Here is a 49,303-nt window from a genome sequence, read left to right on the forward strand (position 1 = left end):
GAACGGGTTACCCGTTCCCAGGAACACGTTGTGGTCGACGTTTTCGCAGGTCAAGAGCGTGCAGGGGCTGCGCGTTCTTTGTACATGGAAAGGTCGTGCCCACCCACTGGCTTCCGGGGGCTGATGTCTGCCGGGTCCCGGCCCGGCAGCCGGCCGGGGCTGAGCGAATCCGTGAGCGTCGGTAATCGCGGTGACGGGCTTCGTCTGGGCACACCTTCTGTGGCCGGGGTCGTTTCCGGTTTGCCTTGGCACGGAATCGAGGTTCTCTGCGCGTACCGTCGGCCCGGCTCCAAGGACCCTGGACAACCAAGGCGCCGCACACAAGCTCTCGGGCTCGGCCGTTAAGGCGAACCTGACCGCCTCCGGACAGGCGCCCAGACCCGTCGAACCGACGTACCCGCACCTCGCTGAGACCTCTGGCCGCATTCGTCAGTGTGACGTGAAACCCGGAACCTGGCGGCTGTTCTACCGCCCCGTCGTGATCTCGATCTCGTCGGGGTCCACCCGCCCCGGGACGTCAGAAGGTGAGTGAACGTCGAACCCTGCTGATCGCGTGCTGGGCACCGGCCCCGAAGACGGCAGACTCTCGCAGCGTCCTCCACACCCGCAGGTGGGTGGCGATGCTGTCAGCGTCGTCCAGCCACATTTCGGTATGACTGCCCCCGCCTCTCAGGCCGAGCCGGCTCACGTCCCCGAACCCGTACCGGGCTGTAAGACCTGCGCCCATGAAGCGACCTTCCGGCGGGCTGCGATCAAGGCCGGTGACGAAGCCATCGTGGCCGACTGCGACACCCGGATCGGGGAGCACGGTACCGGGCACCGCCGGTGACCGCCGGGGAGCTGCGAACGAACGCGGCAGGAAGGCCCCATGACGATTCAGAGCTCCCGGCCGTAACCCCGCGGGCTTCGTGGCGCCGGGGTCAGCCGAGGTCGATCATCAGGTGCAGGTACGTGCGGATCTCGTCGCGTTCCTTGTCGCTGACCTGACCGAGAGGGCGGCCGCCGAGCCGCCTCTCGGAGATGCACCGGATGTCGTCCGTACGGGCCCAGCTCGGGCGGTTCAGTCCCGAGCCGGGCGAGTTCACGGCGACGTGATGGGGGAGCCCCCGGTCCGCTGTCGTGAGGGGCACGACGATGGCCATCTCGGTCGGGAAGGCCGTGAAGAACGGCGAGGAGACGACCACCACGGGCCTGCGGCCGGACTGCTCGGAGCCGATCACCGGGGCGAGGTCGGCCATCCAGACCTGCCAGGGAGAAGCCTTCCGGCTCACTGGCGGCCCCCGAGACCGTCTCCGGCGACACCGTCCCACTCGTCCGCTTCGGCGGTGTAGTCCTTCCAGGCCGCCGGGTCGGCTTCGAGGCGGGCGTACGCGGCGAGGACGGCGCGCTTGCGGTGCTCGGTGAGGAGCTGGGCGAGGGCCGCGTTCAGGGTGACGCCGCCGAAATCGGTCGAGGCCACGTGGGCGAGGTCGTCACGGACCTTCGCATCCACCTTTATCGTCGTCACTGCCTTCATACCTGCGAATATACCCACAGGCATACCACCCCGGCTACCGGGCAGGGCCGCCCCGTCAGCCCGCCCCTACGGTCTCGCGGGCTTGCCCCGGCTCCGCCGGCTCCGCCGGTTCCCGTGACGGGGGCTCGCTGCGGGGCTTGGTGCCGCGGAACGTCGCCGTCGCCACCGACATGCACGCCGCCACCAGGACCAGGTTCTTGAGGATGTACTGCCCCTCCATGGACGGGACGAAGGGGTACTTCCACACCTCTCCCGGCAGGATCACCAGCGTCGCGAAGACGCCCGCCATGTGAACGAAGAAGACCCCGAGCGTCAGCGGCAGCAGCCGGCCCGCGACCAGCCCCAGGCCGATCATGACCTCCATGACCGCCAGAAGTGGCTGGGAGACGGCCGCCGGGACGGAGTCGAAGGTCATGACGCCCATCGCGCGGGTGGCGATGTCCTGCGCCGGGCTCATCCCGGGCAGGAACTTCAGCACGCCGAACCACAGGTACAGCAGGCCCACGCTCACCCGGAGCGCGGCCGTCTCGCGGCGCCGGTAGCGGGAGGCGAGGACCGGGAGCCAGCACCAAGGGCGACGAAGGGTCCCGGCCCGGCACCGCACGGCGCTGTTCACCGCGCTGTTCACCGCGTTGGTCACCGCGTTGGTCACGGTGGTTCTCGGGGATGCTCTCACGGGGTTCCTCGGTTCTGTGATCGGTGGACCCCGTGCGGCTGCCTATCGGTCCGGCCCCGGGGGGAAGTGCGGCAGCAGCCACTCAGCGATCTCCGCCATCACCTCGGCCGCCGGCCGCGTGTTGTGACGGAGGTTCATCATCAGCTGGTTGACTCCGGCCGCTTCGTACGTCTTGAACAGTTCGAGCAGGGGCTCGCGCCCCATGGACCAGCCCTGGACCAGCGGGCGCGGCGCGGACCGCGGGTTCTCGTGCAGGACCACGTAGCCCGCCTGGGCGTACGGCTTGAAGCGGCCGCTGCCGGTCTCGCCGGTCAGCCGCCGCCAGCGGGCGGTGTTGGCCCTTTGGCGCTCGGGGTCGAGCGCCGTGTACAGCCAGCCGTCGGCGTGCTCGGCGGTCCACTCCGGCGTCTGCCGGCCCCGCCCCGTCATCAGCATGGGCAGCCGTCCGTACGGCGGCTTCGGCAAGAGGTCGATTCCGGGGGCCACTTCGCCGAGCGGCGACACGAAGCCCGCCGAGGACGGGCCGGTGACGTGGCGTACGTAGTCCCAGCCGTCCCGCAGCCGGGCCCCCAGGTCCGCGCCGCCCGCGCCGAAGGCCGGAACCTCGCCCGGACGGTCACCGCAGGCCAGGCCCAGCAGCATCCGGCCCGCCGACAGCCGGTCCACCGACGCCGCGGCCTTGGCGACGTGGGCGGGGTGGCGCAGCGGCAGCACCGTACTGGCGGTGCCGAGGGTGATCCGGCGGGTGACGGCCGCGAGCGTGCCCAGGTACACCCACGGGTCGAACAGCTGGCCGCCGTCACCCTCGCCGGGGACGAGGAAGGGGACGTCCCGTACCCACAGCGAGGCGAATCCGGCGTCCTCCGCACGGCGGGCCAGCTCCAAGTGGCCCGCCATGACGGGGACGTCACCGGTGAAGGACTCCAGGGGCGCGATCAGGCCGAGGGACATCCGGCCTTCCGGGAAGGCCCGCGCCATCCCCGGATGCGGGGGACGGCCCGGGGCGGGGACCGACGCGTCGGCCGGGTGCGTGTGCGTGCTCATGAGCGCATCAGCCCGCCGCCCGCTCGGGCGCGGCTTCCCCTCTGAGCAGCGCGTTCTCCCGTTCCAGCTCGGCCATGCGCACGCGGATCGGGGCGAGTTGCTCCTCCAGCTCCGCCACGGTGTACCGGGGTTCGATGTGCTGGGGACAGTTCCAGTCGTACGCCTCGACCTCGATGAGGACGACGCGCTCGACGACGGCCCGGTGTTCCTCGGGGGCCGGCCACTGGTCCGCCCCCACCGTGCGGGCCCTGCCCAGGATCTTCAGGCGCGCCCTGGCCGGGTAGTCCATGAGGATCAGGGACACCCGGTCGTCGGTGTCCAGGTTTCCGGTGGTGATGTACTGCTTGTTGCCGCGGTAGTCCGCGAAGGCGAGCGTGCGGTCGTCGAAGGCCCGCAGGAAGCCCGGCGGCCCGCCCCGGTGCTGGACGTACGGCCAGCCCGTGGAGCCCGTACTGGCCAGGTAGAAACTGGTCCTGGTGGCGGCGAACGCCACCTCGTGCTCGCTGAGCCGGTCGGCTTCCCGGGGTCCGCGGGCCATGTTCGCGTACGAGGCGCGGCTGCCGTGCTCCGCCTGGTGCCGTTGCACGGGCGGGGTGAAGAGGAGTTGCGCGTATCGGCTGGTCATCGAGGATCGCCTACCACCAGTAGGTGGGGTAGCGGGGGGTCTTGCCGCTGCGGCCCGCCAGGATCCCGACGCCGACCAGGACCAGCGTCGCGAGCAGCAGCAGGAGCAGGAAGGTCGCGGTCGCCGGCTGCGTGAGGACGACGATGACCGAGGTCGCGGCGGCGGGTGAGTGCGGGGTCCGGGCCAGGGCCATCGCGCCGATGGCGAGGCCGCCGGCGACGGCGGCGCTCCACAGGGAGCTTCCGGCGACGGCGAGGACGACGAAGCCGACGACGGCGGAGATCAGCTGGCCGCCGATGACGCTGCGGGGCTGGGCCAGCGGGAGTGCGGGGGCGGCGAAGACGAGTGCGGCGCTCGCGGCGAGCGGCGGGACGAGCACGGCCTGGTCGAGCGCGTAGCCGATGGCGACCAGCAGGAGCAGGGCGGCCACGCCGGCCAGGGTCGCGACGGAGATCGCGGCGCCCGCGGCGCGTGCAGGGGCCTTGCCCGCCAGCGCGGTGGCCAGGCTCCGCGGAGCCGGAGCCTCGGTTACGGGGGTGTCGGACATGGCGTCCCTTCCGCGAAAGGTTAACTAATGGATTAAGAGGGAATCCATACATTAGCTCGCCGGCGGGCGGCGGCGAGGCGGCAGGATGGATTCATGGGCGACAGGACGAAGCAGGAACAAGAGCAGGGCCGGCCGACGGCGGCCCGCCCCCCGCTGACGGGCGAGCCGTTGCCCCTCGATCTGGTGAACACGACGTTCATCAAGGGCGGCGTACGGGGCTTCCTGGTGGATGCGCTCACCAGGCCCGAGGAGCTGGACCTGTGGCTCGACGAGCACCGGCCCCGGTTCAGCCCCGCGCTGGCGCGGGCGCTCACGGCGGCCTCGCCGGACGGGCGGGTCCGGCAGGGCCACCTCGACCGCTTCCTGGAGCTGCGGCGCGCCCTGCGCGAGCTGGCCGCCGCCCGGGTCGCGGGCCGGGCGCCCGGCGCCGCCGACTGCGAGGTGGTGAACGCGGCGGTCCGCTCGGCCGCCCCGCGGCGGGAACTCGCGCCCGGCCCCTCCTTCGCGGTCGCGACCCGGTGGCCGGAGGCGGATCCGCTGCTGGTGGCGCTGGGCGAGGTCGCGGCGGGCGCCGTCGACCTCCTGACCGGCGAGCGGGCCGGTCTGCTGCGGGCCTGCCCCGCGCCCGGCTGCATCCTGTACTTCGTCAAGGGCCACGCCCGCCGCGAGTGGTGCACGGTGGGCTGCGGCAACCGGGTGCGGGTGGCCCGGCACAGCCGCCGCGGGGGCGGCGCCGACAACGCGGCGGGCACCGGCGCCGCGGCGGTGTCGAGCGGAGGCGACTAGTTGATGATGTTGGCGTACACCTGGTCGGAGACCTTGTAGCCCAGGTCCAGCGCGGCGGCGTTGTCCCACTCGAAGTGGACGCCGATGAACTTGCGGCTGTCGGCCTTCTCCTTCACCGCGGCGCTCAGGCTCGGGAAGGAACGGGTGACGCCCACCGCGTACGGGTCGTCGGTGCCGGCGGTGAAGGACAGGTCGTCACGGCCGAAGTAGTTGCGGAGGATGCCTCCCCACGCGGCGCCCACACCGGAGTGCCCGGAGACGTAGGTCGGGAAGTTGGGGGTGAAGCTGTTGCCCGCCAGGTCCTTCTCCTCCGGCTTCCAGTTCGGGTCGGCGACGATGTCCGCGTTCGGGACCAGGTCGGCGCGGGTGATGGCGTCGCCCGGGCGCCACACGTCCCAGTCGGTGCCGTACTTCGAGTCCCAGATGGAGATCGCCGCGTCGGCCAGGGCCACCGAGGTCAGGGCGAACAGCTTGGCGCTCTCGAAGGAGGTGCCGAGCGGCCGGTACTTGCGGAAGATCACCGCGGTGTGGTCGTACTGCTGGCCGACCGGCTTGTAGGTGCCGTCCACGTCGTTCGCCCAGTAGTGCGCGAGCTGCGTCTGGTCGGCGGTCCGCTCGGTCGAGTCCCGGCCGCCGATCCGCTTGATCTCGTTGACCTGCGCCGCGTACTCGGGGCTCTGCAGGAGCTCGGTCGGGTTGGCGAACCCGCCTATGTTGCCCGGGCGGAACTGGGAGCCGGAGGCCAGAGCGAAGGGCTTGACCTTGCCCCAGTTGGGAGCGCCTGCGGGCCTGCCGGGGGCCGGACGCCAGTGGCCGGGGGCGTCGATCGTGACGTACGGGGTGGTGTCGGCGGAGCCGTCGCCCGCGCGCTTGGCGATGATCGCCTCGGCGGTCTTGACGCCGAGCTCGCGCCCCCGCTCCTTCGCGGCGGCGGAGGCGTACTCCGGCAGCGCCCGAGCCTGCTGGAGCTTGGCGTCGAGGCTGGCCACGGGGTAGCCGGGGAAGGCGTCCCGCAGGGCGGTGTACGCGGCGTAGTCGATCGCCGCGTTGACCGAGCTGTACGCGCCGGCCGCCGTGGCGTCCTTGACCGCGTACGGCTTGCCGATGGTGTGGATGGAGTTGACCGCGTCGTAGACGGCCAGGTCCATCATCGCCCCGCCGCGGGTCAGCGGTCCGGGCGTGCCGCCGACCTGGCGGAAGATGTCCAGGATCGCGTTGTTCCAGTACAGGACGTGGTCGTTCGAGCCCTGCCAGGTGGCGGTGACCGCCGCGGAGGGAGCGGACAACTCCTCGGCGTCGGTGGCGGCGTTGGCGGGGACCATGGGCACGATGCCCGCGAGTGCCACGGCGGCCACGGCGGCCTTCAGAACGGTCTTCTTGCCCGGACGTACGGAGCGGAGCATCAGCTGTTCCCTGTCTGTGGAGGCCCTGGTGACACTTTCGACTCGATGTCGCCACGGCGGTGCGTTCTCGCCATGAACGTATGGCGGCACGCCACCCTCACAACGGGGCGTTCGCAGATGCCAGGAATCGAAAAACCCGATGGGCTCACGGATTGCCGCGCCCGAATTCATCTCCTTGCCATCAGCTCCTAACGGGCTTGACGGCAACGAGGCGTTACACATGGACGGGGCCCCAGAAGGGGCCCGGACCAGTCAGCAGTCCCGGTGGGGGTGGCGCCGCGCGTAGTGCCGGGCGGCCCGCGCCCGGTTCCCGCACCCCGTCGAGCACCACTCACGACGAGAGCGGGCCTGGTCGAAGTAGAAGACGCAACCGGGCGCCACACAGGCCTTGGGCTCCACGCCCGCGGCGCCGGTCAGGAGGCGCACCACGGAATGGGCGATCTCGCTCTGTACGGCGATCGTGGGCACGGCGGTGGACACGTGCACGGCGACGGGGCGTTCCCCCGCGTTCCAGCACAGCAGGGGCCAGGCGCGGTCCATGGTGGACGCGCGGTTGAGGTGTGCGACGTCCCAGGGGTCGGCTTCGCGGTGGTTGACGAAGGCGTCGACCAGCCGGCGGCTGGCGTCGCGGAGCATGACGAAACACTGCACGTCGGCGGCGCCCAGAGCCTCCACGGCACTCTCCGGGAGGTGGGTGGCCAGACTGCCGCGACAGGAGCGCAGCCACCAGGCGAGGTGCTCCGGCGTCCGGAAACCGTCCACAAGGGTGCCCTTGACGGGGAAAACCGTGTTGACGAACTCCAGTGGGAGGGGCTCCCCGTTCAGGGGTGGAACGCCAACAGGGGGCGGGGTCTGGGCGCTTGGGGGCATGTCGGTCCTCACCGGGTGGGCGCAGTAGGGCTTGCCGTGGGCACTTGCCTCGTGGCAGGATCTTGACCTAACGGCTACATGCGCATGGAGACGTTAGGTTATCGGTAAGGCGACCCCCCGGGGGGCGGGGCCGCCTCTGCCACAGGGAGGCCAGTCCCAAGGTACCGATCGCACAGGAAGGCGCGATCGAACGATATTCATCTGGCACTGACTGAAAGTGAAGTGGGTCTTGTTCTCACGGGGGGAAGCAAGTGACCTTTGACCTTGCATTTTATCAACTCAGAACCTTCCGGGAGGTGGCCCGGCTGAGCAGTTTCACCAAAGCCGCCAAAAGTCTCGGCTACGCCCAGTCCAGCGTCACCTCGCACATCCGCTCCCTTGAATCACGCGTCGGAATTCAGTTAGTCCAGCGCCTTCCGCACGGGGTCCGACTCACCTCGGCCGGAGAAATCTTCCACGACTATACAGGGAGAATATTCCATGTCGTGGACGAAATGGCCAGCGCCCTGAATCCTTCCGGCGAAATGACGGGCCGCGTATCGGTGGGGGCGTCTGCGCTCCTGCTGGAATCACGGGTCGGCTCCCTCATCCGCGACTGCCGCTACCGCTACCCCAAGGTGCAGGTCTCGCCCCGCCAGCTCGTCATCAGCCAGGCCAGGGAGTCCGTGCGCGACAGGGAGGCCGATCTCGCCCTGGTGCACGGCGACTTCTCGGCGACGCCCGAGTCCCTGTCCAACGGCATCGTCGTGGAGGAGCTGCCGCCCCTTGAGGTGGTGCCCGTCTCCTCCATCTCCCTCGCCAACGCCACTGACCAGGCCAAGGCACTGTCTTCCATCCGGGTCCTGGCGGTCGACCCCGACTGCGCCTCGCACCAGGTGCTGGTGACCGCACTGCGCGAGCTCCACGGCATCGACCCGCCGGTCATCGAAGCGGGCTCGGTCGGCGGGGCCAGGGAACTCGCCCGCAGCGGCTACGGCATCGCGATGCTGCCCGCGGAGTCGGTACGGCCGGCCGAGCAGGGCAGCGGCCTCGCCGTGATACCCGGCCTGCCGCGGGTGCGCCTGAGCGTGCGCGCCCTGTGGACCGGACGCGACACGGCGATGTCCGCGGTCGCCGCCGTCTGCGACGTGGCGGCGCGCATCGGCCGGGAACAGGCGAGCCAAATGGCCTGACCCGGCGCACAGAAAAACAGCAGGGGCGAAACGGATTTCCGTTTCGCCCCTGCTGTTTTTCGTTTCGGGAACACACCGGAAACCCATCGGAAACATCGATACCGGCGATCGGCTGATTCGCTCAGCCGGACGCGGAGGCGCACATAGCCTTGAAAACGTATCCGAAGAGAGGCGAAACAATGCCGGATGTTTCCTATATCGCAAACGCGTTCCGCAGCGGCTTCGAGCTGAACGACCTCGAATGGGTGGCGTGGAGCGAGCCGGGCCGGATCGGTGTCGAGCACCACGTCCTGTGGGCCCCGGACGAGTCCGAGGGTGAGGACTCCGTCGGCCTGCTGCTCCGCTTCCCGCCGGGCGCGCACGGCGACTTCCACGAACACCTCGGCCACGAACTCATGCTGGTCCTGGACGGCGTCCTGGACCACAGCGACGGGATCTCCTACGTCAAGGGCGACCTGGTCGTGGAAGGCCCCGGGACCGAGCACCAGATGTCCAGCCGTACGGGCTGCACCGTGCTCGCCATCCGCACCCGGCCCGCCGCCGCCCGCGAACCGAAGAAGCCGCTTCGCACGGTCGGCATCACCGCGGCCCCCTGACCGGACGGGGCGGGGCGGCTGTCAACGCCCTGACTCGGCCGCCCCGCCCCGCACCGCCGTTCTCGCGGCCCGCCCGCTCCGTGCGGGCCCGCCTGCGCTCCCTCGCACCCGCCCACTCCCGCTGACCGAAAGAACACTGCCTTGTCTGCGCACCCTCTCCAGACCCGGACCACCACCCCTGCCGTCCAGCCTCCGCACGCAATGCAGCACTCCGGCCGCCGCGTGCTCGTGTCCAGCGTCTCCTCCGACTCCCACACCTGGAACCTCGTCTTCCTCCAGCTGCTGCTGGAGGAGATGGGCCACGAGGTGGTCAACGTCGGCTCGTGCGTACCCGACGAACTGCTCATCGAGGAGTGCCGCCGCGTCCGGCCCGACCTGGTCGTCGTCAGCAGCGTCAACGGTCACGGGGCACTCGACGGAGCCCGGGCGATCCGGCGCCTGCGCGCCGAGCCGGACCTTGAAGACCTGCGCGTCGTCATCGGCGGCAAGCTCGGGGTGCGCGGCGCCGAGGCGGGCACCTACGGACCGGAGCTGATGGAGGCCGGTTTCAACGCCGTCTTCGAAGACGCCGCCGGCGTCGCGGAGTTCCGCCGCTACCTCGCCCAGTCCGCCGTACCGGCCCTAGAGCCGAGCGCGGCGTGAGCGCGCTCACCGTGGCGTCCACCGGATCCACCGAGCCCCTCGGCTCGTTCGCGGCGGCCGTCGCGGCGGCCGGCCGGGCCGGAGAGCTGGTCGTCCAGCCCCGGATGGGCTTTGCCGACGTACCGCGCATGCGGCAGGGCCTGCACGCGGTCAAAGCGGCCCGGGCCCGCACCGTCGGCACCCTCACCATCGACAGCTACACGCGCGTCGGCGACAACGAGTCCGCCCGGCGGGCCCTGATCGAGGGAACCGACCTCAACGGCTACCCCATCGTCGCGCACGGCCCCGACACCACCCGTGACCTCACTTCGGGACTCATCGGCGACGGTTTCGCCGTCCAGGTACGCCACGGATCCGCCAACCCGATCGGCATCATCCGCGCCCTGCTGGACGCGGGGCTCGACGCCACCGAGGGCGGCCCGATCTCCTACTGCCTGCCGTACAGCCGCACACCCATCCGCGACTCCGTCGAGGCCTGGGCACGCACCTGCGAACTGCTGGCGTCCCGCCCCGGCACGCACCTGGAGAGCTTCGGCGGCTGCATGCTCGGCCAGCTGTGCCCGCCCAGCCTGCTGGTCGCCCTGTCCGTGCTGGAAGGCATCTTCTTCAAGCAGTACGGGCTCCGCAGCATCTCCCTCAGCTACGCCCAGCAGACCCACCACGGCCAAGACGTCGAGGCGCTGCTGGCGCTGCGCACCCTCGCCGCGGAACACCTGTCGGGCCTCGACTGGCACGTCGTGCTCTACACGTACATGGGTGTCTTCCCCCGGACGACCGGCGGGGCGCTGGGACTGCTGCGCGACAGCGCGCGACTGGCCGCGCTCACCGGCACCGAACGCATGATCGTCAAGACCCCGGCCGAGGCGCACCGCATCCCCACCATCGAGGACAACATCCACGCGCTGGAGGAAGCGGCCACGGCCGCGGCCGCGCACCGGGGCCAGTCCCCCGTGGTCAGCGACGAGTTCGGGGTACTGGCCGAGGCCAGGGCGCTGGTCGAGGCGGTACTGGAGATCCACCCGGACACCGGGCGCGCCCTGACCGAGGCCTTCCGGCGGGGCGTCCTGGACGTCCCGTACTGCCTGCACGCCGACAACGCCCAGCGCTCACGCAGCTACATCGACGGACGCGGCAGCCTCCAGTGGCACACCGCCGGCTCGATGCCCATCGCGGCCCTGCCCGCGCCCGGCCGCGCGAAGCTGCGCGCCGACGACCTGCTCGGGATGCTCTCGTACACGCAGGAGTCCTTCGACCGGGCCGCCCTGGCCGGCAGTGGCGAGCGCGACGGTACCGCCGCCCTTCCGGTCTGACCTGCCACCCCGCACCGCCCTCCCGCCGTTCGGCGCCCGGCTGCCTGCCGCCGCGATGCCCGCGCCGCCCCGCGCCCGGCTCCGCGCGCCCCTGTACCGCGCGTCCTCCTCACCACTTAGGAAGCTCCTGTGCCCGGATACTCGTCCGATACGCGCCCGCTCGTCCTCGCCGTCATCGGCAGTGGCCCGCGCGGCATCTCCGTCCTCGAACGCCTCGCCGTACGCACGGCCGCCGAGGCGCGCCAAGACGGCGGCGTACCGCCCCGGCCCGTACGGATCCACCTGATCGACGCGACGGAGGTCGGCGCCGGCCGGGTGTGGCGCACCGACCAGGACGACTGGTTCACCATGAACACCGTCATCAGCCAGGTGACGATGTACTCCGGCGACCCGGACGACGGCCCCGCCCGTCCCGGCGCGGGCCCCTCCCTGGGGCAGTGGATCGAGGCACGCGCGCTGCTCGGCGAGGAGCCGCTGGGCCCCGACGATTACGCGCCCCGCGTCCGGTACGGCCAGTACCTCACCGACGTGTACCGGACCATCGCCCGCAGCCTGCCCGACCACGTCGAGCTGGTGCCCGTCACCGGCCGGGTCACCGCCCTGCGCACCGGCCCGGACGGCGGCCATCTGCTGAGCCTGGACACGGCGCCGCACTTGCTGGAGGCCGACCGCGTCGTGCTGGCCACGGGGCACCCGTTCAACGCCCCGGACCCCTTCGAGCGCGAGATGCTCGACTTCGCCGGCCGTACGCCCGGCACCCACTACCTGTGCGGTGACTCGGCGGCCGACATGGCCCTCGACGAGGAGACGATCCCGGCCGGCAGCACCGTCGGCATCCGTGGTCTGGGCCTGTCCTTCTACGACGTCATGCTCTCGCTGACCGTTGGCCGGGGCGGCGAGTTCGCCGGCGCCGAGGACGGCACGCTCGTCTACCGGCCCAGCGGCCGCGAGCCCCGGATCACCGCCGGATCCCGCAGCGGGCTGCCGATCCCGGCGCGCGGCCGGAACCAGAAGGCGCCCTCGTTCAGCCACCGCGCCCTGTTCCTCACGCGCTCCGCCCTCACCGCCGCCCGGGCCCGCCGCGGCGTGACCGGCAGCGGCCAGCTGGACTTCGCCGAGGACGTACTGCCCCTGCTGCTCCAGGAGATCGAGCACGTCTACTACGTCACCCACGTCCGGACCTCCCGGGGCGCCGAAGCGGCCGACGCGTTCGCCGAGGAGCACGCCGCCGCGCTGCACGCCGGCGCGGACCGGGCCGCGCTGCTGGAGCGGGCCGGGCTGTCCGACGTAGCGCCCATCGACCTGGACGCGCTGGCCCGGCCCTTCGGCGAGACGCGGTTCGCCTCTCCCGAGGAGTTCCGCGGGCAGCTGCTGGACGTCATGGACCGGGACCTCCAAGCGGCCGCGCTCGGCACCTCGGACGGTCCGCTGAAGGCCGCCCTCGACGTCCTGCGCGACATCCGCAACGTGGTCCGCGAAGCCGTCGACTACGGCGGCCTGCTGCCCGAGTCGCACACCGGGTTCTTCCACCGCCGCTTCCTGCCCGTCAACGCCCTCCTGTCGGCGGGCCCCCCGATGTCCCGGGTCGAGCAGCTGCGGGCACTGATCCGGCAGGGCGTCGTGGAGGTCGCCGGTCCCGCCACCCGGTTCGAGACCGACGAGGCGGGTGGCGGCTTCCGCATCGGGTCTGCGCAGGTGGCCGGCTCCGAGCGGATCGTGCGGACCCTCGTCGACGCCCGCATCCCCACCCCGGAACTGCTGCGCGACACCTCCCCCCTGACGCAGCAGCTGCTCGGCGAGGGCGCGGTCCGCCCGTACGTGATCGGCGGGCCCGAGGGCACCGCGTACGTCACCGGCGGCCTGGACGTGACCGAAGCCCCCTTCCACGTCGTGGACGCACACGGACACGCGCAGAGCGACCTGTACGCCATCGGGATACCCACCGAACACACGCGCTGGTTCACCCAGGTCGGCTCCAGCCGCCCGGGCGTCAACACGCTCTTCTACCGGGACGCCGACGCCATCGCGGCGGAGGTGCTGCGTCCGGCGGCCCTCGCGGAGCGCGGCGTGCCCGGGACCGAGGCCGTCCTCGTCCCCGAGGACGCGGCGTGAGCGGGGGGCCGGGGGCCGCCCTCTCTCCCACCGAGCGGTTCCGGGCGGCCCGGGACGTGCTGCTCCTGCACCGCACCGACCTGGACAAGGCGGTACGGGAGTTCCGCTGGCCCGAGCTGACCGAGTTCAACTGGGCCCTCGACTGGTTCGACACTCTGGGCGCCGGGCCCGACCGGCCCGCGCTGCGGATCGTCGGCGACGGCGGGCCCGCCACCGACCGGGTGCTCACCTTCGGCGAGCTGGCCCGGCGCTCGGACCAGGTCGCCACCTGGCTGCGCTCCCTCGGGGTGCGCCGCGGCGAGCCGCTGCTGCTGATGCTCGGCAACCGGGCGGAGGTGTGGGAGACGATGCTCGCCGCCATGAAGCTCGGCGCGATCGTCATCCCCACCTACGTCACGGCGACCCCGGCGGAGATCGCCGACCGGCTGGAGCGCGGCGACGTGCGGTACGTCGTCGCCGAGTCGGGGCTGACGGACCGCTTCGCCGGCGCCCCCGGGGACTGGTCGGGCATCAGCGTCGGGGACCCGGTCCGGGACTGGATCCCGTACGGGCGCGCGGACTCGGCCGACCCGGGGTTCATCCCCGACGGCCCGACCCGGGCGGACGAACCGCTCTTCCGGTACTTCACCTCGGGCACCACCTCGAAGCCGAAGATGGTCGAGCACACCCACGTCAGCTATCCCGTGGGCCACCTGTCCGGCATGTACTGGAACGGCGTGCAGCCCGGCGACGTGCACCTGAACATCTCGGCGCCCGGCTGGGCCAAGCACTCGTGGAGCTCGCTGTTCGTCCCGTGGAACGCGGAGGCCACCGTCATCGCGCTCGACGCGGCCCGCAGCAGCCCGGCCGACGTGCTGGAGATCCTGCGCACCCGCGAGGTCTCCACCTTCTGCGCACCCCCCACCGTCTGGCGGGGCATGGCCGCCCAGGGCCTCGGTGCCCGGCCGCCCGCGCTGCGCGAGGCGGTCGCCGCGGGTGAGCCCCTGGAGCCGTCGCTGATCGAACTGGTCAGGGACCAGTGGGGGGTCGACCTGCGCGACGGGTACGGGCAGACGGAGACCACCGGCCAGGTCGGCAACCCGCCGGGCCGCACCCCCGCCCCGGGCAGCATGGGCTTCCCGCTGCCCGGCTACGCGGTGGTCCTGCTCGACCCGGAGACCGGACTGGAGGTTCCGGCGGGGGAGCCGGGTGAGATCTGCCTGGAGCTCTCGACGCGTCCGCTCGGGCTGATGCGCGGCTACGTCGGTGACGCGGCCCGTACGGCGAAGGCGCTGGCCGGCGGCCACTACCACACGGGTGATCTCGCGGTCCGCGCCCCGGACGGCAGCCTCACCCACCTGGCCCGCTCCGACGACATGTTCAAGGCGTTCGACCACCGGATCTCCCCGCGCGAGCTGGAGACGGTGCTGCTGCGCCACCCGGCGGTGGCCGATGCCGCGGTGGTCCCGGTTCCCGATCCGGTGGGCCTGTGGGCGCCCAAGGCGTACGTGGTCATCGCGCCGGAGTTCCCGGCCGGGGACCGCAGCGCGCAGTGGATCCTCGACCTGGTGCGGGGGGAACTGCCGCCCGAGAAGTGGGTGCGCGCCCTGGAGTTCGTCGCGGCCCTGCCGCGGACGACCTCGGGCAAGGTCCGCCGCGCCGAGCTGCGGGACCGGGCGCCCGGGAGCGGCGGTACGGAGTACCGGATCGACGCGTAGCATCCCTCGGCACACAGGTCCGGGGCCCGGGCTCTCGCCCGGGCCCCGGCCCCTTGGTCGGTTGTGGTCCTCGGCGTCAGCCGTGGTGGTGGCGCGCGTAGTGCCGGTTCGCCTTGGCACGGTTGCCGCAGCCCGACATGGAGCACCAGCGGCGGGTGCCGTTCTTGGAGATGTCGTAGAAGCGCAGGACGCACTCCGGATTCGCACAGGACCGGATCCGTTCGGGACGGTCGCCGAGCAGCCGCAGGAAGTTGTCGGCCACCGTCCAGGCCGCCATCCAGGACGGTGCGTCCACCTCGACGGTGGTGCCGGGGCCGTCGGGCAGCAGCAGACGGCGGACTTGACCGTGTGCCAGGACGGCGTTGAGCGGGCCGACCGTGCCCTCGTCCCAGGGGACGGGGGCGTCGATGACGGCCTTGAGCGCACCCCGGACCTGGAGGAGTGCCTCCAGCGTCTCGCGGTCGGCCACGGCCGGCCGGTCGCCGAGCTCTTGGCGGACGAGCGGGCCGGCAAGCCAGATGCCCAGTCCTTCGACGGAATCCAGCAGGTCGTGCCAGCCGGCGCTGTCGATCCAGCGGGTGTTGAGGAGGTCGATGGAGGGCGGTTCGCCGGTCAGTGGCCGGGGGTCCGGCTCCGGGGATGGAGGCACGGGGCGGCTCCTTCCTTCTCTGTGGGGGGCCCAACAGTAACCGGTCATCTCAAGATTAAGGGTTGACGATCCATAAAACTAACCATTAAAGTCTAGTTCAGCGGTTAAGAGAACGTCTCGAAGCCCTGGCTGAAAGCAGTGATCGACCATGAGCAAGGCAAAGACCCTGAAGACCGGGCACGTCGGCCTGAACGTCACCGACCTGGACCGCTCCCTGCCCTTCTACCGCGAGATCTTCGACTTCGAGGTGATGGCGGAGGGCAAGGAGGAGGACCGCCGCTGGGCGTTCCTCGGCCGCGACGGCGCCATGCAGGTCGCCCTCTGGCAGCAGAGCGCGGGCGCGTTCGGCAAGGACCTGCCGGGCCTGCACCACCTCTCCTTCCAGGTGGAGACCATCGAAGAGGTCCGTGCCACCGAAGAGGTCCTGCGCGGCCTGGGCGCCGAGTTCAACTACGACGGTGTCGTCCCGCACGGTGAGAACGGCGCCTCCGGCGGCATCTTCTTCACCGACCCCGACGGCATCCGCCTGGAGATCTACGCGCCCACCGGCGCCGACCCGGCCGCCGCCCCCACCCCGGGCGCGCCCACCTGCGGCTTCTTCTAAACAAGAGCCGCCCGCAGCACCTCACGGTGCGACCGGGGACGAGGGGCACCCCACGGGCCCACGGGCCCACGTCCCCGGTCGCGGCGGAACGAAAGGAACTGCCGTGGCAACCGGCTACCACCCCGGCGAAATGAACGTGCAGAGCCGCGCGGACCTCACCGGCCCGGCGGCCTTCTCCCTCGGCGCCATCGGCGACACCGTCCCCGCCGTCGCGGCGGATTTCCTCGCCGAGCAGCCGATGATCGTCATCGGCGGTACGGACCGCGCGGGCCGCGTCTGGGCCACCCAGCTGACCGGCGCCCCCGGGTTCCTGGCAGCGCCCGACCCCGGCACCCTGACCATCAACGCGCTCCCCCTGCCCGAGGATCCCCTCGCGGACCTCCTGGGCCCGCCCGGCGCACCCTCCGGGGACGCGTCCGCGCCGCGGCCCGCCCGTCTGGGCATGATCGCCATCGAGCCGGCCACCCGGCGCCGCATGCGTCTCAACGGCAGAGCGCTCCCCGCTGCCGGCGGACTGCGCGTCGCGCTCGACCAGGTCATCGCCAACTGCCCGAAGTACCTGCAGAAACGGGACTTCCGCATCCTGTCGGCAGCCGAGGCCCAGGCCCAGGCGGCGGCCCGCACGGTCACCTCCGCCGCCGCGCTCAGCGCGGCCCAGCAGCAGACGGTGCGCGAGGCCGACACCTTCTTCGTCGCCACCGCCTCCGACACCGGCGACGCCGACGCGTCCCACCGCGGTGGGAACCCCGGCTTCGTCCAGGTCCTGTCCCCGACGCTGCTGCGCTGGCCCGACTACATCGGGAACGCGATGTTCCTGACGCTCGGCAACCTGGTCCTCAATCCGGCCGCCGGCCTCATCTTCCCGAACTGGAGCACGGGCTCCGCCCTCTACCTCTCCGGCACCGCGCACACCGTATGGGATGCCGAGGAACGCTCCCGCGTCCCCGGAGCGCAGCGCCTCGTGGAGTTCTCGGTGACCGACGTACGGGAGATCTCCGCCGCCTCGACCCTGCGCTGGAGCGACCCCGGATACTCCCGCTTCAACCCCCCGGTCAGCTGAAACCACCTTCCCCACCCGGTCCCGGTCCCCGGACCGTCCTCGCCCCCAACGGAGCCAGCCATGCAGATCACCGTGGACATGAACCTCTGCGAGAGCCACGGGCAATGCGTCTTCGCGGCGCCCGAGGTCTTTTCCTTCGACGACGAGGACTACCTCGTCTACGACGCCGCCCCGAGCGACGCCCTGCTGGACAAAGCCGAGAAGGCCGCGGTGGTCTGCCCCGCCCGCGCCATCACCATCACGGCAGCTCCCGCGGCGACCGACGACGCTCTGGCGGCACAGTGAGCACAAGCCTCACGAGCCCCCGCAGCATCGTGATCGTGGGAGCGTCCCTCGCCGGTCTGCGGGCGGCCGAAGCCCTGCGCTCCCAAGGCTTCACCGGCCTCCTGACCATCGTCGGCGACGAACCGTACCTGCCGTACGACCGGCCCCCGCTGTCCAAGGACGTCTTGACGGCGCGGGACCCGGCGCCGCTCACCGCGCTGCCGTTGCCCGACGGACTCGACGCCCGCTGGCAGCTCGGCCGGCCCGCCGTCCAGCTCAACCCGGGCGCCCGTACGGTCACCCTCTCCGACGGCACCCAGCTCCCGTACGACGGGGTCGTCATCGCCACGGGCTCCGCCGCCCGCCCCTGGCCGGCCCGCCGGCCCCCGCTGCCCCGCGGGGTCATCACCCTGCGCGGCTGGCAGGACGCGGTCGCGCTGCGGGCCGAACTCGCCCCCGGACGACGGCTCGCCGTGATCGGCGCCGGCTTCCTCGGCGGCGAGGTCGCAGCCGCCGCACGTGCCCGCGGCCTCGACGTCACCCTGATCGAATCGGCCGCACAGCCCCTCGAACGCGCCATCGGAACGGTCGCCGGCGGCTTCGTCGCCACGATGCACCGCGAAGCGGGCATCGACCTGCGGACCCACACCACGGTCAGCGGTTTCCTCGCCACCGACGACGGGCTGATCACCGGCGTGCGCCTCTCCGACCAGAGCGAACTGCCCGCGGACGCTGCCGTCCTGGCCCTCGGGGCCGTGCCCGCCACCGGCTGGCTCGCGGACTCCGGCCTCGCCCTCGAAGACGGCGTGCACTGCGACCCGTACCTGCGGGCCCTGCTCCCCGACGGCACGGTCGTCCCCGGTGTCTTCGCGGCCGGTGACGTCGCGCGAGTGCCGCACCCGCTGGCCGGCGGCGCACCGGTCACCCTCGGCCACTGGGCCAACGCCGTGGAACAGGCGACAGCGGCGGCCCACAACCTGCTGCACCCCGACGAGCCCGAGCCGTTCGACTCGATCCCGTCCTTCTGGTCGGACCTGTACGGCGCCCGGATCCGCTCGGTCGGCCTGCCGGGACTCGCGGACGAGACGAGGATCGCCGAGCACAACCTCGTCGGCGAGCCCCGCCTCGAGGTGAGCTACCACAGGGACGGGCAGCTGATCGGCGCCCTGACCATCGGCAGGACCCGCAGGCTGGCCGCCTACCAGCGTGAACTCCAGGCCCTGCGGGGCGCGGTGGCCCACCTGGCTTCCTAGGCTGGGCGGGAAGCGAAACAGCCCCCGCCGGCCCGGGATCATCGGGGGCGGGGGCTTCGCAGCCGACCCGTCACGGCTCAGCCGACTCTGCTTCGGGGCCGGGTGGCGGTTCAGAGGCTGCGGGCGGTGACGTCGCCGTAGGCGGTGGTCGCGTGGATGCTCAGGCCGGCGGCCGCGCCGTCGGTGTTGCAGCCGCGTCCGCGCCGTCAGCGCACGGCCTCCGCCTGCGCGGCCTCCCATGCGAAGCCGTCCGGGTCCGTGAAGGGGCCGCCGTCGCAGCCGATCGCGATCCGGTGTGATCCGCTGCCGTCGGGAGCGACGCCGGCGTCCTTCGCGAGGGCGCGGTGCCGGTACAGCCCCAGCTTGACGGGGCTCGATCCGGAGTCGAACTCCACGTACATGCGGGCGACGCTCTTCGCCACGGCGAGCCCGTGCTCCACGTAGAACCGCTTGCTCGCGGCCATGTCCGCGACGCCCAGCAGGAGCACCATCTCGTCGATCTGCCGGGTGGCCGGCCCGGTGTTCTTCTTCGCCGAGGTGGCGACCTTCCAGATCGTCCCGTCCGGAGCCCGTACGACACCGCCGTAGCCCCAGAGCGACTTCGCGACGGGCTTCAGCACGGTGGCACCGGCCTCCACGGCCGCGCCGACCAAGGCCTCGACGGCGGCCGGCTGGGCCACGGTGAGCGACAGCGTGAACCCCCGGAACCCGGCCGTCGGCGCCTCGGAGGCCCGCAGCCGGATGCGCGTGCCCAGCCCGAAGGCGGTGTCGTAGAAGTGCTGGGCAGCCGCGAGGTCGGCCACGTCGAGGGTGACGGATTCGATGGATGTCATGCCCCTCACGCTAGGCGCGCCGCACCTGCCAGGGCTTCTCGAATCCTGACCGATCGGGCCGGGCGAAAAAAGTCGGGCCGGGAGCGATGAGTTTCCCGGTGCTCCCCGGTCTTAGACGTGAAGGGTGCGCCGCGGCAGCCACGGAAGTGGCCGCGGCCCGCACCGGACGGACCGTCCGAGAGCCAGACACGAGATTCCGAGGAACCCCAGATGCGCACCCTGATCAGCACCGCTTTCATCTCCCTCGACGGCGTAGTGGAGGCCCCGGGGGGCGAGTCCGGGTACCGGAACTCGGGTTGGACCTTCAATGACGTGGAGTTCCTGCCCGAGGCGTTCGAGATCAAGGGCCGGGAGCAGAAGGAAGCCTCCGCGATGCTGCTCGGCCGGACCAGCTACGAGTCGTTCAGCCCGGTGTGGCCCGACATGGAGGACTTCGCCGACTACAAGGTGATGCCGAAGTACGTCGTCTCCACCACCCTCGGCGAGGACGCCCTGGTGTCGAACTGGGGCGAGACCACCATCCTGCGCTCCCTCGACGAGGTGGCCGCGCTGAAGGAGACCGAGGGCGGCCCGATCATCGTCCACGGCAGCGCCTCGCTGAACCACTCGCTCTCCGACGCCGGCCTGATCGACCGTTACCACCTGCTGGTCTTCCCGCTGCTGCTCGGCGCGGGCAAGCGGCTCTTCAGCGCCACCGACAAGGACGCGCAGAAGCTGAAGCTCGTCGAGCACGCGGCGTACGCCAACGGCCTGCAGATGAACGTCTTCGACGTCGTCCGCTGACAGGAGCCCGCCCCCGTCGCCCACAGACCCCCGCATCACGCCGCTGCGCCCTGCCGCCCCCCTGGCAGGGCGCAGCGGCGTTCGGCGATGGCGGGACAGGAAGACCGCCGCTATCCTAACCTTCTAGCTACTGGTTAGAAGGTTAGGGCGAGAGTGTGCACGCACGTGCCAGATCGCATGCGCGTTCAGGCAAGAGCCGGGGTGTCCTGGTACATACCGTGATGCCGGAGGAGCGGACCGCCTCGCTCCCGTACCGGACGATTACACAGGCACAGGGGGCCTTTTACGTGACCATCATGGAGACTCCCAGGCCCACCGAGACGCGCGAGAACGCGCCCACCTCGGCGGAGGACATCCTGGCGCGCGCCCGCGCAGTGGCCCCGCTGCTGCGCGAACGGTCCGCCGAGATCGAGCTCAACCGGCGTCTGCCCGACGACGTCGCCCAGCTGCTCCGCGAGACGGGCGTCTTCCGTACCGGCCTGTCGAAGGACTGGGGCGGGCCGGAGCTCACGTTCGCGCAGCAGACCGAGGTGATCGAGGCGCTCTCCTACGGCGACCCGGCGGTCGGCTGGTGCGGCATGATCGGCATGGACACCTGGATCTACGCCGGCTACCTGGACGAGCCCGTCGTCAAGGAAATGCTGGAGAACCCCGATGCGATAACCGCCGGCCTCATCTTCCCGGCCGGGCGCGCCGAGCGGGTCCCGGGCGGCTACGTCGTCAACGGCCGCTGGCCGTTCGGCAGCGGGATCACGCACGCCGACTGGGTGGTCGGCGGCTGCGTCGTCCACAGCGACGGGAAGCCCGAACCGGGTCCCGACGGGGCGCCGGTGAACTGGCGGCTGATCGTGGCCCGCAGCGAGGACTTCGAGAAGATCGACACGTGGCACACCGTCGGTCTGGCCGGCAGCGGCAGCATGGACTACCAGGCCAACGACCTGTTCGTGCCGGAGGAGCGCTCCTTCTTTTTCGCGAATCCGCACACGTCGGGCCCCTACGCCGCCCCCGACGCCTTCCTGGGCAACGTGCCCGGTGTACCGCTCGGCGTCGCCCGTGCGGCCATCGACCACGTGCGCGAGCTGGCGGCCAACCGGGTCGAGAGGGCCACCGGCCTGGCCTGGAAGGACAGCTACCGGGTACAGATCGCCCTCGGCCAGGCCGAGATGGAGCTGTCCGCGGCCCGCTACGCGGTCTACGGCTCTCTGGACGAACTGTGGGAGCGGCTGGTGTCCGGCGCCGAGCCGACCCCGGAGCAGCAGGTCGCCGCGGCGCTGGCCCGCGTCAACGCCTTCAAGACGGCCCGCTCGATCGTCACCCGGCTCTCCGACCTCGTCGGTACGGGTTCGATCTACCAGACCTCGCCGCTGGGCCGCTGGCTCCGCGATCTGCACACCATGTGCCAGCACATCCTCGCCCAGGAGCAGATCGTGCAGTCGGCGGGCGCCTACCTCCTCGGGGGGACGCCTGAGGCGCCATTCCCCCTCGGACTCAAGGGATAACCGGGAACGGCGAGGTCGGCCGGGACGGCAGGCCGTCGCCTCGGTCGTGTCGCTGACCGGCACGTGACTAGTGAATTGGGACAGGCATGCCTACATCCAGCGAATCAGCAGTCGAAACAGCAGTCGAACCCGAAAGGAAGACCGAAGGAACCGATAACAGCTGGGGATTCCGCCAATGGGGCCTGCTCGTCAGTGTCTGTGCCGCATTCTTCCTGGACGCCCTCGACAACATCATGGTCGGGGTCGCGGTCCCGCCCATCCAGGCCGACCTGGGCATGAGCACGGCGGCCGTGCAGTGGGTCGTCAGCGCCTACGTCCTCGGATTCGGCGGCTTCCTGCTGCTCAGCGGACGCATGGCGGACCTCCTGGGCCGGCGCCGCATGTTCCTGTGGGGTGTCGCCATCTTCGCCGCCGGATCGATGGTCGGCGGGATCACCGATGACGGCCTGGTGGTGATCATCTCCCGGTTCGTCATGGGTGTCGGCGCCGCCTTCAGCGCCCCGGCCAGCCTGTCCATCATCCTCACCCACTTCCCGGCGGGCCCCCAGCGCAACCGCGCGGTCGGCATCTACACCGCCTGCGGCGCGGTCGGCTACTCCACCGGCGTCATCGTCGGCGGCGCGCTCACCGAGATCAACTGGCGCTGGACCTTCCTGCTCCCGGTCGTCGTGGCGGTCTTCACCTTCATCGGCGCCGTGGCCCTGGTGCCCAAGGACGTCAAGACGGACCGGGCCGAGGGCAAGTTCGACGTCGCCGGCGCCTTCACCGTCACCGCCGCGATGCTGATCCTCGTCTACAGCATCGTCGAGGCCCCCAACGTGGGCTGGCTCTCGGCGCAGACGCTGGGGATGTTCGCCGCCACCGTGGTCCTCCTCGCGGCCTTCGTCGCCATCGAACGCCGGGCGGCCCAGCCCCTGCTGCGCCTCGGCCTGCTGCGCAACCGCGCGCTGGTCGGCGCCAGCCTGGTCGCCGCGGCGATCCTCGGCACCTACATGAGCTTCCAGTTCATCGGCGGTCTCTACCTCCAGTCCCTGCGCGACTGGTCCCCGATGCAGATGGCGCTGGCCTTCCTGCCCATCGGTCTGCTCATCGCCACGATCGCACCGCGCGCCGGCAAGCTGATCTCGCGGTTCGGCGTCCAGTGGATGATCTTCGCCGGGTTCGTCGCCTACACCGCCTCGTACCTGCTCTTCCTGCGGATCGACAGCACGTCCTCCTACGTCTGGGTGATCCTGCCCAGCATCGTGCTCATCGGCATCGCCTTCCCCTTCTCCTTCCCCGCCGCCAACGTCCAGGCGACCACCGGCGTGGACGACTCGGAGCAGGGCCTGGCCGCCGGTGTGCTGCAGACGGGCTACCAGGTCGGCGCGGCCGTCGTCCTGGCGATCGTGACCGCCACGATGGCGGCCGAGGGTACGTCCGAAGGCGGGGGCGAGACCCTGGGCAGCTTCCACCAGGGCCTCTACGTGGTCACCGCCATCTCCGCCCTGACCATGGTGCTCACCCTGGTCGCGGCGCTGCGCGCCTCGGCCCGCAAGCGGAAGGCGGGCTCGCCGCAGCACTGACCGCGGCTCCCCGCTCGACCTCCCACAGCCCTCAGGACCCGAGCGGGTCCTGAGGGCTTGCCCATGGGTGAGCCGTCAGGACCAGGCCACCACACAGAAGCAGGCCCTCGCCTGGGGCGAGGACCTGCTTCTGTGTGGTGGCCTGTGGCGGGGCGCTGTCCGTGCGGGTCAGCCGAAAAGGCGGCCCAGCTCCCCGTGGAAGCCCGGGAAGGTCTTGGCCACGCACGACGGGTCGTCCAGGGTGATGCCGGCGGCGCGCAGGCCGAGTACCGAGAAGGACATCGCGATGCGGTGGTCGCGGTGGCAGTCGATCGTCGCCGGGGCGGGGGTGCCCGGGTGGACCGTGATGCGGTCCGGGCCGTCCTCCACGCGGATGCCGAGGGCGCGCAGGTTGCCGGCGACGGCGGCGATGCGGTCGGACTCCTTCAGCCGGGCGTGGGCGATGCCCGTGATGGTGACGGGCGCGTCGGCGAGCGGGACGATCGCGGCCATCGTCATGAAGGTGTCCGAGATATCGCCCATGTCGACCGTGAAACCGCCGCGCAGCGGGCCCGTGCCCGTGACCTCGGTCCAGTCGTCGGTCCTCGTCACCTCCGCCCCGGCGAGCCGCAGCACGTCCACGAACGCCGTGTCGCCCTGCAGGCTGCCGTTGCCCAGGCCCTGGACCCGTACGGTGCGGCCGGTGACGGCCGCCGCCGCGAAGAAGTACGAGGCGGTCGAGGCGTCCGGTTCGATCTCCAGGTCGGCCGGCGCGTACCCGCCGGGGTGCACGGTGATCGCGCCGCCCCGCTCCTCCACGCGCGCGCCGAAGTGCCGCATCAGGGCCAGGGTCATGTCCACGTACGGGCGGCTGACCAGGCGCGGTACGTCCACCGTGAGCGGACCGCCCATCAGCGGGGCGGCCATCAGCAGGCCGGAGAGGTACTGGCTGCTGAGCCCGGAGTCCAGCTCGATCCGGCCGCCGGCGAGGCCGTTCGCGGTCAGGGTGAAGGGCAGGCCCGTACCGCTGGCCTTCGCCCCGAGCCCGGTCAGCGCCTCCAGCAGCGGCCGCAGCGGGCGGGCCCTCAGCTGGTCGGAGCCGTCGAAGGCGATGTCCCCGTACCCGGTGGCCGCGAAGGGCGGCAGGAACCGCGCGGCGGTACCGGCGTCCGCGCACCACACCCGGCCGGGTCCGGCCGGGCCGGTGCCGCGACCGGTGACCTGCCAGACCTCGCCGGAGCCGTCGCCGTATCCGGAGCCGTCGCCGTACCCGTACCCGGCGTCCCCCACATCGCGCACGCCGGTGCCCAGGTCCGTCAGCGCGGCCCGGAAGGCGAGGGTGTCGTCGCTGACCAGCGGCGCGCGCAGGCGGCTGCGGCCGGGGGCGGCGGCCGCCAGGAGCAGCGCCCGGTTGGTGATGCTCTTGGAGCCCGGGATGCGGGCCTCCAGCACGGTGGCGGCGCTCATCGGCCCGCGCTCCTGCGCCGGGCGCGCTCGAAGCTCGCGCGGGCGGCCGCGGCGACCTTGGGCGCCGTCAGGCCGTGCAGTTCGTACAGGGACTGGTACGGGGCGGACGCGCCGAAGGAGTCGATGCCCAGCGAGGTCCCGGCCGCGCCGACCAGGGCGTACCAGCCGAGGCTGGAGCCCGCCTCGACGGAGACCCGGGCGGCCACCTCGGCGGGCAGCACCTCCTCGCGGTACTCCTCCTCCTGCGCCTGGAACCACTCCAGGCAGGGCATCGACACCACTCGGGTGGCCAGGCCCCCGTCCTGCAGGATGCGGCGGGCGTCGAGCGCGATGGGCACTTCGCTGCCGGTGGCGATGAGGATGGCCTCGGGGCGGCCGCCGTCGGCCTCGGCCAGGACGTAGCCGCCGCGGGCCGCGCCGTCGGCGGGGGACAGCCCGCTCTCCTCGGTGCGTTCCAGGACGGGCAGGTTCTGCCGGGACAGGCACAGGCCGGCCGGGCGGTCGTCGTTCTCCAGGATGGTGCGCCAGGCGACGACGGTCTCGTTGGCGTCGGCGGGCCGGACCACGTCCAGGCCGGGGATGGCGCGCAGCGACCAGAGGTGCTCGACCGGCTGGTGGGTGGGGCCGTCCTCGCCGAGCCCGATGGAGTCGTGGGTCCAGACGTAGGTGACGGGCAGCTTCATCATGGCCGCGAGCCGGACGGCGGGGCGCATGTAGTCGGAGAAGACGAGGAAGGTGCCGCCGTAGGGGCGGGTCCCGCCGTGCAGGGCGATGCCGTTGAGGAGGGCGCCCATGGCGTGCTCGCGGATGCCGAAGTGCAGGGTCCGGCCGTACTGGTGGCCGGAGTAGGCCGCGGTCGCCAACTCCTCGGGGATGAAGGAGGGTTCGCCCTTCATCGTGGTGAGGTTGGACTCGGCGAGGTCGGCGGAGCCGCCCCACAGCTCGGGCAGTACGGGGGCCAGCGCGTTCAGCACCTCGCCGGACGCCTTGCGGGTGGCCATCTGGCCGCCCCCGGAGAACACGGGCAGGCTCTCCCGCCAGCCCTCGGGCAGCCGGCGTTCGGAGAGCCTGTCGAAGAGCTCCGCGCGCTCGGGGTTCAGGGCGCGCCAGTCGGCGAGGGTCTTGTCCCACTGGCGGTGGGCCTCGGCGCCGCGGTCGGCGACCCGGCGGGCGTGGGCCAGGACCTCGGCGGGCACCTGGAAGGAGAGCGAGGGGTCGAGGCCCATCGCGGCCTTCGCGGCGGCGGCCTCCTCGGCTCCGAGGGCCGATCCGTGGATGCCCCCGGTGTTGCGCTTCTTCGGCGCGGGCCAGCCGATGATCGTGCGCAGCGATACGAGGGAGGGCCGGTCGGTGGTCTCGCGGGCGATGGTGAGCGCCCGGTGCAGGGCCTGCACGTCCTCGGTGTACCCGCCGGCCTCCCCGCTCGCGGTCCAGTCGACCTCCTGGACGTGCCAGCCGTACGCCCGGTAGCGGGCGAGGGTGTCCTCGGAGTGGGCGATCTGCCGGTCGTCCTCGATGGAGATGCGGTTCTCGTCGTAGAGGACCACGAGGTTGCCCAGGCGCTGGTGGCCGGCGAGCGAGCTGGCCTCGTGCGCGACGCCCTCCTCCAGGTCGCCCTCGGAGGCGATGGCCCAGACGGTGTGGTCGAAGGGGGAGGTGCCGGGGGCGGCTTCCGGGTCGTACAGGCCGCGCTCGCGGCGGGCGGCCATGGCCATGCCCACCGCGTTGGCGAGGCCCTGGCCGAGCGGGCCGGTGGTGGTCTCCACACCCGGGGTGTGCCCGTACTCCGGGTGCGCGGGGGTCAGACTGCCCTCGGTGCGCAGGCCCTTGAGGTCGTCGAGGGTGAGCCCGTAGCCCGAGAGGTAGAGCTGCGTGTACAGGGTGAGGCTGGCGTGGCCGCAGGACAGGACGAAACGGTCGCGGCCGGCCCACCGCGGGTCCCGGGGGTCGTGCCGCAGCAGCTGCTGGAAGAGCAGGTAGGCGGCCGGCGCGAGGCTCATGGCGGTGCCGGGGTGGCCGTGGCCGGCCGCCTCGACGGCGTCCACGGTCAGCGCGCGGGCGACCTCGACGGCCCGGCGGTCGGCGTCCTCCCAGAGCAGGACGGGCGCCTGCGGGGCGATGGCGACGGTCATGACGGGCCTTCCTGTTCGGGGAATTCGAGTACGGGTACGGGTGCGCGTGCGGGTACGAGCGCTCCGGCGGGTACGGGTACGGCGGGCCGGGTCACCGGGCGAGCCGGGCGTACGCGGCGGTCAGCAGGCCCTCGTCCGGGGCGGTGAGCAGGGCGGGACGGCCGATGGCGTCGAGGACGACGAACCGCAGCCGGTTGCCCCGGGTCTTCTTGTCGATGCCCATCGCGTCGCGCAGCGGGGCCCAGGCGCCGGTGTGGCCGGTGGGCAGTCCCGCGGCGGAGAGGAGCGCGCGGTGGCGCTCCGCGTCGGCGGCGGACAGCCGGCCGTCGAGGCGGGCGAGTTCGGCGGCGAAGACCATGCCGGCGGCCACCGCGTGGCCGTGCCGGACCCGGTAGCCGGCGACCCGCTCGATGGCGTGGCCCAGGGTGTGGCCGTAGTTGAGGTGCTCGCGGCGCCCGTCCTCGCGGAAGTCCTCCGTGACGACTTCCGCCTTGACCCGGATGGCGCGCTCCACGAGCTCGCGGGTGTGGGCGGCCCCGGCCGGGTCCTTCTCTACCAGGCGCAGGATCTCCGGGTCGGCGATGAAACCGGCCTTGATCACCTCGGCGAGGCCGCTGACGTGGTCGGCGGGCGGCAGGGTGGCCAGCAGGTCCAGGTCGCACAGCACCCCGGCGGGCGGGTGGAAGGCGCCGACGAGGTTCTTTCCCTGGGGCAGGTTGACGGCCGTCTTCCCGCCGATGGCGGCGTCGACCATGCCGAGCAGCGTGGTCGGCACGAGGACGAGCCGGACGCCGCGCAGCCAGCCGGCGGCCGCGAATCCGGCGAGGTCGGTGGTGGCGCCGCCGCCGACGGCCACGATGGCGTCGGAGCGGGTGAACCCTGCGTCCGCGAGGGCCCGCCACAGGCCCACGACGACGGTCATGTCCTTGGCGGCTTCGCCCTCGGGCACTTCGAGGGAGACCACGATGCGTCCCTCGTCCGTGAGCTCCCGGGCGATCCGGCGGGCCGTGGCCAGCAGGGCGCGCGAGTGCACCACGGCCACCCGCAGCGGTTCCGCGCCCAGCACGCGGCCGGTCTCGCCCGCCTCCCGGGTCAGCCCGTGGCCCACGACGGCCTCGTACGGCCGGTCGCCGCCGATCCGGATCCGGGTGCTCCCGGTCGTCAGGATCGGGGTGCTCATCGGACGGCCAGGTGGTCGAGGTAGCTCCGGTGGTTGCGGGCGGTCTCCACGAGGGAGTCCCCGCCGAACTTCTCCAGCGCGGCGTGCGCGAGGACCAGCGCCGTCATCGCCTCGGCGACGACCGCCGCGGCGGGCACCGCGCAGACGTCGGAGCGCTGGTGGTGGGCGACGGCCGGCTCGCCGGTGGCGACGTCGACGGTGGCCAGGGCGCGGGGCACGGTGGCGATGGGCTTCATGGCGGCGCGCACCCGCAGCGGTTCGCCGGTGGTCATGCCGCCCTCGACCCCGCCGGAGCGGGCGGTGCGGCGGCGGACGGCGCCGTCCTCGCCCCGCTCGATCTCGTCGTGGGCGAGGGAGCCGGGGACCCGGGCGAGGCCGAAGCCGTCGCCGAACTCGACGCCCTTGATGGCCTGGATGCCCATGAGGGCGGCGGCCAGCCGGGAGTCGATGCGCCGGTCGCCGTGAACGTAGCTGCCCAGGCCCGGCGGAAGTCCGTACGCGAGGACCTCGACGACTCCGCCGAGGGTGTCTCCGCTCTCGTGGGCCCGGTCGACCTCGGCGACCATCGCGGCGGAGGCCCGCGGGTCGAGGCAGCGCACCGGGTCGGCGTCGACGCGTTCGGTGTCGCCCGGACCGGGGACCACGCCGTCGGGGGCGGCGGCCGCGCCGAGCGCGACGACATGGCTGACGACGGTGATCCCGTACGCCTGCCGGAGGAAGGCGCGGGCGACCTCGCCGAGGGCTACGCGGGCGGCGGTCTCGCGGGCGCTGGCCCGTTCCAGCACCGGCCGGGCGTCGTCGAACCCGTACTTCTGCATGCCGGCGAGGTCGGCGTGGCCGGGGCGGGGCCGCGAGAGCGGGGCGTTGCGCGCCTGGCCCGCCAGGACCTCCGCGTCCACGCCGTCGGCGGCCATCACCGTCTGCCACTTGGGCCATTCGGTGTTGCCGACCTGGATCGACACCGGTCCGCCCTGGGTGAGGCCGTGGCGGACGCCGCCGAGGAAGGTCACCTCGTCCCGCTCGAAGGCCATCCGGGCGCCCCGGCCGTGGCCGAGGCGGCGCCGGGCCAGGGAGTCGGCGACGGCCTTGGTGGAGACCTCCACCCCGGCGGGCAGGCCTTCCAGGACGGCGGTGAGGGCGGGGCCGTGCGATTCGCCCGCGGTGAGCCATCGCAAAGTACTCAAGGTGATCCTCTGTCGTGGGGCGTGGTGGGAGGTCGGTAGGCGGCCGGTCGGCGGGTCGGCGGCCGGCGGGTCGGATCCCGGCGCGGTCGGACGCCGGCGCGGTCGGACGCCGGCGCGGTCAGACGCCGGCGGTGACCGGCGGGGCCTCGATCGGACCCATGCGCTGGACCCGCCAGCCGGCGCTCATCAGGCGCTGGGCCATGTTCGAGGCGGTGCCGCGGGCGACCATCAGCTCGACCAGGCCGCTCTCGTCACCGGGCGAGTGGTCGATGGTCATGTCCTCGATGTTGACGCCGAGTTCGGCGGCGCTCGCGAGGAGCCGGGCGAGTTCACCGGGCTGGTCCCCGATGAGGACGCGGACCGGGGCGCACGCGGGCACCGGGTGCCCGTGCTTGCCGGGGATGCGGTCGCGGCCGATGATGCCGCGGCCGAGCAGGTCGGCCAGGAACGTGGTGCCCTGGGCGCGTTCGGCCGCGTCGTCGGTGGCGAGGCCGCGCAGGGCGGCCACGGTGACCTGGAGGTCCTCGGCGAGTTCGGTCAGCACGTCGGCGACCGCGGTGGCGTTGGACTCCAGGATGTCGCCCCACAACCGGGGGTCTCCCCCGGCGATCCGGGTCACGTCGCGCAGCCCCTGGCCGGCGAGGCGGCAGGCGTCCTCCGGGAGGTGCTGGAGGCGCGCGGCCATCAGCGAGGCGACGACGTGCGGGGTGTGCGAGACCCGGGCCACGGCCCGGTCGTGCACCTCGCTGTCCATCACGACGGGCACCGCCCCGCACAGGGAGACCATCATGAGCGCCATGTTGAGCGCCTCGCGGCCGGTGTCGGCCGTCGGCGTCAGGACCCAGGAGCGGCCCTCGAAGAGGGTGGCGCAGGCGGCGAGCGGGCCGGAGCGCTCCCGGCCGGCCATGGGGTGTCCGCCGATGAAGGTGACGGGGTCGGCGCCGGCGGCGAGCACCCCGATCTCCGGCCCGCTCTTGACGCTGGCGACGTCGGTGTACGAGCGGGCCAGGGCGCGCTTCTGCTGGGCGGCGAGCACCGCGCCGACCTGGGCCGGCGGAACGGCCAGGACGGCCAGGTCGACCGTGTTCCTCGGGGGGCCGACGGTACCGGCGCCCAGGGAGGCGGCGGTACGGGCGGCCGACTCGTTCTCGTCGATCAGGTGGACGGCCACCCCGCGGCGGGAGAGGGCCAGCGCGATGGAGGTTCCGATGAGTCCCGTCCCCACCACCGCGGCGGAGCGGATCACCTCGGCTCCCCTGCCACGGAGAGGTCTCTGCGCAGGGCGGCCGCGCCGCCCAGGTAGACGTGCTTGATCTCGGGCTTGGACAGCTCCGTCTCGGCGTACGCGAGGATGCGGACCACGCGGGGCAGGGACCCGGCGATGTCCAGTTCCTGTGCGCACATCAACGGCACGTCGGTCACGCCCAGTTCGCGGGCGGCCACCGCCGGGAACTCGCTGACCAGATCCGGGGTCGCCGTGAAGAGCACGCTGACCAGGTCGTCCTGGTCGAGCCCGTTGGCTTCGAGCATCTCCTGGAACAGCGTCCGGACCCCGTCCAGCAGGTGGACCCGCTCGTCGACTTCCAGCTGGATGGCACCGCGCAGGGCACGCACGGACATGGTCTTCTCCCTTTGCTGAGGACGGTACGTCGATCGGTCGCGCGGGATCAGGCGGCGGGTACGGCTTCGCGGCGGGCCGCGCCCTGGGCCGTGCGGTCCCGGTACAGCTCGGCGACCTGGAAGGCCAGGTCGAGGGACTGCTTGCGGTTCAGGCGGGGGTCGCACGCGGACTCGTAGCGCCGCCCGAGGTCGGTGAGGCGGACCTCGGCGCCGCCGCCGACGCACTCGGTGACGTCGTCGCCGGTCAACTCGACGTGGATGCCGCCGGGGTGGGTGCCGAGCGCGCGGTGGACCTCGAAGAAGCCCGCCACCTCGTCGAGCACGTCGTCGAAGTGGCGGGTCTTGTGGCCGCTGGGCGCCGCGAAGGTGTTGCCGTGCATCGGGTCGCAGATCCACGCAGGGCTCGCGCCCTCGGCGGTGACCTTGGCGACGAGCTCGGGCAGGATCTCGCGGACGTTGCGGGCGCCCATGCGGGTGATGAAGGTGAGGCGGCCGGGCTCGCGGTCCGGGTCGAGCTTGTCGATGAGCGCGAGGGCCTCGTCGGCGGAGGTGGTGGGGCCGAGCTTGACGCCGATGGGGTTGCGCACCTGGGAGGCGAACTCGACGTGGGCGCCGTCCAGCTGACGGGTGCGCTCGCCGATCCAGATCATGTGGCCGGAGACGTCGTACAGCTGCCCGAAACGGGCGTCGACGCGGGTGAGCGCGGCCTCGTAGTCCAGGAGCAGCGCCTCGTGGCTGGCGAAGATCTCCGAGGAGTGGACCGCGGCCGGGTCGGCGCCACAGGCGGCGAGGAAGGTGAGGGCGTCGTCGATGTCGCCGGCGAGGCGCTCGTAGCGCTCTCCGACCGGGGAGGCGGCGACGAAGTCGCGGTTCCACTCGTGGACCTGGCGCAGGTCGGCGTAGCCGCCGGTGGTGAAGGCCCGTACGAGGTTCAGGGTGGCGGCGGAGGAGTGGTACATCCGCTTGAGCCGCTCGGGGTCCGGGGTGCGGGACTCGGGGGTGAAGGCGAGGCCGTTGACGGAGTCTCCGCGGTAGACGGGCAGTTCGACGCCGTCACGGACCTCGGTGGACTGGGAGCGGGGCTTGGAGTACTGCCCGGCGATCCGGCCGATCTTCACCACGGGCACGGAGCTCGCGTAGGTGAGGACGGCGGCCATCTGGAGCAGGGTGCGGACCTTGTCGCGGACCTGGTCGGAGCTGACGGCGTCGAAGGTCTCGGCGCAGTCCCCGCCCTGGAGGACGAAGGCCTCGCCCCGGGCGACGTCGGCGAGGCGGTCGCGCAGGCGGTCGCACTCGCCCGCGAAGACCAGGGGCGGGTAGGAGGCGAGGTCGTCGAGCGCGGAGCGCAGGGCGACCGGGTCGGGGTAGGACGGCTGCTGCGCGGCGGGCAGCAGCCGCCAGGAGTCGACGGCGGCCGTGGTGTGCGTGGCGAGGGTCATGGTGGCTGGGACCTCGATCGGTTTCGTTCGGAAAGGGAAGAGGTGTGGCCCTGCCGCCGACCGGAGTGGCGGACCGGGGTGGCGGGGGACCGTGCGGCCGTGCGGCCGCGCGTTCCCCGGGCGGGCGTTCCGTTGCAGGAGCCCGGCTCGCCGGGCTAGACCGGCTCGCGCACCTCGGGCGCCGGTCCGGCGGTCGCGGTGGCGGTGGCGGCCGCGGGCGCCGGGGCGCCGGTCTTCGCACCGGCGGCCCGGGGTTCCTTGGTGAGGCTGAAGGAGAGCAGACCGCCAACGCCGAGGACGGCGATGACGATGCCCATCGGAACCGCGCTGTCCTCGCCGGCGAGGCCGACGAGCGGGACCACGGCCGCGCCGATCAGATGCTGGGACAGGCCCAGCAGCGCGGCGGCCGAGCCGGCCACGTCGCCGTGGTCCTGCAGGGCCAGCGCGAAGGAGTTCGGCAGGACGAGCCCGACGCTGGAGACGACCAGGAACAGCGCGACGAGCAGCGGGGCCGGGCCGGCGTCCGTGAGGACGACGGCGAGCAGCGCGAGGCCGCCGGCCGCGGAGAGGAGCAGACCGGCCGCGAGCAGGGCGCGCGGGCCGGTCCGGTGCACGACGCGGCCGCCGGCCTGCGCGGCGATGACCAGGCCGAGGGCGTTGACCGCGAAGACGGCGCTGTAGCCCTGCGGGGACATCCCGTGGAGGGACTGGAGCACGAAGGTCGAGCCGGAGATGTACGCGAACATCGCGGCGAAGGCGAAGCCGCAGGCCAGGTTGTAGCCGACGAACACCGGGTCGCTGAGCAGCCTGCGGAAGACCGGGCCGGTGGCCTTGAGGCCGCCGCGCACGCGCCGATCGGCGGGGTGCGTCTCCGGCAGGGCGCCGGCGACGCCGAAGAGCATCGCGGCGCCGATGACGGCGAGGGCGATGAAGATGCCCTTCCACGAGGTGACCAGCATGAGCTGGCCGCCGAGGACGGGGGCCAGGATCGGCGCGATGCCGGTGATCAGCATCAGCTTCGCGAAGAACCGGGCCGCGGCGGGCCCGGTGTGCCGGTCGCGCACGACGGCGGAGGCGATGACGATGCCGGTGGCCCCGCCGAGGCCCTGGAGGGCGCGCAGCCCGACCAGCGTCCAGATGTCGGTGGCGAAGGCGCAGAGCAGCGCGGTGACGGAGAACAGCGCGAGACCGGCGATGAGCGGGCGGCGGCGGCCGAGCGCGTCGCTGAGCGGGCCGGCGACGAGCTGGCCGATGCCGAGGCCGAGCAGGCAGGCGGTGAGGCTGAGCTGGGCCGCCGGGGCACTGGTGTGCAGGTCCTCGGCGATCTGCGGCAGCCCCGGCAGGTAGGCGTCGTTGGCCAGCGGGCCGAGGGCGGTGAGCGCGCCGAGGATGACGACGTACCGGGCGAGCCCTGCGCCCTTCGGTGTCGCGGGTGGAGCCATGGTCGGATCCCCTCCGGGGAACGCGGAATCAGTAGGCGACGGTGATGCGGGACCGGATGGCGTCACCGCGCTCCAGTACGTCCGCGAAGGCGACCGCGTAGTCCGCGATGCTGATGCGGCTGTGGCCTTCGGCGTCCACCACGAGCTGGTCACCGCCAACCCGGTAGGTGCCGGTGCGCTCGCCGGGCTCGATCCGGGCGGCCGGGGAGATGAACGTCCAGTCCAGGGTGTCGGCCTGGCGGTAGAGCCCCAGGGCCTCGCTCTGGGCGAGCGCGTTCTGCTTCCAGATGGCAGGGAAGTCCGGGTCGTCGATGACCTTGACTCCCGGGGACACCTCCAGGCTGCCGGCGCCGCCGAGGACCACGACACGGCGTACGCCGCTGCGGGTCAGGCCCTCGATGAGTGCGTTGGCCGCACCGACGATGATCTTGTGGTCGTCGTCGAAGCCCGGCTTGGGACCGACGGCCGAGGCCACCGCGTCGTAGCCCCGCGCGGACAGTTCGGCCACGGTGTCGGCGCTGGTGGCGTCACCGGCGACGACGGTCAGGTCCTCGTGGCTCTTGCCCGCGATCGCGCCGGTGCGGGTGGCGCCGGTGACGGAGTGCCCGCGGGAGAGCAGCTCACCGGCGATGGCGCTGCCGATGTGTCCGCTCGCGCCGAAAAGAAGGATGTTCATGGCGTGCCTCTTCTTTCTGGGTGCTTCTCGCGGGGTGTCGTCGTACGCGAGACGGGTGCGGGCTAGTCCTCTTCCAGGAAGTCGGGCTGCTCGCGGACGATCTCGTCCCAGAGCAGCTGGAAGCTGAACCAGCCCAGCTGCTCGTTGCCGAATCCGTCCCCCGCGGCCACGGCCTGCTCGTGGCTGAAGCTCTTGGGCGTGCCCGCCGCCCGGGCGAGCAGCTGCACCTGGGCGCAGCTGTCGTAGGTGAAGAACCAGTGCACGGCCTCGTCGAGCGATCCGCCGACGGTTATCAGGCCGTGGTGGCGCAGGAGGATCGCGCGGTTGTCGCCGAGCTTCTCGGCGATGTCGCGGCCGAGTTCGGCCGAGACCGAGGGGCCCTCGTACTCCTCGTAGAGGACCTGGCGGTTGTAGAAGGCGGCGGACTCCTGGTCGATGGGGTCCAGCAGCCGGCCCAGGGAGCCCAGCGCGCGGGAGTGCGCGGTGTGGCCGTGGGCGGCCGCCGTGGCACCCGGCTGCATCTCGTGGATGGCCGAGTGGATGACGAAGGCACTGGGGTTGACCCGGTGCTTGCCCTCCACGACGTTGCCGGCGGAGTCGACGCAGATCAGGTCGGCGACGCGGACCAGGTTGAAGGAGACGCCGAAGGGGTTCACCCAGAAGCGGTCCTCGTGCTCCGGGTCGCGGACCGAGATGTGGCCCGAGATGCCCTCGCCGAAGCCGTACTTGCCGAACAGCCGCAGGGCGGCGGCGAGCCGCTGCTTGCGGTGGCGGCGCGTCTCCTCGTGGGTGGTGAAGACCGGCTCGCCGGGGATCGGCAGGCCGGTGTGCGTGTCCGCCAGGTAGGCGGGCCGGTCGGTCTCGGTGACGCTCATGCGCGGGGTCCTCATCTCCGGATCGTTCTCCGGTAGTGGTACGGATACGGGTGCGGGCGGCGGCCGGTCGGTGAGCGGGGCTGGACCGTGAGCAGGGCTAGACCGTGAGCAGGACTTCCTCGTTCTCCCGGCTCGCGGCCGTGACGGTCTCGGCGTGCTGCAGGATCGCGCCGACGATGTCCTGGCTGCGGTCGACCAGCGAGGGGATGCCGAAGGTGAAGAAGAGCGAACCCGCGGCGATGTTGCCGAGCCCGTACAGGCGCGGGTCGGATCTGCCGTTGGTCGTCAGCTGGCTGGTCGGACGGGCTATGTGCAGGCCGCCGTGGGGGTGCCGGCTGGCGACGCGGCTGCGCATGAGCGAGGTGACCAGGGGCGCGGCGCTGGTGGGGATGCGCCCCTCGGAGGCGTTCACGGCACTGACGACGCGGTCGGCCGTGAAGTTGTGGCCCTCGGCGGTGACGACGTCGAACCCCGCCTCGGGGTTCGGGGTGATGTTCTGCAGTCCGGCGACGATGTCGAGCTTGCCCGCCTCGACGAGTTCGAGGAGGACTCCGGCGCTGCCCGGCGGCATGGGGCAGCACAGGCTCATGATCGTGCGGTAGTGGGCGCGCAGCAGCTGGACCTTGTCCTGCTCGCGCAGCATCGGCCAGACGTCGGGCCCGGTCTCCGGGACGGCGCGCTGCAGGATGCGCAGGCCCATGTGGGGGGAGTCGACCTCTTCGATCTGCCGGCGCAGCCGGTCGACCGGGTTCTCCAGGTCGACCCGGATGATCTCCTCGACGGTCGCGTCGAGGTCGGCGCCGATGTCGCGGAACTCGGCCCGCATGACGGTGGCGATGTCCTCGAGGGTGACCTCGGGGTGGGTCGTGGCCAGCGCCTCCATCCGGTGCGGGGTGAAGTGGCGCAGCTCGAAGGGGACCGCCTTCTGCCGCACACCGGGCAGGACGCCGCGGCGGGACATCAGGCTGATGCGGCCCTGGTGGCCCTGGGCGGCCAGGGACAGGATGATGTCGATGGCGGTCAGGCCGCTGCCGATGACGGCGACGTGGTCGTTCTCGCCGACGTCCGCCAGCTTGTTGACGATCGGGTACGGGTCCCCGACGAAGCCCTCGGTGCCGGACAGTCCGTAGACGTCCTTGGGGCTGTCGCCGCCGACGCACAGGATGGCGTAGTCGAAGGCGCGGGCGCGGCCGCTGCCGGTGCGCAGCAGTACCCGGTTGGCGGCCCGGCTGGCGGAGGTGACGCCCTCGCCGACGAGGTCGACGCGCCAGCCCTGGCGGCGCAGTTCGCCGAGCGCGGCGTACGCGGTCTGCTCCAGGTACTCGCCGTAGACGGTGCGGGGCGCGAAGCGGCTCCCGGACCACCGGTCGACTCCGGTGCGGACGCCGACGACCTTGTCCCGTGTCTCCAGCCAGTTCTCGAAGTGCTGGAGGTCGCCGGCGCGCACGGACATGTCGTCGGGCGTCGCGTTGACCTTGAGGGTCTCGGTGTCCACCTGGTAGGCGCGGCCGCGCCACAGGTGCGGTGACGGTTCGAAGACCGTGAGGCTGCCTGGTTCGCTCTCTGTTCGGGACAACGCGTCGATCAAGCAGACTGCAGCCGCGCCTCCTCCGACGATACCGATCGAGAATCCACGGGACATGTGTCAGTCACCTATCAATTCGTGGAAGGCGCTGGGTCGTCGTGCGCCGGCCTTGCTGTCCGTGATCACGGGGCCCTCCTCGCCTACTCCGGGGATTCGGTGGAAGCCGCCGGCCCGCCCCCGGTGCGGAGGGGGTGAAGCCGGTCGGCCGATGGGGTGGGGCACTCCGGCTCAGGTGGCGGAGTTCTTGCGGTCACGCATCGAGACGGCCCCGGCGTCTCGGCGGTGTCTTCGCCCGCACGTCACACCTGTTCCAGTTCGAACCTGTGGAATCCGCCCTGAAGGAAGATCAGGGGGGTCTGGGCCTCACGGGCCCCCATGGCGAGGACTTCGCCGATGACCATGACGTGGTCGCCCGCCACCACGTGGTCGCGGAGGCTGCACTCCATCCAGGCCGCCGCGTCGAACAGCAGCGTCCCGGTGGCCTCGCCCGGGACCCCGGCCACCTCGGTGAGCGCCCGGTCGCGCTCGGGCCGCCGGCGTGCGAACGCGCGGGCGGTGGACTCGCCCTCGGCGCCGAGGATCGAGATCCCGACGACGCCGGTGCGCATCAGCTCCGTGAAGAACTCCGAGTCGTGACGGAAGCTCAGGGAAACCAGCGGCGGCTCCAGTGAGACGGAGGTGAGTGAGTTGACGGTGATCGCATTGTGGGTGCGTACGCCGTCTTTCTCGGTGTACGTGCTGACGATGCAGACCCCGGTGGCGAAGGAGCGCATCACATCGCGCAGGTCGTGGTTCATGCCGGGCCTCTCTGCTGGGCGCGGACGGGTGTGCTCGGCGCCTGGGCCGACGGCACCCGTCCGTACGCGGGCTGACTGGTCAGTTCTCTTGGGCCCAGCGGCCGCGGGTCCAGCCGTCGAGGTCGTAGTCGTCCATGGCTTTCTGGACGAGGTCGCCGTAGGTGTCGAGCAGACCGGCGTCGCGTGACCAGTTGAGGGTGTCGAGGCGCACCTGGTCGGGGCGGTCGGCGGAGTTGAGGTCGTACAGCTCGTGGCGGGCGCCGAACTCGGTGCCGATCGCGTCCCAGGCCAGCTTGAAGAGCTTGGTGCGCTCCTCGGCGGTGGCGCCCGTGCCGCGGTAGTAGCGGTCGAGCAGCGGGCGCAGCTCGGGGTTCTGGAGGTCCTTGCCGCTGGAGGGGGTCATCAGCAGCGCGCCCGCGAGGTGCTCCTCGAAGAAGCGGTGCGTGCGCTCCCAGCCGAGCGGGGCGAGCGCCCGGTAGCCGGCGGCGTAGTCCATGCGCGGCAGGACCGTGCCGGCCGGGCCGTACTCCGGGTCCAGGGCCATGGCAGTGGTGACGGCCCAGGTCTGGTGGCGCCAGGCGAGCAGCTCGCCGAGGCCGGCCCGGACGTCGCGCAAGCCGTCCGTGCCGTTGATGCGCGTGCCCCGGTCGAGGATGCCCGCCATGAACTGGAGCTTGACCGACCTGCGGATCGCGCCCTGGAAGAAGCCGCGGGAGAGCAGGTCGGAGCGCGGGAAGCACGGGTGGATCTTCTCGGTGTCCCGGTGGATGAGGACGCTCTCCCACGGGATGAACACCTTGTCGAAGACCAGCACCGCGTCGTTCTCGTCGAACCGGCTGGAGAGCGGGTTGTCGAACGGGCTGGTGGCCTTGGACTCGTAAGAGGTGCGGCAGACGATCTTCATGCCGGGGGTGTTGAGCGGGGCCATGAAGGCCAGCGCCATGTCGTCGGCCTTGCCGGCGTCCGGGTCGGACGGGTGGCTCTGGCCGACGAAGGCGACGTTGGCCAGCGCCGAGGCGGTGGCCATGAGCTTGGCCCCCTCGACGACGATGCCGTCCACCCGCTCCTCGACGACCTTCAGGTGGACGTCGCGGATCTCGTGTGACGCCCTGGTGCGGTCGGCGGGCGGGTTGACGATCGCGTGGCTGACCGAGAGACCCTGGCGAGCGTACTTCTCGTACCAGGCCCGGGCGTTGTCGCCGAACGGCTCGTAGAAGTCGTGGGTGACCGCGAGGCCGGCCATGAACGACGCGTTGTAGTCGGGGGTGCGGTTCATGAAGCCGTAGCCCAGGCGGGCCCAGTGCTCGATGGCGTCACGTGCCTTGAGGAGTTCCTCGGGCGAGTGCGCCGGGGTGAAGAAGCGGTGGACGCGGTAGCCCGTGTACCGGTCGACCGTGGTCATCAGGTCCTTGGTGTCCGGGTGGTGGAGTGCGTCGTAGAGGTGCGCGATCGACCTCGCGGCGTTGGCGAAGGCCGGGTGCGTCGTCACGTCCTTCACGATCTCGCCGTCCACGAAGACCTGGCGACCGTCACGCAGGCTCTCCAGGTAGGAGTCGCCCGTCATGAGGTCGTTCGGCGCCTCGTCGGCCGACTGATCCACTGTCGGGACCTGACCCATTTCGGTCTCCTCTCCAGGTGCTGCAAGCGACCGCTGCCGGGCGCACAGTTCGATTGATCCGAGCGTAGGTTCGGACGCCCATCCGCTCTTGCGGGGCCGCGCACGAACAATTGCCCATCCACGCCAAACCTGGCGCCATCACGTTTCCGGACGGCACGTCAACAGCTAGGAGGAGAAACTCGGTTGACATTACGGAGAAGGGGCGGCCAGGCGTCTGGATATGACGGAATAATGAATTCCGAATGCCCGGGCATAACTACGGCCCGACCTCGATCCAGGTGATTTGGATACGCGGTCGGGCCGAATGGAAAAGCAAAAAGACGTCCGGGCGGCCGGTCAGGCGGCGGGACGGGTGCGGCCGGCGGAGGCCGCGTCGATGCAGGCGGCCTCGGCGATCAGGATGATCTTCTCGACGTGTGGCAGCAGTCGCATGCCCGCCTCGGTGAGCTCGACACGGCCGCCGGCGCGATGGAACAGCTCGGCCCCGATGTAGTCCTCGAGGTTCTTGATGTGGGCGGTGACGCTGGGTTGCGAGTAGTGAAGGTTTCGGGCGGCGCGGGTGAAGCTCATCTCGGCGGCCACTTCACGGAACGAGCGTAACTGCTGGAACTGCACGGCAGGGGCTCCCTTCTACGAGGCTCAAAGCCCCGGAGATGAGAAACATACCACGGTGCAGGTATAAACACAGTAGAGGGAACCGCCGTTCACACCCCCGTACGGAAGCCGACATACCTGTGGCCATGCCCGCAGGGAGGGCATGGCCACAGGTCAGCCGCTGCTTCGTCCTGACAGCGGGTCGTGCGGAGCGGACTAGTCGGACATCTCCATGGGCGAGAGGAGGTCCCGGGCGATCTGCGGGAGCAGCCGGTCGATCAGGACGCCCGTGCGGGCGGATCCGTCGGCCGCGCGCGGGATCGCGTCGACGGCCACCGCGTGCGAGAGCACCCACGGCATGCGCCGCTCGCAGGCGGCCAGCGCCGCCTGGCGCCCGCCGGCCTCCTGGTCCTCCTCCGGGAGCGGTACGAAGGCCACCACCAGCGTCTCGCCCACCTCGGGCAGCCGGGTGCGCATCACCGCCACGTCCTGGACGCAGGGCAGGTCGAGGAGTTCGAGTTCGAGTGCGAAGAAGGCCGTCTCGAAGTCCTCCACCAGCAGCTCGTCGTACGGCTGGTCGTCGAAGGAGGGCAGGTTCACGCGGACATCTCCTGTTGCATCGACTGCTCAAGCTGCAGGTTCAGAGTGATGATGGGCAGCACCGCGTCGAGCAGGTCCCCGGTGCGGATCCGGCCCGTCGGGCTGTACGGGATGGTGTCGACCGCGATGACGTGCGCGGGCAGCGACGGCACCCGGCGGGCACAGGCCGCGCTGAGCGACTTGTACCCGGTGGCCTCGCGGTCGACCGCCACGGCGATGAAGGGGACCACGATCGCGTCGCCCAGCACCGCGTTGCTGACCCGCATGACGGCGGTGTCACGCAGGCAGGGCAGGTTGAGCAGGTCCGACTCCAGCCGGAACAGCTCGGTGTCGACCGCCGAATCGCGGACCACCACGGCCACTTCGGCGACCCGCCCGGTGATCAGCAGCCGGCCGGTCTCGTCCACGTACCCGGACTCGTCGGTGACGAGGAAGCGCTCGGTGCCCCAGCCGAGGTCCAGCTCGGCGATCCGGGTCTCGCCGTCCAGGTAGCCGTCCATGACCTGGTGGCCCGCGTAGGCGAGGCGGCCGCTCTCGCCCTGCGCCGCCGGCTGCCCGTCCTCGCCGAGGACGGCGACGGTGGTGCCGAGCGTGGTGTGGCCCGAGCGCGGCGGCGAGACCAGCAGCTCCTCGGGGCCCATGACGGCGGTCAGGCCGGTCTCCGGGCTGCCGAGCGCGGTGTGCAGCACCGGGCCGAGCCGCTCCCAGGCCGTGTTGACGGTCCATCGGCCCAGGTGGGTGCCAGGGGTGAGGAGGAACCGCAGGTGGCGGGTGCGCGGCGAGGGCTCGGCGGTCTCCGGGAGTCCGAGCAGGCCGTGCAGGGCGGAGGGGGTGATCACGCCGGTGCTGACGCGCTCGGCGACGAGCAGGGCGGCCAGGGTCTCGGGGCCGGCCCCGTCCGCGAGGACGACGGTGGCGCCGATGCCGAGCATCGTGCGGGTCAGGGCAAGGGCCGTGGACTCGGTCGGCGGGGCGGAGGCCAGGTGGACGTCGTCCCGGCTGAGCCCGAACTCGTCGACGAGGTCGACCAGGTGGCGGCCCTCGGAGGGGGTGCGGCGCACGGCGATCCGGGAGGGGCCCTCACTGCGCGCGCTGACCGCGAAGGACTCGTACGGCCGGGGCGCCGGCAGGGTGCGCAGGGGTTCGGCCGAGGTCAGCAGGTCGAAGTTGAGCGCCTGGTGCTTGCCGGGGGCCGCCGGTGCGCCGGGAGCCGTGATCCCGTCCAGGAGGACGTGCACGGCCTTCGGGCCGCCGGGCCAGACGAGCCGGTCGAGGGTGGCGCGGTGCTCCGAGGAAACGAAGACCACGGAGGGCTCCAGCCAGGAGAACACCTGGCCCAGGTCGTCCGTGCCGCTCTCCGGGTCGAGTCCCGTGCAGGAGACGCCGAGCGTGGCGCAGGCGCTCATCGCGACGGCGAGCCGCCAGCTGTTCCCGGCGAGGAAGACCGCGCGGACCGGACCCTCCTGCGGCAGGTGCTCGGTGAGTCCGGCCGCCGTCCGCTCCACGGTCTCGGCGAACTGGCCCCAGGTCAGCCGTACCCGGCCGTCGACCAAGGCATCCCGCGTCACGCCGCCCGCCGCGTGCCGGCGGATGTCATCGAGCTTGATCATGTGGCTTCTCCGTGGTCGGTCAAGAGCCTCGTTTGTCGTAGGTGGCTCGGGGCCGAGCTCATGGAAACAAACCTGCATGAAGGTAGGCAACCGTCCATCGGAAGATCTGATGTCGGCACCCGGAGCACCGGATCGGTTGCGGAAAACCCTCCGCCGGACGTCCAAGACGCCCGGCGGAGGGGAAGGGGGAGAGCGCGGGGTCCGGCAGGACGCACCGGCCGCGGGAGGTGCTAGGCCGGCAGTTCGGCCGACTCGACGAGTTCGGCCTGGGCCCGCTCCCGCAGGTGCCTCTCCAGATCGGCGACGACCCGCTCGGCGCGGCCCGGAGCCATGTCCAGTTCGGCCAGCACCGTCGGCAGCGCGATGATCGGCATGATGTGCCGGAGCATCACGGACACCCGTACTTCCAGGTCCTCCCAGTCGGCCATCACCTCCGAGAGCACCTGCAGTCCGGTGAAGGAGCCGACGATGAGGTTGGCGACCGCGTCCAGGTCCACGTGCGCGTGGAGTTCGCCGCATTCCCGGGCCTGCCCCAGGGCGAATCGGTTGTGGTCGATCCAGTCCTGGTAGGGCCGCAGGCGGTGCGCGTGATCGCTGCCGCGCTCCAGCGAGAGCCTCAGGCTGCCCTGCACGATCGGATCGCTGCGGATCTGAACGGCGAAGAGCATGCCCTTGTCGATCAGCTCCTGCAGGCGGGTGCTCCGCGGTACGAGCGGGAAGCCGACCGTGTCGATCTGGCTGGCCAGGACGGCCTGGGCCAGCTCTTCCTTGCCCTTGAAGTAGTAGTAGAAAGCGCCCTTGGTCAGGCCGAGCCGTTGATAGACGTCCGCGATCGTGGCCCCGTTGAAGCCCTTCTCCGCGAACACGGCGCCGGCGGCCTCGACGATGAGTTGCCGGGTGCGCCGAGAAGCCTCCCTCTGAGACACCCTCGCTCCTTCCACGATGCTGGCGGCCACTGATGCACCTCCTCGGGGGTATGAGCATGTCACCGAAAACAGCCGTTGCAAATTATACCAGGCAGCACGTATCTTGCGGCAGACCGAGACGTACCACGCGTGGCTCGAATCGGCCTCGAAGTCCGGGAGGGGAATTCATGTTAATAACGTCTTATGCGAGCGAAAACACCCAAAGACCATCGGTCGGGGTCTCAGATGCAAGGCCTCCGGCCGTACCCAGCTGGCTTGTGCACCGACCTGACACCTCAGAAGTGTTCCTCTCGACCTGGGAACGCACCGCGCCCGACCGATTCAGCGTTGGCCTGCGTTGGCCTGAAAACCACCCGTTCCATACCGCGCTCCACGGTTTCCGTTCTCCCACCGTCATCGCGGAGGCCATCCGCCAGGCGGGCATCCTGCTCTCCCACGCCGAATACGGCGTCCCCCTCGGGTACCAGTTCCTGATGTCCGACCTCCAGTACCGGGTCGATCCCGAACTCCTGGCAGCGGACTGCGACTCCCCCGTCCGCATCGAGGTCGCCTGTACGGACGTCAACCGCCGCGGCACCCGCTTCTCCGGCATGGTCTGCCACATGACCGTGGTGCGGGGAGACCGGGTCATCGCGACCGGCGGCGGCCGCCTGACCTGCACCTCTCCCGGCGCCTACCGCCGGATGCGGGGTGAGTACGCGGACGCCCGGCCCATCCTGCCCGTGCCGGAACCGGTCCCCTGCGCCCTCGTGCTGCGGACCGACCCGAGCCATGTCCTGCTGGCTCCCACCAGGGATCCCCGGTGCTGGACCCTGCGGCCGCACACCACGAGCAAAACGCTGTTCGCGCACGAAAACGATCATGTACCCGGCATGGTCCTCCTGGAGGCCACCCACCAGGCCGCCTTCGCCGTCGCGGAGGCCACCCGGCTGTACCCCACCTCGCTCCGCCTCACCTTCGAACGGTACGTGGAGTTCCATTCCCCCTGTCTGGTCCAGGCGCAGCCGGTGACCCGGAACCGGGACGACACCCTCTCCCTGAGCGTGACCGGCCATCAGAGCGGCCAGCGGGTCTTCTCCGCCCTGCTGGAAGCAATTGACGTTTCCGCCTGATCTCCTCCCTTTCCAACGTGACGGCCGGCGGTTTCCTGCGATCCGCTGGTTGAGACCCCTCTGTGCAAAGTGGCGTGAAGGACGTTGGCGTGCCAGCCTGTGGCGTCACCCGACTCACCGTCACCACGCAGTTGTTGGAGGGATACTCCTGTGAGCAGGCAGTGCCCGTTCGTCATCGATCCGCTCGGCCAGGACATTCACAGGGAGATCAAGGAAATACGCTCCCGTGGCCGGGCCGTGCGGATCGTGCTCCCCGGTGGAGTGGAGGCGTGGTCCGTCACGGATCACGCACTCGTGAAACGCCTGCTCACCGATCCCCGCGTGTCGAAGGACGCCTACCGGCACTGGCCGGCGTGGATCGACGGAGAGGTCGACCGGGAGTGGCCGCTGGCCATTTGGGTCTCGGTGCAGAACATGGTCACCGCCTACGGCGAGGAGCACGCCCGCCTGCGCAAGCCGGTGGCGGGGGAGTTCACCATGCGGCGTGTGGCAGCCCTGCGGCCCCGGGTGGAGGAGATGGCCGCCGGGCTGCTCGACCGCTTGGAACAGGTCCCGGCGGGACGGCCCGTGGACCTCCGCAAGGAATTCGCCCACGTACTGCCGCACGCCGTCGTCTGCGAGCTTTTCGGAATTCCACATTCCGTACGTGATCCCCTGCAGAAGATCATCGACGGTTTCTTCGCCACCTCGATAAGCCCCGAGGACGCGATGGCGAATGGCACAGCCATGTACGAGATCCTGAACGAAGTCGTGGCGCACAAGAGGGAAAATCCCGCCGCCGACCTGACGTCGGGCCTTGTCGCCGCACGCGACTCGGGCACGGCGGACATGAGCGAGAAGGAACTCCTCGACAATCTCATCCTCCTCTTCACCGCCGGCTACGAGACGACGGTGAACCTCATCGACAACGCGGTCGTCTCCCTGCTCACGCACCCCGGCCAGCTCGCGCTCGTACGGGACGGCAAGGCCTCGTGGGAGGACGTGATCGACGAATCCCTGCGCGTGGACCCGCCCGGAGCGCACAGTCTCCTGCGCTACGCCGTCGAGACGATCGAGATCGACGACGACATACGGATCCCGCAGGGCGACCCGATCGTCATCTGCTTCGCCGGTTCCGGCCGCGACCCCCTCCACCACGGAGCCGATGCGGACCTCTTCGACATCACCCGCGACACCCGCGCCGATCACGTGTCGTTCGGGTACGGAGCCCACCACTGCCTCGGCGTGAACCTGGCCCGGATGGAGGTCACCGTCGCGCTGTCGGCCCTCTTCGAACGGTTCCCCGACATCACCCTGGCCGTGCCGGCCGATGAACTCCGGCCGAAGTCCTCGTTCGTCTCGAACGGCCACCGCACGGTTCCCGTGATCCTGGGCCGGTCCGTCCCGCGCAGAGGGTCTATTTCCGGCCAATAGCGCCCCAGCATCCACCGTCATACGCGTCGATAAAATCGCCGCCATGCAGATATCCGAAAGACCCCGGGTGGTCGTCCTGACAGGAGCCACCGGTTTCATCGGCTCCGCCGCACTGGACGCCCTGGCCCGCCGCCCCGACGTCCGGGTACGGGCGCTCGTCCGCACCCCCGGCGCCGCGCGCGAAGGCGTGGAGTGGGTACGTGCGGACCTGGGCGACCCCGGCTCGCTGCGCGGGGTCTGCGAGGGCGCATCCGCGCTGGTGAACCTGGCCTCCTACATCGGGCCGGACGAGGACCGCTGCCACGCGGTCAACGTCCGGGGCAGCGCGTCCCTCCTCGCGGAGGCCGCGCGGGCGGGGGTGCGGCGCATCGTCCACCTGTCCACGGCCGGGGTCTACGGGAACGTCCCGCACCGCGGGATCGAGGTCGACGAGGTCGCCCCGGACCCGGTGTCCGCCGCGAGCCGCACCCGGCTGGCGGCGGAGGCCCCGGTCCTGGCCGCCGGCGGGACGGTCCTGCGGCCGGGTCTGGTGCTGGGCGCCGGTGACCGCTGGGTGGTCCCGGCCCTGGCCGAACTGGTCGACCGGGTGCCGGCCCGCTGGGACGGCGGCGGCGCGCTCCTGTCCGTGATCGACGTCGGCGAACTGGCCCGCCTGATCGACGCCCTCGCCACGGCCCCGGATCCCCTCGGGGGCGGGATCCACCACGCGAGCCACCCCACCCCGGTGACGTCCGCGGGCCTCATGTCGGCCCTGGCGGCCGAGGGAATCCTGCCGGCGGTGGCGGAGGACTGGTCCTGGAACCGCTGCCTGGAGGAATTCCGGTCCCGCCCGGGCCGGGTGACGGAACGCCAGTTCTCCCTTCTGGCCCGGGACTACCACCAGCGCGCCGAGCCCGTCTGGCACGCGACCCGCCTCGACCCCACCCCCGCCCCGCTCAGCCTGCTCCCCGCCGCTGCCCCCTGGTACCGCGCCCACCTGGCCCGCGCCTGAGGAATCCCGCCCCGGGCGGCCGGACGATCGCAGCCGAGAGGCGACGGGTCACGTGGCCGACAGGCGCGCGCATTGGCGGCAGGCGCGGGCCGAGGCCGCCACCACCGCGTGGGACGCGGCTGCGAGCGCGCCGGCGAACGCGAGCAGCGGCCAGTCCGTGGCCAGGAACGAGGCGGTGGCGAGCGCGAGCGTCGCGACTGCCATGGCCGCGCTGGCGGTGGTACCGGTCCACGCGACCGCGAGGGGCAGCCGGTGCGGAGTGGGCAGCCGGCGGGCGAGGGAGCCGGTGGTGGCCAGCGCCGCTGCGGCGAGAAGTGCGGCTACGCCGGCGACACCGGCGAGATGAACGGCCAGCAGCTGGGCCGTGCGCGGCAACTGCCAGGACTGGTCGTGGTCGGTGGTCCAGGCCAGGTACCAGCAGGCGATCAGGAAGGGCGCGGTGAGAGCGACGGCCCGGGCGGTGTGCCGGGCCTGGGCAATGCTCAGTTCCCGCTGGCAGCTCGGCACCAGCTCGTCAAGGGTCCCGAACTCTCGCAGTGCTTGCCCGGCGGCCTGCCGGTAGGCCAGTCCTTCGCGCGTGTGCGCCGATACGGTGTCCGCCAGACCACCGCGTATCTCCTCGATCATCCGGGCTTTGATGTGGACCGGACCGTGGAGGGCGGCTGTCAGGGCCGCGACGTAATCCTCGATGGGGTCGGCCTGCCGACCGGCGGCGCTCACGTGGCCAGCCCGGGCGGTGCGGCGGGGTTGAGGACCGAGCCGATCGCCGTGGTGAACTCGCTCCACGCGGTGCGCTCGCCGGCCAGGGTGTGCCGTCCGGCGTCGGTGAGTTCGTAGCATCGGCGCCGCCGTTCGCCGGTGAACTGCCAGCTGCCGCTCAGCAGGCCGAGCCGCTCCAGTCGGTTCAAGGCCGGGTAGATCGTGCCCGTGCGCAGCTCGACCGCACCCCCGCTGCGGTGTTGGACCGCGGCGATGATCGCGTAGCCGTGCAGCGGGCCGGGCTCCAGCACGGCCAGCAACAGTCCGTCCAGGTGCCCTCGCACCGCGTCTGCCCTCATGAGTAGGCAGCCTACCCAAAGTTGCTGTAGGCAGGGTATGTATTGGCAGCCAACACATTCGCGCTTCACCCTGGAGGAAGTCCGCCGTGACCAAGGTGCTGTTGTCCCTGCACGTCCTCGCGGCGATCCTGGCCGTCGGATCGATCACCGTCGCCGCGTCCATGTTTCCCCGCTACGCGCTGCAGGCATCCGGTGGCCAGGACACGGACGGCCGAGCCGCCGCGATCGCGGCACTCCTGCACCGGATATGCCGCGGCTACGCCGCCGCCGGACTCGCCGTGCCGGTCCTAGGGCTCGCCACCGGCGCCCTGCTCGGCGTCCTCACCGACGCCTGGCTGATCGCGTCACTCGCATTGACCCTGATCGCCGCGGCCATCCTCGCCCTGGCCGTCCTACCCGGCCAACAACGCCTGCTCACGCTGACCCAGCACTCACCCACCCAGCACTCACCCACCCAGCACTCGCCCACCCAGGACTCGCCCACCCGGGATGACCCTCACTCCGCGGCGACCCGGCTGACCATGCTCACCGGCGTCTTCAACGTCCTCTGGGCGATCGTGGTCATCCTGATGATCGTCCGCCCCGGCTCCACCACGGGAGCGTGATCCGACGTGACGGACGACGCGTCCGGCGAACTGCCGCTCCCCCGTACCGATGTAGCGCTGAGCGCGATGCGCTTCGTGAAGGGCATCGAGGACCCGGCGATCTTCAACCACAGCATGCGCAGCTATCTCCACGGGCGCGTCCTAGGAGAGCAACAAAGCCTGCGACCCGGCCACGACGATGACGACGAACTGCCGTCCCTGGGTTGCCTCCTGCACGATGCCGGGCTCAGCCCCGAGGGAGAGGGTCGAGGTCGTATGGGATGCGATCGCCATGCGCAAGCGTCCCGAGATCGCGTTGGTGACGGTCGGCGCCGGGTTCGACCTCGGCCCTGAGGGGCCGAACCCCCTGCCGCCCGGGTACGCCGACCGCCTCCACGCCGCGCTGCCCAGAGAACCGATCACCCTTGCCGACGACTGCCCACAGGCCGGCCCTTACCAGCACCCCACCCCTGGGCGCAGCCCCAACCCGGGGTGGCGCAGCCCCAACCCCAACCCGGGGCCGAAGCCCCAACCCCAACCCGGGGTGGCGCAGCCCCGACCCGAACCCGGGGTGGCGCAGCCCCGACCCGAACCCGGGGCCGCAGCCCCGACCCGAACCCGGGGCCGCAGCCCCGACCCGAACCCGGGGGCGCAGCCCCGACCCGAACTCGGGGGCGCAGCCCCGAACGGGGCCCGGGGCACAGCCCCGGTTTCGGGAAGGGGCGGGGTGGGGGAACGGCCCCGCAGGGCCCCGCCCAGGCCCGGCCCCGCCCGGCGCCCGCCCACCCGCCCGGACACCACCCCGCGGGAACCGGATCCCCTCCCCCGACGTCGTCGTACCAGCCACCGCACCGCACATCGCACACCGCACACCCGAACGGAACAGGCAGGAACGGCCCATGACCCAGGCGAACT

The 49,303-nt window shown here is 71.7% G+C and carries 48 protein-coding genes and 2 pseudogenes; 19 read left to right on the forward strand and 31 right to left on the reverse strand.

Annotated features, from left to right (window positions below; all coding sequences use genetic code 11):
- Positions 1-517: 517 nt before the first annotated feature.
- The 7 genes and pseudogenes from AC061S_RS18300 to AC061S_RS18330 all read right to left on the reverse strand — a co-directional run.
- A pseudogene (locus tag AC061S_RS18300) lies at positions 518-655 on the reverse strand (transcriptional regulator); the annotation flags it as partial.
- Between the two features lie 265 nt (positions 656-920).
- Positions 921-1,271 (reverse strand): type II toxin-antitoxin system PemK/MazF family toxin, encoded by a 351-nt coding sequence (locus AC061S_RS18305; RefSeq protein WP_478687021.1) that lies wholly within the window; start codon positions 1,269-1,271, stop codon positions 921-923.
- Entirely contained in the window at positions 1,268-1,516 is a 249-nt protein-coding gene (locus AC061S_RS18310) for a hypothetical protein (protein WP_478687022.1), read from the reverse strand. Before AC061S_RS18310 ends, AC061S_RS18305 begins: the two co-directional genes overlap by 4 nt.
- Positions 1,517-1,571: 55 nt before the next feature.
- Positions 1,572-2,192: a DoxX family protein gene (locus AC061S_RS18315; protein WP_478687023.1), complete on the reverse strand. Its 621-nt coding sequence runs from the start codon at positions 2,190-2,192 to the stop codon at positions 1,572-1,574.
- 42 nt (positions 2,193-2,234) lie between these two features.
- A complete protein-coding gene (locus AC061S_RS18320) occupies positions 2,235-3,236 on the reverse strand; it encodes a TIGR03571 family LLM class oxidoreductase (RefSeq protein ID WP_478687024.1) in 1,002 nt (333 codons plus the stop codon).
- A gap of 7 nt (positions 3,237-3,243) precedes the next feature.
- Positions 3,244-3,861, reverse strand: coding sequence for a pyridoxamine 5'-phosphate oxidase family protein (locus AC061S_RS18325; RefSeq protein ID WP_478687025.1), 618 nt, complete (start codon positions 3,859-3,861; stop codon positions 3,244-3,246).
- Between the two features lie 10 nt (positions 3,862-3,871).
- A complete protein-coding gene (locus tag AC061S_RS18330) occupies positions 3,872-4,408 on the reverse strand; it encodes an HPP family protein (protein ID WP_478687026.1) in 537 nt (178 codons plus the stop codon).
- Positions 4,409-4,501: 93 nt separating this feature from the next.
- On the opposite strand from AC061S_RS18330, the gene AC061S_RS18335 reads away from it, so the two are divergent.
- Positions 4,502-5,194 (forward strand): CGNR zinc finger domain-containing protein, encoded by a 693-nt coding sequence (locus AC061S_RS18335; protein WP_478687027.1) that lies wholly within the window; start codon positions 4,502-4,504, stop codon positions 5,192-5,194.
- On the opposite strand, the gene AC061S_RS18340 is transcribed toward AC061S_RS18335, so the two are convergent.
- Both AC061S_RS18340 and AC061S_RS18345 read right to left on the reverse strand, forming a co-directional pair.
- Positions 5,191-6,597, reverse strand: a complete 1,407-nt coding sequence (locus AC061S_RS18340) for a vanadium-dependent haloperoxidase (protein ID WP_478687028.1) — start codon at positions 6,595-6,597, stop codon at positions 5,191-5,193. The two genes, AC061S_RS18335 and AC061S_RS18340, sit on opposite strands and share 4 nt — an antisense overlap.
- 252 nt (positions 6,598-6,849) lie before the next feature.
- Positions 6,850-7,467 carry a CGNR zinc finger domain-containing protein gene (locus AC061S_RS18345; protein ID WP_478687029.1) on the reverse strand — a complete coding sequence of 206 codons (618 nt, stop codon included), beginning with the start codon at positions 7,465-7,467 and terminating at the stop codon, positions 6,850-6,852.
- A gap of 251 nt (positions 7,468-7,718) precedes the next feature.
- Between AC061S_RS18345 and AC061S_RS18350 the strand changes: the two are divergent.
- The 7 genes and pseudogenes from AC061S_RS18350 to AC061S_RS18380 all read left to right on the forward strand — a co-directional run.
- A pseudogene (locus AC061S_RS18350) lies at positions 7,719-7,904 on the forward strand (LysR family transcriptional regulator); the annotation flags it as partial.
- Between the two features lie 57 nt (positions 7,905-7,961).
- A complete protein-coding gene (locus tag AC061S_RS18355) occupies positions 7,962-8,639 on the forward strand; it encodes a substrate-binding domain-containing protein (RefSeq protein WP_478687066.1) in 678 nt (225 codons plus the stop codon).
- A gap of 179 nt (positions 8,640-8,818) precedes the next feature.
- The gene (locus tag AC061S_RS18360; protein ID WP_478687030.1) at positions 8,819-9,235 is read left to right on the forward strand and encodes a cupin domain-containing protein; all 417 of its coding nucleotides are present in this window, start codon (positions 8,819-8,821) and stop codon (positions 9,233-9,235) included.
- Positions 9,236-9,436: 201 nt separating this feature from the next.
- On the forward strand, positions 9,437-9,877 hold the full coding sequence (locus AC061S_RS18365; protein WP_478687067.1) for a cobalamin B12-binding domain-containing protein: 441 nt from the start codon (positions 9,437-9,439) through the stop codon (positions 9,875-9,877).
- Positions 9,874-11,187 carry a methylaspartate mutase gene (locus AC061S_RS18370; protein WP_478687031.1) on the forward strand — a complete coding sequence of 438 codons (1,314 nt, stop codon included), beginning with the start codon at positions 9,874-9,876 and terminating at the stop codon, positions 11,185-11,187. The genes AC061S_RS18365 and AC061S_RS18370 overlap by 4 nt, the downstream gene beginning before the upstream one ends.
- A 129-nt stretch (positions 11,188-11,316) precedes the next feature.
- A complete protein-coding gene (locus AC061S_RS18375) occupies positions 11,317-13,299 on the forward strand; it encodes an FAD/NAD(P)-binding protein (RefSeq protein ID WP_478687032.1) in 1,983 nt (660 codons plus the stop codon).
- Complete coding sequence (locus AC061S_RS18380; RefSeq protein ID WP_478687033.1) at positions 13,296-14,996, forward strand: AMP-binding protein; 1,701 nt, start codon at positions 13,296-13,298, stop codon at positions 14,994-14,996. Before AC061S_RS18375 ends, AC061S_RS18380 begins: the two co-directional genes overlap by 4 nt.
- 76 nt (positions 14,997-15,072) lie before the next feature.
- Here the strand turns inward: AC061S_RS18380 and AC061S_RS18385 are convergent, their stop codons facing one another.
- Entirely contained in the window at positions 15,073-15,645 is a 573-nt protein-coding gene (locus AC061S_RS18385; RefSeq protein ID WP_478687034.1) for a CGNR zinc finger domain-containing protein, read from the reverse strand.
- 148 nt (positions 15,646-15,793) lie between these two features.
- Here AC061S_RS18385 and AC061S_RS18390 point away from each other — a divergent pair, with 148 nt between their 5' ends.
- The 4 genes from AC061S_RS18390 (at position 15,794) to AC061S_RS18405 (ending at position 18,826) form a co-directional block, all read left to right on the forward strand.
- The gene (locus AC061S_RS18390; RefSeq protein WP_478687035.1) at positions 15,794-16,249 is read left to right on the forward strand and encodes a VOC family protein; all 456 of its coding nucleotides are present in this window, start codon (positions 15,794-15,796) and stop codon (positions 16,247-16,249) included.
- Positions 16,250-16,379: 130 nt separating this feature from the next.
- Positions 16,380-17,309, forward strand: coding sequence for a pyridoxamine 5'-phosphate oxidase family protein (locus AC061S_RS18395; RefSeq protein ID WP_478687068.1), 930 nt, complete (start codon positions 16,380-16,382; stop codon positions 17,307-17,309).
- Positions 17,310-17,369: 60 nt separating this feature from the next.
- Complete coding sequence (locus AC061S_RS18400) at positions 17,370-17,594, forward strand: ferredoxin (RefSeq protein WP_478687036.1); 225 nt, start codon at positions 17,370-17,372, stop codon at positions 17,592-17,594.
- Between the two features lie 35 nt (positions 17,595-17,629).
- Positions 17,630-18,826, forward strand: coding sequence for an NAD(P)/FAD-dependent oxidoreductase (locus AC061S_RS18405; protein ID WP_478687037.1), 1,197 nt, complete (start codon positions 17,630-17,632; stop codon positions 18,824-18,826).
- A 206-nt stretch (positions 18,827-19,032) separates the two neighbouring features.
- Here AC061S_RS18405 and AC061S_RS18410 read toward each other — a convergent pair whose 3' ends face one another.
- On the reverse strand, positions 19,033-19,659 hold the full coding sequence (locus tag AC061S_RS18410; RefSeq protein WP_478687038.1) for a glyoxalase: 627 nt from the start codon (positions 19,657-19,659) through the stop codon (positions 19,033-19,035).
- 210 nt (positions 19,660-19,869) lie between these two features.
- On the opposite strand from AC061S_RS18410, the gene AC061S_RS18415 reads away from it, so the two are divergent.
- From AC061S_RS18415 to AC061S_RS18425, 3 genes are all read left to right on the forward strand, one after another.
- The gene (locus tag AC061S_RS18415) at positions 19,870-20,442 is read left to right on the forward strand and encodes a dihydrofolate reductase family protein (protein ID WP_478687039.1); all 573 of its coding nucleotides are present in this window, start codon (positions 19,870-19,872) and stop codon (positions 20,440-20,442) included.
- Positions 20,443-20,738: 296 nt separating this feature from the next.
- Complete coding sequence (locus tag AC061S_RS18420) at positions 20,739-21,941, forward strand: acyl-CoA dehydrogenase family protein (RefSeq protein ID WP_478687040.1); 1,203 nt, start codon at positions 20,739-20,741, stop codon at positions 21,939-21,941.
- Positions 21,942-22,027: 86 nt separating this feature from the next.
- Positions 22,028-23,506 (forward strand): MFS transporter, encoded by a 1,479-nt coding sequence (locus AC061S_RS18425; protein WP_478687041.1) that lies wholly within the window; start codon positions 22,028-22,030, stop codon positions 23,504-23,506.
- 168 nt (positions 23,507-23,674) lie between these two features.
- Here AC061S_RS18425 and aroA read toward each other — a convergent pair whose 3' ends face one another.
- The 17 genes from aroA to AC061S_RS18510 form a co-directional block, all read right to left on the reverse strand.
- Entirely contained in the window at positions 23,675-24,952 is a 1,278-nt protein-coding gene (gene aroA / locus AC061S_RS18430) for a 3-phosphoshikimate 1-carboxyvinyltransferase (protein WP_478687042.1), read from the reverse strand.
- Entirely contained in the window at positions 24,949-27,084 is a 2,136-nt protein-coding gene (gene tkt / locus AC061S_RS18435) for a transketolase (protein WP_478687043.1), read from the reverse strand. The genes aroA and tkt overlap by 4 nt, the downstream gene beginning before the upstream one ends.
- Positions 27,085-27,175: 91 nt before the next feature.
- Entirely contained in the window at positions 27,176-28,264 is a 1,089-nt protein-coding gene (aroB, locus tag AC061S_RS18440) for a 3-dehydroquinate synthase (protein WP_478687044.1), read from the reverse strand.
- Positions 28,261-29,448, reverse strand: coding sequence for a chorismate synthase (gene aroC, locus AC061S_RS18445; RefSeq protein ID WP_478687045.1), 1,188 nt, complete (start codon positions 29,446-29,448; stop codon positions 28,261-28,263). The genes aroB and aroC overlap by 4 nt, the downstream gene beginning before the upstream one ends.
- 118 nt (positions 29,449-29,566) lie before the next feature.
- Complete coding sequence (locus AC061S_RS18450; RefSeq protein ID WP_478687069.1) at positions 29,567-30,691, reverse strand: prephenate dehydrogenase; 1,125 nt, start codon at positions 30,689-30,691, stop codon at positions 29,567-29,569.
- Complete coding sequence (gene aroH, locus AC061S_RS18455) at positions 30,691-31,068, reverse strand: chorismate mutase (RefSeq protein WP_478687046.1); 378 nt, start codon at positions 31,066-31,068, stop codon at positions 30,691-30,693. Before aroH ends, AC061S_RS18450 begins: the two co-directional genes overlap by 1 nt.
- Positions 31,069-31,115: 47 nt before the next feature.
- Complete coding sequence (locus AC061S_RS18460) at positions 31,116-32,507, reverse strand: class II 3-deoxy-7-phosphoheptulonate synthase (protein WP_478687047.1); 1,392 nt, start codon at positions 32,505-32,507, stop codon at positions 31,116-31,118.
- Between the two features lie 155 nt (positions 32,508-32,662).
- On the reverse strand, positions 32,663-33,949 hold the full coding sequence (locus AC061S_RS18465) for a multidrug effflux MFS transporter (RefSeq protein WP_478687048.1): 1,287 nt from the start codon (positions 33,947-33,949) through the stop codon (positions 32,663-32,665).
- A 28-nt stretch (positions 33,950-33,977) separates the two neighbouring features.
- On the reverse strand, positions 33,978-34,625 hold the full coding sequence (locus tag AC061S_RS18470; RefSeq protein ID WP_478687049.1) for an NAD(P)-dependent oxidoreductase: 648 nt from the start codon (positions 34,623-34,625) through the stop codon (positions 33,978-33,980).
- 62 nt (positions 34,626-34,687) lie between these two features.
- Positions 34,688-35,500 carry a class II aldolase/adducin family protein gene (locus AC061S_RS18475; RefSeq protein ID WP_478687050.1) on the reverse strand — a complete coding sequence of 271 codons (813 nt, stop codon included), beginning with the start codon at positions 35,498-35,500 and terminating at the stop codon, positions 34,688-34,690.
- A 97-nt stretch (positions 35,501-35,597) separates the two neighbouring features.
- On the reverse strand, positions 35,598-37,142 hold the full coding sequence (locus AC061S_RS18480) for an FAD/NAD(P)-binding protein (protein ID WP_478687051.1): 1,545 nt from the start codon (positions 37,140-37,142) through the stop codon (positions 35,598-35,600).
- A gap of 242 nt (positions 37,143-37,384) precedes the next feature.
- Entirely contained in the window at positions 37,385-37,882 is a 498-nt protein-coding gene (locus AC061S_RS18485; protein WP_478687052.1) for a flavin reductase family protein, read from the reverse strand.
- A 79-nt stretch (positions 37,883-37,961) separates the two neighbouring features.
- Complete coding sequence (locus AC061S_RS18490; RefSeq protein WP_478687053.1) at positions 37,962-39,500, reverse strand: 4-hydroxyphenylacetate 3-hydroxylase family protein; 1,539 nt, start codon at positions 39,498-39,500, stop codon at positions 37,962-37,964.
- A gap of 336 nt (positions 39,501-39,836) precedes the next feature.
- Entirely contained in the window at positions 39,837-40,115 is a 279-nt protein-coding gene (locus AC061S_RS18495) for a LysR family transcriptional regulator (protein WP_478687054.1), read from the reverse strand.
- Between the two features lie 195 nt (positions 40,116-40,310).
- Complete coding sequence (locus AC061S_RS18500; protein ID WP_478687055.1) at positions 40,311-40,694, reverse strand: hypothetical protein; 384 nt, start codon at positions 40,692-40,694, stop codon at positions 40,311-40,313.
- Entirely contained in the window at positions 40,691-42,304 is a 1,614-nt protein-coding gene (locus tag AC061S_RS18505; RefSeq protein WP_478687056.1) for an AMP-binding protein, read from the reverse strand. The genes AC061S_RS18500 and AC061S_RS18505 overlap by 4 nt, the downstream gene beginning before the upstream one ends.
- A gap of 230 nt (positions 42,305-42,534) precedes the next feature.
- The gene (locus tag AC061S_RS18510) at positions 42,535-43,230 is read right to left on the reverse strand and encodes a ScbR family autoregulator-binding transcription factor (RefSeq protein WP_478687057.1); all 696 of its coding nucleotides are present in this window, start codon (positions 43,228-43,230) and stop codon (positions 42,535-42,537) included.
- A gap of 167 nt (positions 43,231-43,397) precedes the next feature.
- Between AC061S_RS18510 and AC061S_RS18515 the strand changes: the two genes are divergently transcribed.
- The 3 genes from AC061S_RS18515 (at position 43,398) to AC061S_RS18525 (ending at position 46,746) form a co-directional block, all read left to right on the forward strand.
- Positions 43,398-44,342 carry a ScbA/BarX family gamma-butyrolactone biosynthesis protein gene (locus tag AC061S_RS18515; protein ID WP_478687058.1) on the forward strand — a complete coding sequence of 315 codons (945 nt, stop codon included), beginning with the start codon at positions 43,398-43,400 and terminating at the stop codon, positions 44,340-44,342.
- A gap of 150 nt (positions 44,343-44,492) precedes the next feature.
- Complete coding sequence (locus AC061S_RS18520) at positions 44,493-45,755, forward strand: cytochrome P450 family protein (RefSeq protein ID WP_478687059.1); 1,263 nt, start codon at positions 44,493-44,495, stop codon at positions 45,753-45,755.
- Between the two features lie 43 nt (positions 45,756-45,798).
- Positions 45,799-46,746 carry an NAD-dependent epimerase/dehydratase family protein gene (locus AC061S_RS18525; protein WP_478687060.1) on the forward strand — a complete coding sequence of 316 codons (948 nt, stop codon included), beginning with the start codon at positions 45,799-45,801 and terminating at the stop codon, positions 46,744-46,746.
- 48 nt (positions 46,747-46,794) lie between these two features.
- Here the strand turns inward: AC061S_RS18525 and AC061S_RS18530 are convergent, their stop codons facing one another.
- Together AC061S_RS18530 and AC061S_RS18535 are read right to left on the reverse strand one after the other, a co-directional pair.
- Positions 46,795-47,466, reverse strand: coding sequence for a permease prefix domain 1-containing protein (locus AC061S_RS18530; RefSeq protein ID WP_478687061.1), 672 nt, complete (start codon positions 47,464-47,466; stop codon positions 46,795-46,797).
- The gene (locus tag AC061S_RS18535; RefSeq protein ID WP_478687062.1) at positions 47,463-47,804 is read right to left on the reverse strand and encodes a PadR family transcriptional regulator; all 342 of its coding nucleotides are present in this window, start codon (positions 47,802-47,804) and stop codon (positions 47,463-47,465) included. The genes AC061S_RS18530 and AC061S_RS18535 overlap by 4 nt, the downstream gene beginning before the upstream one ends.
- 86 nt (positions 47,805-47,890) lie before the next feature.
- On the opposite strand from AC061S_RS18535, the gene AC061S_RS18540 reads away from it, so the two are divergent.
- On the forward strand, positions 47,891-48,409 hold the full coding sequence (locus AC061S_RS18540; RefSeq protein WP_478687063.1) for a hypothetical protein: 519 nt from the start codon (positions 47,891-47,893) through the stop codon (positions 48,407-48,409).
- A 141-nt stretch (positions 48,410-48,550) separates the two neighbouring features.
- Here the strand turns inward: AC061S_RS18540 and AC061S_RS18545 are convergent, their stop codons facing one another.
- Positions 48,551-48,682, reverse strand: a complete 132-nt coding sequence (locus AC061S_RS18545; RefSeq protein ID WP_478687064.1) for a hypothetical protein — start codon at positions 48,680-48,682, stop codon at positions 48,551-48,553.
- Positions 48,683-49,303 lie beyond the last annotated feature (621 nt).

The organism is Streptomyces sp. CA189 (genome assembly GCF_056428985.1).

What these genes read in the sequence shown, in the direction of transcription:
- AC061S_RS18365 (WP_478687067.1), top strand. Translation starts at nt 9,437, where the DNA reads ATGCAGCACTCCGGCCGCCGCGTGCTCGTGTCCAGCGTCTCCTCCGAC.
- AC061S_RS18425 (WP_478687041.1), top strand. Translation starts at nt 22,028, where the DNA reads ATGCCTACATCCAGCGAATCAGCAGTCGAAACAGCAGTCGAACCCGAA.
- tkt (WP_478687043.1), bottom strand. Translation starts at nt 27,084, where the DNA reads ATGACCGTCGCCATCGCCCCGCAGGCGCCCGTCCTGCTCTGGGAGGAC.
- AC061S_RS18545 (WP_478687064.1), bottom strand. Translation starts at nt 48,682, where the DNA reads ATGGCGATCGCATCCCATACGACCTCGACCCTCTCCCTCGGGGCTGAG.
- AC061S_RS18360 (WP_478687030.1), top strand. Translation starts at nt 8,819, where the DNA reads ATGCCGGATGTTTCCTATATCGCAAACGCGTTCCGCAGCGGCTTCGAG.
- AC061S_RS18330 (WP_478687026.1), bottom strand. Translation starts at nt 4,408, where the DNA reads ATGTCCGACACCCCCGTAACCGAGGCTCCGGCTCCGCGGAGCCTGGCC.
- AC061S_RS18335 (WP_478687027.1), top strand. Translation starts at nt 4,502, where the DNA reads ATGGGCGACAGGACGAAGCAGGAACAAGAGCAGGGCCGGCCGACGGCG.
- AC061S_RS18490 (WP_478687053.1), bottom strand. Translation starts at nt 39,500, where the DNA reads ATGGGTCAGGTCCCGACAGTGGATCAGTCGGCCGACGAGGCGCCGAAC.
- AC061S_RS18410 (WP_478687038.1), bottom strand. Translation starts at nt 19,659, where the DNA reads ATGACATCCATCGAATCCGTCACCCTCGACGTGGCCGACCTCGCGGCT.
- AC061S_RS18505 (WP_478687056.1), bottom strand. Translation starts at nt 42,304, where the DNA reads ATGATCAAGCTCGATGACATCCGCCGGCACGCGGCGGGCGGCGTGACG.
- AC061S_RS18325 (WP_478687025.1), bottom strand. Translation starts at nt 3,861, where the DNA reads ATGACCAGCCGATACGCGCAACTCCTCTTCACCCCGCCCGTGCAACGG.
- AC061S_RS18320 (WP_478687024.1), bottom strand. Translation starts at nt 3,236, where the DNA reads ATGAGCACGCACACGCACCCGGCCGACGCGTCGGTCCCCGCCCCGGGC.
- AC061S_RS18465 (WP_478687048.1), bottom strand. Translation starts at nt 33,949, where the DNA reads ATGGCTCCACCCGCGACACCGAAGGGCGCAGGGCTCGCCCGGTACGTC.
- AC061S_RS18485 (WP_478687052.1), bottom strand. Translation starts at nt 37,882, where the DNA reads ATGAACCACGACCTGCGCGATGTGATGCGCTCCTTCGCCACCGGGGTC.
- AC061S_RS18470 (WP_478687049.1), bottom strand. Translation starts at nt 34,625, where the DNA reads ATGAACATCCTTCTTTTCGGCGCGAGCGGACACATCGGCAGCGCCATC.
- AC061S_RS18460 (WP_478687047.1), bottom strand. Translation starts at nt 32,507, where the DNA reads ATGACCCTCGCCACGCACACCACGGCCGCCGTCGACTCCTGGCGGCTG.
- AC061S_RS18475 (WP_478687050.1), bottom strand. Translation starts at nt 35,500, where the DNA reads ATGAGCGTCACCGAGACCGACCGGCCCGCCTACCTGGCGGACACGCAC.
- AC061S_RS18355 (WP_478687066.1), top strand. Translation starts at nt 7,962, where the DNA reads ATGGCCAGCGCCCTGAATCCTTCCGGCGAAATGACGGGCCGCGTATCG.
- AC061S_RS18345 (WP_478687029.1), bottom strand. Translation starts at nt 7,467, where the DNA reads ATGCCCCCAAGCGCCCAGACCCCGCCCCCTGTTGGCGTTCCACCCCTG.
- aroB (WP_478687044.1), bottom strand. Translation starts at nt 28,264, where the DNA reads ATGAGCACCCCGATCCTGACGACCGGGAGCACCCGGATCCGGATCGGC.
- aroH (WP_478687046.1), bottom strand. Translation starts at nt 31,068, where the DNA reads ATGTCCGTGCGTGCCCTGCGCGGTGCCATCCAGCTGGAAGTCGACGAG.
- AC061S_RS18515 (WP_478687058.1), top strand. Translation starts at nt 43,398, where the DNA reads ATGTTAATAACGTCTTATGCGAGCGAAAACACCCAAAGACCATCGGTC.
- AC061S_RS18420 (WP_478687040.1), top strand. Translation starts at nt 20,739, where the DNA reads ATGGAGACTCCCAGGCCCACCGAGACGCGCGAGAACGCGCCCACCTCG.
- AC061S_RS18310 (WP_478687022.1), bottom strand. Translation starts at nt 1,516, where the DNA reads ATGAAGGCAGTGACGACGATAAAGGTGGATGCGAAGGTCCGTGACGAC.
- AC061S_RS18535 (WP_478687062.1), bottom strand. Translation starts at nt 47,804, where the DNA reads ATGAGGGCAGACGCGGTGCGAGGGCACCTGGACGGACTGTTGCTGGCC.
- AC061S_RS18395 (WP_478687068.1), top strand. Translation starts at nt 16,380, where the DNA reads ATGAACGTGCAGAGCCGCGCGGACCTCACCGGCCCGGCGGCCTTCTCC.
- AC061S_RS18400 (WP_478687036.1), top strand. Translation starts at nt 17,370, where the DNA reads ATGCAGATCACCGTGGACATGAACCTCTGCGAGAGCCACGGGCAATGC.
- AC061S_RS18480 (WP_478687051.1), bottom strand. Translation starts at nt 37,142, where the DNA reads ATGTCCCGTGGATTCTCGATCGGTATCGTCGGAGGAGGCGCGGCTGCA.
- AC061S_RS18525 (WP_478687060.1), top strand. Translation starts at nt 45,799, where the DNA reads ATGCAGATATCCGAAAGACCCCGGGTGGTCGTCCTGACAGGAGCCACC.
- aroA (WP_478687042.1), bottom strand. Translation starts at nt 24,952, where the DNA reads ATGAGCGCCGCCACCGTGCTGGAGGCCCGCATCCCGGGCTCCAAGAGC.
- AC061S_RS18390 (WP_478687035.1), top strand. Translation starts at nt 15,794, where the DNA reads ATGAGCAAGGCAAAGACCCTGAAGACCGGGCACGTCGGCCTGAACGTC.
- AC061S_RS18415 (WP_478687039.1), top strand. Translation starts at nt 19,870, where the DNA reads ATGCGCACCCTGATCAGCACCGCTTTCATCTCCCTCGACGGCGTAGTG.
- AC061S_RS18340 (WP_478687028.1), bottom strand. Translation starts at nt 6,597, where the DNA reads ATGCTCCGCTCCGTACGTCCGGGCAAGAAGACCGTTCTGAAGGCCGCC.